Raw genomic sequence first — 54,838 nt, 5'->3', positions numbered from 1 at the left:
GATTATCGGGGACCTGATAGAGGTATTGCGGTGGCTGGCTCACGCATAACCGTTCCGTGCGTTGTAGGCGCCGCCTCGACGTTAGACGGGCTGGAAAAGAGGTTCAACGATGCATCAATGGCAAGGTAAAGTTTGGATACCGCCGTCAGCAGATTTGGAACTTCGCAACGTCCGCCGTGCTGATGGTGAGCTGATCGATAGCGTGACATGGGAAACGCTGCGTCCGCGTGATCAAATCAGTCTGGTATTGCTCGATGAATCTGCAGGTCCGACCGGCGAAGTCGTCAACGGAGCATTCGAAGAAATGCGCAGACGGTTTCCCGAGTGGCATCTGGCCGGTTGGCATGACCGCTTAATGGATTAAGAACGGAAAACACGGGAACCAACAACAGGGACACACAGATGGATGATCTAGACTTGATAAAAACCATTCCGCCTGAAGTCCTCAAGGCAGCTTACGAGGATACGCTATCGCCAGCGTTGAAGGAGACGGGAAAGTTCGGCCTTGACCTTGTTAAGGCATTGCGATTGGTGGCGCTTCCGATTCAATATGCAGCGGCACTTCAGGATCGACTAGCTACGCATCTTCGGAAATCTATCGAGCGTGTCCCGGAAGATCGGCGGGTTCCGCCAGTAGAATCGCTTGCATTGCCTATCGCAGAGCAGCTTAAATATTACGACGATTGGTGCGCGACAATTGGGAAGTCCGCTCGGGTTGCCGCATGCGGAGCAGATCACACGACATATCTGCGTCGAGGGCTGGAGCGCCATCGGCACAATCCGATGTCACACGACACGATGTCTAAAAATTCGATGTCCCATGATTCCATGGGCAAGCAGAACGACAAGATGAAGAAACACGACACGACGGCTATGGCTCATCCGGCATCCGACGCGAAGGCGCATTAAGTTGACGCCTTTCCGGAAGAGGACGTATCCAGAGCGGTAACCCTTCCGGAACGAGAATTTCCGTGATGAGGGTACAGTCCAAAACCTGCATCGCACAGCCGCGCCCGCCCGGGACTCTGTGCTGTTTGTCGCGACAATCGACAGCATAGGCAATAGCGGGTTCCTTCGCACACAAACAGGTGTCTATCGGTCTCGCGGCGCGAAGATGGGAGATGACATTGCCATGTCAGGCGGGCACGTCACATCGGGAATCGCCAGGGCGCTACGCGCGGGCGTGTCGGCAACGTATGATCATGCGGGTGCTGTCGCGGCTGAAGGGATAGGGCCGCATCGCGAGCGGGCCGTCGACATGTTTCGCAAGGGCACCGGGTACCACTGGATCGTGCGGAATGTGCGCGACGAAGATGCTGTGCATGGCCCGTCGAAGCGAAGCGGTGTTCTGGTAGTGGCACCTGCCAAAGGCAGTCAGGCGATCAGGAGGCACGGCAGTGACCTGATCGCCCACCTCACGATCCTGGTTTTGAGGAACGTTCAATACACCGGCAGGCCCACCTGTACCCGTCAGTCAATGGACTGCGACGCGGCTTTCCCGGACTCCCGGGGCGTCTGGCTCTCCGTTGTCTGTACGTCTCCCCGACTGATTTCCTCTAGGATGAGGCACGATGATCGTTGATTGCCCGTGCAACGATCCACGAGATGCAGAAGCTTATCCCGCGTTTCGGCGAGTTCGTCAATCTGGGTGTCAAGTGCGGCGATATGCTCCTCTACGATCGCCATGACCCCAGAGCCCGCGTGCTGTGGATCCTGCCAGATGGCAAGAAGGATGCGGATCTGTTCGATGGAAAATCTCAGTGCGCGTGCCTGGTGGATGAACCGCAATAGACGAACGTCATTCGGACCATAAATCCGGTACCCGCCCTCCTTGCGTCCAGCGACCTGTATCAGACCGATACTTTCGTAGTAGCGGATCATTTTTGTCGAGACACCAGAGGCGTTTGCTGCCTGTCCTATATTCATGGCACACCGTGCAAGTCAGAAAAATTTCGCGGTCGTCTCGACCACACCTGAGCTTTCCGTACCAACGCTGAGCCTGGTCACGGTTGCCCGGTTATGGACGGGACGAGTTCAATGCAGCACTTCAAGTCATTGCAATATCAAGGCTCGTTGGAGCCGCTCTTCCCGAAATGAAGATAAGCAGAACGCCTGATACCCCGACCATGGATTCCCCTCGGGCTTTGTTGCGGTATTCGTCGTGTTCTGGTCAGGCTCAGTCCGGACCTGCGCGTGGCTCGATTAAACGTGCGTTCATCGTTGTTTCAATGATCCACGGCCTTCCTGGCACGATGGGACCGCGACTCGCCGCGGCACTAAAAATCGCTTCCGGTCGCCGACGAGACAAATGCTTCTCTCGCCGGGACCCGGGACAAACCAGCTGTAATCACAACCTCTTTCTCGTTTCAGCTGCGCTCACCGCCTTGGGGGGCGTTTCATGTGATAAAGACCGAGCATCCGGATAGCAATGTCCGCGCTCAGAGTTTTTTCGCTTTCCTTATAATCCAGCCCCGCGTCTTTCCCGCCGTGGAGACAGTGTTCAGCACGCCCCCCCGTTGCAGCGTGACCTGCGGGGTTTGCGGCGCAGCTTCGCCCTGCTTCTTCCATGACTGCTCCGCCAGCGCGAAGTCGATGCGATTGCGCGCGATCGTCGCGGCACTGGGCGGATAGTTATGGCCTCCTGCGGGAATCAGCCCCGCTTCCTCCGCCTGGATCAGTTCGGCATACACCTGAGCCCGCGTCTTTCCCGTCGCGGGCGCAGTGTCCTGCCTGCTCAAGGATTGCGGTGCGGCCTGCGCGGTCTGCGCAAAGACCGGCGGGACGGAGACGGCGGCGCCCAGTGTGATGAGGAGAGCGGCAAGTTTCTTGACAGTTTGCGTATTCATTTTGTTCATCCAGTTTAAAAAGTAGAAGGTAGAAAGTAGAAAATTCGGTACTGCGTTTTTTTGTAACGGTCAGGGTTCGAAGCAGTGTGCGTTTTCAGGAATCGCGTGGCATGGGGCGCTCCTTTAATGACGGTTGGGTACGCATTCCGCAAAGCGTGGACGAGTGTTTCCAGTACCGGCTTTTCAGCGGCACGTCAGACATCGATTGCGTGCTAGATGCGGAAAACCTGGAAGAGAACGCGAGCAGGCGGAGACGCCGCGCTCAAAGGCGGCCCGGCATCGCCGGGCACATGCAATTGCACGGCACACGTCTGGACGCCCGGGTGTCCCCAGATCATCGGCAGCCAGACTGCCGATGACGGCGTGGATTGAGGCGCATGGTCTGTCTGGCCGGTGTTGTCGCAGTGGGCCTGACAGAGGTTGCCCGTGAGTTGATCGTGCGAGTCACCATGCACGTTCACCGAAACCGGCGTAGCGGCGACGCTCGATGTGCCGACGTTGCTGGCATTCGAGCAGGCATAGGCGGTCACCCAGAGCTGACCAGCGATCAATGCAATGATCGCGATCAACACAACAAGGGTACGTTTAGCTTGCCGATGCATGGTGGGGAAACAATCCTCAGTTCGTTAAATTAAGTATCAAGCTTCCAGCGTTAGGAGAGTCAAGCAAAAATCTTTAGATCTATTAAAAAAATACAAGACAGGTTGCGGGGATGCGTCATTCACCGCACCGTGGATACGCATCCCCGCGTGACGCCAATCGTTATCGCTTCATCAGTGTCACGATGGTCAGCGTGCCGTCAACGTTTTCAACGCGGACCTTGACCTTCTCGCCTTCCTTCGCCTGTTTCACCATCGACGCATCCTTCGCCTTGTAAGCCATCGTCATTGCCGACATGCCGATATTCTTCAGCGCGCCATGCTGAAGCGTCACCATGCCGGTCGACGTGTCGACTTTCTTGACGACTGCGTCGGTAAGCGCTGAGGTGTGCGGTGCCATGGCGCTCATGGCATCGCCATCCATCTTCATGCCGGCCATGTTGTTGTCCGCTGCCAGCGCCGTGCTAGCGAGCGTAACGGTGGTAAAGAACACAGCGCCCAAATTCACCAACTTCTTCATTGCTCTTCTCCAGAGTGGGGTTGCGGCACAAGCGTGCCAGTAGGTACTGCGTGAGATCGAACCGTTTGTTCGGCGAGATTTTTGCTGCGTGCGATACGCCGGCGTTGTAGCAGCAGCCAGGCGGCCGGAATGATGAACATCGAAAGCAGAGGCGCGGTGACCATGCCGCCCACCATCGGCGCGGCGATGCGCTGCATCACTTCGGAGCCGGAACCATGACCCAGCATGATGGGGATGAGGCCCGCGAGCACGACTGCCACCGTCATCGCCTTGGGCCGCACGCGCAGAACGGCGCCTTCGCGGATGGCATCGACAAGCGTCGCTTCGGTAAAGGGTTCGCCTCTAGCGAGTCGCTCGTTGAGCGAGCCTTTCAGGTACAAAAGCATCACGACACCGAACTCGGCCGCCACGCCCGACAACGCGATAAACCCCACCGCAGTGGCAACGGACACCGCGTGCCCGAGGATCCAGATCAGCCAGAAGCCGCCGACCAGGGCAAAGGGCACCGTCGACATCAGCAATAGTGCGTCGCCCGCCGAGTTGAACGTCAGGAAGAGCAGCACGAAAATGACGACAAGCGTCACTGGAATCACCGTTCGCAATTTGGCGGCCGCCCGCTCCAGATACTCGAACTGGCCAGACCATGCGATTGAATAACCCGGCGGCAGTACGACGTTCTGCGCCACCGCCGTCTGCATCGCCTTCACGGCCGATTGCAAGTCCGTGTTGCGAATGTCGACGTAGACGTAGCCCGACAACCTTGCGTTCTCGCTGCGGATCATCGGTGGGCCATCGGAGATTCTGATACTGGCCACGTCGCCCAGTGTGATCTGCGCGCCCCGGTCGGTCACGACCGGCAACTGACGCAGATTGTCGACTGAGTCTCGGATCTCCCGTGGATACCGGACATTGATCGGGAATCGCTCGCGACCCGCAATGACTTCACCGACGTTATCTCCGCCGACCGCCGATGACACGATGGACTGGATGTCGACCACTGACATGCCATAGCGGGCCGCCGCCAACCGATCGATGTCGACGTCGATGTAGTGGCCACCGTTCAGGCGTTCCGCCAGCGCCGACGTGACACCTGGGACGTTCTTCACGACGGACTCGACCTGCGTGGCGATCTTGTCGATCTGCCCAAGGTCTGCGCCTGATATCTTCACCCCCACGGGCGTCTTGATGCCGGTCGACAACATGTCCAGGCGATTGCGAATCGGCGGCACCCAGACATTCGACAGGCCCGGAATCTTGACTCGCGCATCGAGTTCATCCACCAGCTTCTCGGGTGTCATGCCAGGGCGCCATTCGCTGCGTGGCTTGAACTGGATGGTGGTCTCGAACATCTCGAACGGCGCCGGGTCCGTCGCGGTGTCGGCCCGTCCCGACTTGCCGAACACGGTTTTCACCTCAGGAACGGTCTTGATGAGCCGGTCCGTTTGCTGCAACAGTTCGGCGGCCTTGTCTGCCGAGACGCCGGGCAGCGCGGTCGGCATGTAGAGCAGGTCGCCCTCGTCGAGCGGCGGCATGAATTCGCCACCGAGCCGCGACACGGGAATCATCGTGACCCCGAGCGCGACGACTGCCAACCCAATCGCCACCCACGGCCGACGCAACGTCGCTTCGAGCAACGGGCGGTACAGCCGAATCAGCACACGGTTGATCGGATTGGCGTTCTCATGCGGAATCCGGCCTCGGATGAGATAGCCCATCAGCACCGGCACAAGCGTCACGGACAACCCAGCGGCGGCCGCGATCGTGTAGGTCTTGGTGAATGCCAGTGGCGCAAACAGCTTGCCTTCCTGACCTTCGAGCGAAAAGACCGGGATGAACGACAGCGTGATGATGAGTAGCGAGAAGAACAGGGCCGGCCCGACCTCGGACGCGGACTGCGCGATCAGGTCCCATCGCTGGGTATTAGTGATCGGTGTATCAGGGTGTTTATGGTCGTACGCTTCCAGATGTTTGTGGGCATTCTCGATCATCACGATGGCGGCATCGATCATCGCACCGATGGCAATCGCAATACCGCCCAACGACATCAGGTTTGCGTTGACGCCCTGATAGCGCATCACGATGAACGCGGTCAGCACCCCGAGCGGCAGCGAAAGTATCGCGACGAGCGCGCTGCGCAGGTGGAACAGGAACACCGCGCAGACTAGCCCGACGATGATGAACTCCTCGATGAGCTTGTCCTTGAGGTTGTCCACCGCACGCTCGATGAGCTGCGAGCGGTCGTACGTCGTCACGACCTCGACACCCGGCGGCAGCGATTTCTTTAGGTTGTCGAACTTCGCCTTGACCGCTTCGATGGTCGTCAGCGCGTTCTTGCCCGAGCGCAACACGATGACCCCCCCGGCGACTTCACCTTCGCCGTTCAGCTCGGCAATGCCTCGGCGCATCTCCGGTCCGACTTGAATGCGGGCGACATCGCCGAGCAACACCGGCGTTCCTGTAGCGTTGGTGCGCAGAACGATATTGCGGAAGTCGTCGAGCGAACGCAGATAACCCGAGGACCGTACCATGTACTCGGACTCGGCCAGTTCGACGACTGATCCCCCGGACTCCTGGTTGGCTTTGCCAATGGCGTCCGCAACGCTCGCTTGGGTGATGCCGTAGGCGCGCAGTTTGTCTGGATCGATGACGACCTGGTATTGGCGCACCATGCCGCCGATGGACGCGACTTCCGAGACATTGGGGACCGCCTTTAGCTCGAACTTCAGAAACCAATCGTTCAAGGCCCGGAGTTGCCCGAGATCGTGTTTGCCGGTGCGGTCGACTAATGCATATTCATAGACCCAACCGACCCCCGTTGCGTCAGGGCCGAGCGACACGGTCGCCCCCGGCGGCAAACGGCTCTGCACCTGGTTCAGATATTCGAGCACGCGCGAACGAGCCCAATACGGGTCGGTCTTGTCGTCGAACAGAACGTAGACGAAGGCATCCCCGAACGACGAGTAGGCGCGAATGGTTGTTGCCCCTGGAACCCCGAGCAGTGTGGTTGTAAGCGGATACGTCACCTGGTCTTCGATGACCTGGGGCGCCTTGCCGGGATACGAGGCCTTGATGATGACCTGCGTGTCCGACAGATCCGGGAGGGCATCGAGCGGCGTCTGGGTCAGCGAATAAAAGCCCCAGGCCGCGACGAGCACGGTCGCAAGCAGTACGAGAAACCGGTTGTAGATCGACCAGCGAATAATGCGCGCAATCATTTCATACCTCCAACCGGTTCGACCTTCGTCAACTGATATCCGTCATCCGACTGCCTGAAGACGAAATGCACGGACTCTCCGGTCTTGATTTCTGGAAAGGCCGCAGGAGAGGGCTTGCCGAACGTCATGGTCATCGCACCCCATCCCAACGCCGGCACGGGTTGATGCGAGAACGTGATGTCACTGGAAGTGATTTTTTCAACCTTGCCGGTCGTCTCGTAGGTTTGCGCGGCAGCAGGCGCGGAAGCAGAAGCCGAAGCTGACGCTGGTGCCGACGCTCCGGGCGCGGCACTTCCTTCGAGTTTCGGCAATATCGATTTCAGGCTCGCTTCCGAGTCGATCAGGAACTGGCCGGAGGCTACGACCTGCTGGCCCTCGGTCAGGCCGCTCGTCACTTCGGTGTTGTCGCCCGCGTCGTTGCCGACTGTGACCACGACAGGCTGCATCCGGCCGTCGTTGTTCCTGACGATGACGATCGTCCGTTTTCCGGTCGTGATCACGGCTTCAGACGGCACGAGCAGGCGCGACACCGGCTTCGCCCCGCTGATCCGGGCGCGCATCAGCATTCCAGGCGTCAGCTTCTGCCCGGCATTGTCGATTTCGAGGCGCGCCTGCAACGTGCGGCTATCCGTGCTGATGCCGGGCAGAATTTCACGGATATGGCCACTGAAGTGCTGCGACGGGTCGCCGGCGAAAGCCGCATCGACCACCATGCCCGGCTGCACCTGCAAGGCGAGCGATTCAGGTATTTCCACGATCAGCCACAGCTTCGACAGGCCTGCAACCTTGGCGAGCGTTTGCCCCGGCACCACCATGGCGCCATCGCGGACGTTTAGCTCGGTCAGCACGCCCGCTTCCTGAGCGAACAGTGTCACGTGCGTCTGCGCTTTGCCGCTCCGGTCCAGGCTCGCGATGAACCCTTCCGGAATCGACATCGCTCGCATGCGAGCGCGGGCCGCTTCAAGCAGGGCGTCATCCATGCCGCCACGTTTGAGCGCCAGATATTCTTCCTGCGGCGCCAGCCAGTCCGGAACAAACAGCGACGCGATCGGCGCGCCCTTGGCCACCCGTTGCATCGGCGCGCTGGCGTACAGATGGTCGATGTAGCCCGTCACGCGCGACTGGACGACGTCGGCCGTCGATTCATCGAACTGCGTGGTGCCGACCGCGTCGAAACCTTCAGCTGTGCCCTGCCGGCGCACCGTGGCGTATCGGATGCCGAGATTCTGTTGAAGCCCTGAGTCGACCCGGATTCCGCTGGAGCCGCCTTCGTCCGCAAAGACGGGCTGCAGCTCCATGTTCATGAAGGGAGATTTCCCGGGCTTATCGAAGTGCTGGTTCGGCGTCATCGGGTCATGCCAATACAGGACCTTGCGGCCGGTCTTTGGGTCGACCTTGTCTCCGGGTTCGGATGGGGTCGCGGCCGCGGCTGACGCCATGGGCGCATCCGTTGCGGAATGACGGGTGCCAACGATATAGCCGGCACCTAACAGCACGGCTGCGGCAAACACCGCTGCGACGGTGCGTACGAGTGGTTTTTGGTTCATGTTCGTTATCCTTATTGTCTGGCGGTCAAGTCAGGCGGCAAAACCTGATATTCCAATTGAGCCCAAATCAGGTGAACCTCGCGTTCAAGGTTCAGCACCTGAAGGTTCGCTTCGAGCTGCGTGTGCCTTGCGTCCAATGCGTCGGCGAGCGTGCCGGCACCGGATCGATAGGCGGCATCGGCGAGCTCCGCTTTCTGTTCAGCAGCGGGAAGAACGGTTTGCTTCACGTTGGTTAAACGGTCCCGGCCGCCGGTGAGCTTTACCGTCAGGCTTTGGATATCGGCCACAACCTGCCGCTCGGTGTCTTCATACGTGAGCCGTGCTTGCGTGCCCATTTCCGACTTTTGCTCAACGTCGCGATCTTCGACATTCCTACGGTTGATGGGCAAGGGGATGGAGACGCCGAACGACACGTAGTCCGAGAAATTTCCTCCTCGCTTGAAATAGGTCAGCCCCCAGGTCCAATTCGGGCTTCTATTGCTTCGGGTGACGTCGGTGTCGGCATCGGCCAGAGAGATGGCTGAACGGGCCGCGATCAATGTGGGCTGGACCTGATTGAGTTGATCCGCGCTTAAACCGGACACTTGCGACTCGAGCGCCGGTGGGTCGCCGGCGACCTCAAGTACGTTGCCTGCCGCCGTCCAGCGCGACAAGACAATCAATGCGGTCTTCTCGTTCTGCTGCGCATTGATCAGTTCGTCACGGGCATTGCCGAGGGTCAGGCTAGCCTGAGCTACATCCACCGCAGCTCCTTTTGCACCGCGATATGACGCCTGTTTTGCCGTGAGTTCCTGGCCCAGATGGTCCACCAGAGCCTGGTTCAGGGTGACCGCCTTTTTTGCATATAGGGCATTGAGCCACGCCATGGCCGTTTGCTGACGAACTTCGGCCACCTTTCCCAGGTACGTCGATCTATCAAGGTCTACGGTGCGATTAGCCAATGCCGTGCGTAATCGGCGTTTGTCCTCAGACACCCACTCCTGCTCGATGCCGATGCCGCGCATCGTGAAATTGTCCTGCCCGATAGTGAAGGCTTGCGACCCGTTGACCGGTAGGTCTTCGACGCTCAGCTTCAGCGTAGGATTAGGTAGTTGTCCGGCTTTGACGACTACGTCAGAGTTTCCCCGGATCAGGGCTTGCGTGGCCTGGATCGAGGAAGAGTTGCTGGTCGCTATTTGAAGCGCCTCGTCGAGTGTCATGCCTTTGTCTTCAGCGTGCGCCGCGCCACTCGCAAACACGAAGAGTGCTGCCAATGCCAAGCAACGCAGTGGCCCACGCCGGACGGCCGACGTGAAATGTGGGAAATGCATGTGTACCTCGAATGGTCGATTCCCGTATGGACGTACGAACGCACACACAGACTCGTGTCCTGAATCAGGACGACATCACCGCGCAGAAGCGGCGAACCGGATAAACGGAGTTAGAGGACTTGCGGAGGGTGCCAGAGTCCATCCGACGCGCGCCTGTTGCGTCTTCTGGAAATGTGCTCTGTTGCGAGCGATGGTGTCCGCACTGGGCGGATATTCGGCGTTAAGTGTCGGGATCACGCCCGCTTCTTCCGCCTGCAACAACTCGGCCCGTACCTGAGCCCGTGTCTTGCCAAGGCCCGTGTTTCCGTTGGTCGCCGGTGCCCAGCCGGCATTGGTAGGGGACGGTTTCGGGTCGGTACTTGCGGTAGAGGGGGAAGGCGCGATCCGGGCGACCGTTCGCGGACCGGAAGCCGAACTAGGGTACCGGAATTGATTACGCCCGAAGCCGTTCGAACCGCCCCCGCCACCGGCGAATGCCGCTGCCGCCGCAGACAGCAGCAGGGTTGCTAAGACGGATTGCTTCAAAAGAGTGCGACGTGACATGATTGATTCCTTTAAGTACAGGGTTCGCCTCGAGCGCGTGCGCGTCGGCGGCGCTGATAAATAGGTTGAAAAGGAGCAGCGATGAAAGGCGATCGAGATTTGTCCGCGTCATGCGGTGATTGGTAGACCGCAAGGGTTCGACGTCGAGTCACCGCTGCTCAACAGCTTCACGGCGAACTTACTGTGCGCTTGCCGTGGTCTGATCGCCAGTGCGCCAGCCACGCTCAACCTGTTGGAACCGAGCCCGGTTGTGAGCGATGGTTTCGGCGCTGGGTGGGTAGTCATTCCTATGAATGGGGACCGTGCCGGCGCGTTCGGCCTCCAATAACTCCGCGCGGACCTGTGCACGCGTTTTCGTAAAGCCCGCGCTGCCGTCTACGTTGAGATGACCATCTGCGTTAGTTCCGCGGACAACGGATTCAGAATCAGCGTTATTTGCCAGTACAGTTTGCTGCGAGTGGGATGTTGAACTCGTCAGCGAGGGTGCGTAGATGTTTGGATTACGCCCCAATCCATTAGATCCGCCAGCCGCCGCGAATGCCGTAAAGGTTGCGGAAAGCAGCAAGGTTGCGAAGACCGATTGCTTAAGCAAAGTGATGCGTTTCATGTGTGACTCCTTGAAAGTAAAAAATTTGCGAGCGCAAATATGCGTTCAATTTCGGTGATTAGTGACTCGACGGCGGCTGCGCGGCTTCATCCAATGAAGCCTGACGGCAAGCAGCAATGGCTCGCTCGATTGGATCGGCGTCACTCGCCTATTGCACCGACATGGGAATGTCTCCATGCGCGCGCCAAAACGGCTCAACCTGCTGGAATCGCGCCTGATTGCGTGCGATGGTCGCGGCGCTGGGCGGGTAGTCGGTCTTGCTCGATGGCACAAGGCCCATGCGCTGCGCTTCCACTAATTCCTCACGCACTTGCGCCCGTGTTTTACCGGAGAACGTGCTGAGGCCTGCTGCGGGCGTCTCCTGCGCGGCGGTCGAACCCGTTACGCTCTTGGGAAGGTCGGGTGCAACCGAAGTCGTCGCTGCCGAGTGTTGAGCAGCGATCGAGTACGCATTTTGGATTGGGTAGTCCCTCGGTGCGGCAGAGCCACCGCCGTTTGCGAAGGCCGTGAGGGCCGTGGACAGGAGCAGGGTTGCGAAGATAGAGTGTTTGAATACGGTGAGACGTTTCATGATTGTTTCCTTGATGAGAAATATCGCAATGCGTATTTCAAGTGATCCGCATCGGTGAAAAAATTACCGTAGCGTCAAAGCATGGACGGGCTTGTCCACTACTCGGAGCCAGGCGACTCAATTAAGATTTACTAGAAGTGCGAAACGTTTGTGCTTGATCTAGATTCGCGACTATTCGATGCCTGGGAGGCAGCGATAGACTCGCCTCTCGCACGCAGCGAGCAGACGTTGGGACAAGCAGGAAAACCATTTCGCGAACGAGCCGGATCGAGCGCCAGCTTTCGCCAGGCACGGCCGGTGTCAGTCGCTAGAGATCAGATGCGAAAGACCTGGAACAGAATGCGAGGAGGGGGAGAGGCGGAACGCAGAATGGGCTCGGGCCGGGTTGGCGAGCGCGGTTGAATCGCCAATGCAGGGATCGTCGATGCACCCCAGATCAAAGGTATCCAGACGAGCGGCGACGGAGCGGGTTGGTGGCTGTGATCAGGCTGCGCCGAGTTATCGCAGTGCGCCTGACAGACGGCGGCAACGTGGTGATCCTGCATGTCGCCATGGCCATTGAAGACCGCGGTCGTTGCGGTGGCCGCTGTCGAGGGGAACACTTGCGTCGTTGTGCAAGCGTACGCTGCCACCCACAGCTGGCTGAAAAACAGCGCGACGAGGAGCGTGATAACGGTCAGCGTACGTTTGGCTTCGCGGCGCATGATCGCGTCAGACCGATTGGTGGACGTTGTGCGAAACGCACTGCGCGTCGGCGAGCAGCAACGCTGCCTGCCCAAACTCGCTTGCGGCATGCGCGGTCGAGCCGTTCGACCGGCACTCCGGCTGTGCTGCCGCTACCTTCGCTGTCGTTATGCGCCGCATGTTTTTCGCCTTTACTGGTTGGCTTGCTCGATCGACGCCGGTTTTGTCATTCGGACCGCTCACCAAAAGTGGGGCTCGGGTCGCAGTACTACGCCGTGCGTTTTCTGACCATGGAATGAAGTGTGGACACTCCCACGATTGGAGAGTCAAGAGGATCCGATAAATTTTTTTTACGCCTGAGCCTCGAAGAAAATCTTGACACTCCCTCAACCGGAGGGTTCAGAGTGAAGGCGTGGCTGGAAGTCAACGAACGGAATTGGGTGCTGTGGGTTTGTCGTGGCTCCTGCCCGGAACATGGAGTGCAGCGCTCTGACACGCCCTGCCATAGTCTTCGTAGAACTGTTGTGATTAACGTATGAGGTGTGAGATGAACATTGGACAAGCGGCGAGCGCTTCGGGCGTCACGGCCAAAATGATCCGTTATTACGAGAGCATCGGTCTGGTGGAAGCCGCTGACCGGTCAGATAGTGGTTACCGGATCTATAGCAACAACGACGTCCACGTGTTGAGCTTCATCCGGCAAGCCCGCATTTTGGGATTCCCCATCGAGCAGATTAGAGAACTGCTGTCGTTATGGCAGGATCAAGGCCGCGCCAGCGCCGAAGTGAAGGTGGTCGCTACGCATCATCTCGATGAGTTGAACACCCGCATTGCGGAACTGATGGAGATGCGCGACACGCTCGCCCATCTCGCACAGCATTGCGTGGGTGACGAACGACCGTGTTGCCCTATATTGGACGGAATGAGCGAACCCAATGTACGGCAAAGTTTTGATCACAAAGGGAGCAAGGTGTCCCACCCTGCGACGATCGCCTCATGATCCAGATCTGTGAATAAACGTATTTCTAACTGAACTGCATTTTCCAGTGGTCCCGTCATCCCGTGAAACGCGCCGTTAAATTCTTCCTGTGCTTCTTGATTGCGTGGCTGCCTTTGACAGGGTTCGCCACGCAAGCATTGATTTGCCCGCAGGTTTCATCGGCCATGACCGGATCGCATACGGCGCCGCATTCGACAGTTCCGCATACGATTGCCTCAGCACGCGCAGCCCACCTGGCAACCACTGCATCGACCACGCATCAAGCCGATTGCCACGACAGCATCGGCAGCCTTGCCTGCACACCTGCGGCGACACCGTCCCATCCGGTCGCGCTCGTCGCGGCATCCGCTACACCGGTCTACGCGTCAGTCGATGCCACTGCGTTTCCGCAGTTCATTCCTGACCTTCCGCAGCGTCCCCCGCAAGTTCTGTAACACCCCGCCAGCACTGACGCATCAGACCATACGTGCGCTGAATCAGCGTGCAGGCACGGTTTCGCGCCAGCACGTCGATGATCTGCCCCGGCAGATTGCGTCAAGAGATTTTGCACGACGCTTCAGGAACTCGAATAGACAGGTCTCAACTCCCAATTTCGGGACCGACAAAGGAATCGATATGAACACCAAACGCTTAGCTTTTGTGCCGCTGACCCTTGCGCTTTTGAGCGCAAGTACATGGAGCACGGCGGCCACTTCGCCGCAACCGTGCATGTCCGATCATGGAAGCTCAATGATGAGCGACGGGATGATGGGAAAAGGAATGATGATGGGGCACCTCCCTCCCGGAAACGAAAAACTCGACATGCAGATGCACGGGGAAATGATGAAGGCGATGGGCGACATCATGCTCAAGTACTCCGACAAGATTCAGACCCCTCCCGCGAAATAACACCGTACCGCCTGTTGATTCAGGCAATTACCGAACCGAACTTTAATCAAGGAGCAACATCATGAAATGCACGAAAACAATGCTTGTCACGGGCGTCGCGTTGGTGGCTGTCCTGGGGCTCACCTACGCGGCATTGCCGCAATTCCGGGTGCCGATGCTGGCCTTCGCCCCCTACCTGCTGTTCCTGTTGTGTCCGCTGTCCATGTTCTTCATGATGAAAGGCATGCACTCCGGCAACGACGATCAACACGCGCCTGCACGCGTCACATCTCAGGATCGGCAACCGTAATCGCGTATCGCCAGGTAGCAGTTTCAGGTAGCTGCCAGGTTGGGCGAATGCGCACGCGCGCGTTCGCCCAACACCGGGGTTGCGCGACATATGCCGGTGGTCGCGTTGTTTTAGTTTGCAGTTCAAATGATCGGACAATTCTGAATAGATCAAAGGAGAAGAAGACGGGCAGTAGCATTTTCTAGTGCGGATCGGTGATCGCTGCGTTCATCGCCAGCGTGATCGCGTTGTTCGCACCGTGTTGCACTTCCGTGCATGCTTCCCGAGTACTTTTCCAGTTCCTTCCTGAGTCGCAGCAAGCTGGTAGCGATTCGCTTCTTTTTCGCGGTGGGCGTGGCGACAGTGATGCTGCCTCTGGTGATGAGAGCGGTGTGACAGGCAAGTGCTGATCGGTGAGGGCCGTCGCACAGGAAATTGACCGCTCCATATTGCGGGAATTTTTTGATGGGCACAGGGAACGGATCCGTCGCGGTGATGCGGTAACGAAGGAGTGCGAATATTCCTTGACCCTCCCATGACTGGAATGTCTACGATGAATTCAGCCGAACATTTCTTGCATCCATTGATACATGCAGGATCTGGACGATCCCCGTCTTTCGGCGCCAATTTCAATCTATCGAGGTATTCCATGTCTCTTATTGACACCGTTTCGCGCACGCTCAAGGTTCTCCTGAACGACGCGGCTGATTCCGTGCAGGACCCGTCGCGCGATTCGCGCCAGATTGTGCGTGAACTCGATGACGGCATCGGCCGCGCCGAGCGCTCGCTGATCGAGATTCAGGCGCAGGTCGCCACACAGCAAAGCAGGCACGACGCTGCGGCTGACAGGGCGAAGAAATACGAGGACGGCGCGAAGCGCGCGCTACAGGGCGGCAACGAAGCACTGGCCCGCGAAGCGCTTGGCGCCCAGACATCGGCCGAAGCGGAGCGCGATGCGCTGGCGAAGGAACTCGCGACGCTCGAACCGTCAGTCGGTCAGCTGAAGAGCCAGATCGACGAAATGCGCCAGCGCCGCAACGACCTGAATGCGCGCTCGAACATCCTGCAGGCGAAGCAGGAAATCGCGCAGGCTAAGGACGTCGCGGCGATCATTCTAGGGGGCCTCGGCGGCAAGGATCTGACAGGCGATTTCCAGAAGCTGGAGGACAAGGTCACGCTGTCGAACGCGCGCTCCGATGCTCGCCTGAATTCCGCCGACGTGAAAAGCGGCAAGGCGCTTGAGGACAAGCTCGCGGATCTGAATCGCGGACCATCGGTCGAAGACCGGCTCGAAGCATTGAAGAAGCAGTTGAACACGCCGGCTGAGTAACCTATGACCGGCTGGGAGCCACGCAGCGCCGCAGCGGACATTTGCTGGCGCTGCGCCGCGTGACCGATACCGATTTTTAATGGAGACGGGCGTCAAGCCGCCTGGTCCGCAACATGAAGAAATTCCTCGCAATGGCGTTTGTCTCGCTGGCACTGATGTCAGGCACGGCGTTCGCTGTGCCGACCGCACAGCAGGTCGAAACCGCGATGCAGCAGGGCAACTGGCAGCAGGCCGACGCCGGGCTGACCGAAGTGCTGCAGGCGCATCCGGACGATGCGCGCGCGCATTATCTGTACGGTCAGGTTCTCGATCGCGAAGGCCGTTATGCGGCTGCGCTCACACAGATCCAGCAGGCCAGAACGCTCGACCCGCAGGTACATTTCACCGATCCGTCGCGCTTTGCTCGCACCGAGGCACGCATCCGCAGGATGGCGGAACGCGCGGGGGCAATCACGCCCGGCCTCACGTCCAATCCGGTCGCGCGACAGACGACGCCGGCCGTGCAGCGACAGACCGCGTTCATCCCGCAGGCGCCGCAGCACCATGGTCCAGGGATGGGCTTGTGGATCGGCTTCGCACTGCTGATCGCGGCGATCGCGTTCGTGTTGCGCTGGACGTTGCGCCGTGCCCGCTCACGGGACGATGCCCGTGCCGACGACGATCGTCGTGTGCAACTCAAGCGCGCGACTGAACTGTTGAACGCGGTGCGCTCGCTGAAGCTCGACGTCCGTCTTTCCTCTGTGCCTGGACATGAGGCGCTGGAGAAAGAAGTCGAAGGTGCGGAAGCCCGATTGCGGGAACGGGTCGATACGCTGTCGAACAGCAGGAACCTTGTTCTGCCGGACCAGCTCGATGACCTGGAACGGCAAGTGGCAGGCCTGAAGGCGCGTGCGGAAGGGCGTCCCGATCCGAACGCAGCCACGCCGGCCAGCACGGCCGGGCCAGCTTATGCATGGGAAGCCAGCGAACGCTTCGGCCGCCAGCCGCAAGTGCCCGACTCGCCGGTGTCACAGCAACAGCCGATCATTGTGCAGCAAGGCGGCGGGTTCGGCGGCGGCCTGGGCGGCCTGCTGACCGGCATGCTGCTTGGCGAGGCGCTCAATTCTGGCCGTGATCGGGTAATCGAGCGCGATGTACCCGGCGGCGGCGAAAGCTGGCGTCGTGGCGGTAATGGCAGTGGGCCTGATTTCGGCCAGGGCGAGAACGATTGGAGCGACGGCGGCGGCGACATCGACGTGGGTAGCAATGACGACTCCGGTGGCTGGAGCGACACCTGATCGCGACATCGCGCGACGTCGCATGTCGCGCGGCGGCATGCGGTATTCGGGTCTTTGTCGCCGGGCTGGTCAGGAATGACCGCCTCGCGCGAATTCAACTTTGTCGCCTGGTTGTGGCAAAGCCAGGACCGCTTGATGTCGCGGTCATTGCGACGCGCGCCGCGGCTGACGCCGCCGCAGCGACCGGGCAGGAAACGGATCCAAATACGTCTTGACATTCCCACCATTGGAATGTCTACGATTGATCCAACGGCGCATTCCGGAGACGGTCATGAGTCGGGCAGGAACATCGAATACGGACGAGTGCCTCGAAATACACGATCGGACGGTAGAGATCCGGGGCACGCGCTGCACATCGTGCGTGACGTACCTGGAGACGGCACTTTTAATAGCCCCTGCGTTGGACATGCGAGCTTGAGTCTCGCCACACGTGGAACAGAATTTGCCAGAGATTTTTTGGGGCGTTTGCCTATAACGTCATTAGTATTCCGCTGGCCGCCCCTGGAATGCTCAACCTCATGATCGCGCGCGTGGCGATGGCAGCCGGCAGCGTCGTGGGCAATGAATTTGTAGTCAAGCGCTGGCGCCGACGGGGTGAAACAACCGGGGGCGTCAAGCCTGCTCGTAGCCATTAAGGAGAAGTCGCATGAACATCGGAGAAGCGTCCAAGGCCAGCGGCATGTCGGTCAAGATGATCCGGTATTACGAAAGTATTGACATGATTCAGCCGCAAGGGCGCAGTGAAAGCGGCTATCGGATCTATAAGGAGAGTGACGTTCACGTCATACGCTTCATCCGGCAGACGCGCTCGCTCGGCTTTCCCATCGAGCACATCCGGGATTTGCTGGTTCTGCGGCGAGATGAGGGCCGGGCCAGTTCCGACGTCAAGGCCGTCGCACTTAAACACGTCGCCGAACTGAACGCCCAGATAGCTGAATTGACGTCCATGCGAAATTCGCTCAATCAACTCGTACAGCGATGCACAGGCGACACTAGTTCGGATTGCGTGATATTGCAGGGCATACAAGGTCTGGAGACGGATAGCGTCCACCGCGTCGATGCAAAAGCAGAAACACCTTCGTGCGGTCAAAGCCCAGCAGAGTGAATATTGTTTGTCTCGAACATTGACGGTACCGGCTTGTAACGAGGCCCGCTCAGTCACGCAAGACCTGGGAGCAAAATCATGCAGTTGTCAGTCGATGATATGACCTGTCAGCATTGCGCACGCGCAATCACGGAAGCCGTAAGAGAAGCGGACCCCGCAGCTTCGGTCATCGTGGATGTCGGCGCCCAATGCGTGACCGTCGCTGCCGACGTGTCATCCGGTGTGATTGTCACAACCATTTCGGATGCTGGCTACACCGCCGTTATCCGCGCCGGGTAGTAGTGAACGACCCGGCGCCGTTCGAGATGTTCGAGACCATCATCCAGTTCAAGCCACGCAGCGAATGGCGTCTCCGCATGACACCCGAGAAGCTGGTCGACGAACTCGACGCGCGGGTCAAGATCTCGGGCCTGTCGAACGTCTGGGTGCCACCGATTCGCAATCGCCTGGACATACTCACGACCGGTATCAAGACACCCGTGGGGGTGAAGATCTCTGGCGCAGACCTTGGGTAGATCGACAAGATTGCCACGCAGGTCGAGTCCGTCTTGAAGAACGTTCCAGGTGTCACGTCGGCGCTAGCGGAACGCTTGAACGGCGGCCACTACATCGACGTCGATATCGACCGGTTGGTACGGCCCGCTATGGCATGTCGACGGCGGTCGGCGGCGATAACGTCGGCGAAGTTATTGCAGGCCGCGAGCGTTTCCCGATCAACATTCGCTATCCACGGGAGATCCGGGACTCAGTCGACAATCTGCATCAGTTGCCGGTGGTCACCGACCGGGGGGCGCAGATCACGCGAGGGGACGTAGCCGCCATCAGAATCTCTGATGGGCCACCGATGATCCGTAGCGAGAACGCGCGCTTGTCGGGCTACGTCTACGTCGACATTCGCGATGTGGACTTGCAATCGGCCGTGAAGGCAATGCAACTTGCTGTTGTACAGCACGTTCCATCGCGTGGTCCGGCCAGTTCGAGTATCTGGAGCGCGCGGCCGCGAAATTGCGGACCGTGATTCCGGTGACGCTCGTCGTCATTTTCGTGCTGCTCTTCCTGACGTTCAACTCGGCAGCCGACGCGCTTTTACTGATGTCAACCGTGCCCTTCGCGCTGGTCGGAGGCTTCTCGCTGATCTGGATCCTGGGACATGCGGTGTCGGTCGGTACAGCTGTCGGGTTCATCGCGCTCTCGGGCGTCGCGGCCGAATTCGGCGTTGTGATGTTGCTGTATCTGAAGGGCGCGCTCAACCGCCGGCTCGAGGAAGGTGCACCCTTTACCGAAGCAACGCTCGTCGATGCGATTCGCGAGGGTGCCGTCTTGCGCGTGAGACCCAAGGCAATGACAGTGGCGGTCGTGCTGGCAGGTCTCATCCCGATCATGCTCGGCCATGGCGCCGGGTCGGAGGTCATGCAGCGAATCGCCGCGCCAATGGTTGGCGGCATGGTGACCGCACCGCTCCCGTCGATGCTGATCATCCCGGCCGCCTGGTTGCTGCTGCACCGCCGGAAGATTGCGCGCACCAAAATGAAAACCGAAGAACCGCTTCAACCTCACGCAGTACCCACTGGCACACTCGTGCCGCAATCCCACTCTGGAGAAAGCCAATGAAGAAGTTCGTTACCGTATCCGCCGTATTCTGTACCGCTCTTACGCTCGCTGGTGCCGCGATAGCTGCGGACGAAATGGCTGGCATGAAGATGGACAACGGCGCCATGAGCACCGCGAAGCCTGGCAAATCGCAACTGACCGACGCAGTGGTTAAGAAGGTAGACCCGTCGACAGGCATGGTGACCCTGCAGCACGGTGCGCTGACCAACATCGGCATGTCGGCGATGACGATGGCATACAAGGCCAAGGACACGGCGATGATTGACCACGTCAAGGAAGGCGACAAGGTCAAAGTCCGCGTCGAAGATGTCAACGGCACGCTGACTATTGTGAAGCTGGAGAAGCACTAACCATCGGTAGGCGCCAAGGACGCGGCGACGCCTACTACGGTAAGTGCCGCCGCCCTTGAGACCGCAGCTGACAGATCGCGTTTGACACGACTACGGCAGCACTTCGGTCATGGTGTGGACGCTGTAGAAATGTGAAACTGGCAGCACGGCGATCACGCCGTCGCCCGGTGCACCCACATGCGCGACCTTCATGATTGCAGCGACCAGCGTATCGACATCGGCCGTGCGAACGAAGATCTCGATTTTTAGGTGCCCGATAGCTTCGTCATCCGCATACGGATTCAGGTGTGCGCCAAAGCCTCTTACTTTGCTGATCGTGACGCCGTGCGTATGGATCGCGTGCAACGCTTTCCTAAGACTCGCAAGCACATCCGGTCGGATAATCGCGACTACGCATTGCGATTCCATGATGATCTCCTTATGTTCGGTTGAATCGTTTCACGCCTTTTTGACGTAGGCGCTACACCAGCCCTTTGCATTGACCTGCTTGCCGGCAAAGATCGTGCAAGGAGCCGTTGCGTCGCCGGCTTTTCCCTGGAAAAACTGACAATTCGCACAGGCTTGCCCCACCTGATAGTTGGCGTACTTGGCGTGATCGACCTTGCTGGCATCCGTCTTGTACCCGAGCGCCTGGGCGTTCGCGTCGGATTCCAGCACCGGCCCGGTTTGCGCTGCCACGTTGCGCTCCAAGATCAGCGACGAGGCCAAACCAGCGGTGACGAGCATAAAACTGCGGCGAGAAAATTTCATGGTTGTTCTCCTTTTCACTGGCCGCCTCGCGCTCGCGAAGCCTGGCCTGATTGTCTCCAAGTCTTGAAAAACCCTACTAGGCCCGAATCAGATAGTTGCGCATTAATCCCGAGTCCTCGTGCTCGAGCATGTGACAGTGGTAGAGGAACGTCCCGGTGTATCCTCCGAAGCGAATCAGCAAGCGGATTCGCTCGCCCGGCACAATGAGTACGGTGTCCTTCCATCCCTCATCGACATATCCACCCGCAACCGAGTCGCGTGCACTAGAAAATTCCGTGGCAACCGACCGCTTTAGTACGCGAAACTGCACGCCATGTACGTGCATTGAGTGCGCCATCAGCATCATCGATGCCTCGTTGCGAAACTCCCAGATTTCGGTGGTCTCGCGCCTCACGGTTTCCGACGCCGTGACGCTATCCATTTCGAAACGGCGCCCATCGATGCCCCATGTCATCATGCCCATTGTGATACTGAACACACGTGGCCGTGAGAAATTGACCGCCTCTTGGGGACGTACCGCTGGCACCCGGCCCAGGTGCATCGGCAGGATGTTGCTCGCATCCGAGTGCTGCGTGACCCTGACGTTCAACACGGGGAAACGCGCGCCCATCGGCAACTCGGTGTTCCCCATCATCCCGCCCATGGCGACGTCGCCCGCGAACTCGCGGCTCTCCAGCGTCATCTTGGTCCCTGGTGGTTGGTGGCTGAAGTCCGCCCACACGTCGATCCGCTCGGCCGGCGCGAGCGTCACGTACCGCCGTAGTAGTGGTGTTTCGACGAGTCCGCCATCGGTCCCGATCACGGTCAATGGCGAGCCGTCGTTCCATGCGAGCTTATAGATGCGCGCGTTAGACGCGTTAAGCAGGCGCAGGCGATAGGCGCGGGTTGCTACCGGCAGCACGAAGTCGGGCCGTCCATTGACGAGAATCTGGTCACCGAGAAAACCCATCATCTGCGCCATCATGTCGCCCATGCCGCCGTTGCCCATCATTGCGCTTTTCATCATCCCCCCACGCCCCATCATCCCGCCTGCTGGTTGTGACAGATAAGCGAACTGGTTGTCGCCGTTCACCTTCCGGTCCTGGATCATGAGCGGCACGTCGTAAGCGCCCTCAGGCAGTTTGAGCGCAGCTTCCTCCTCATCGCCGACGATCAGGAAACCGGCCTGTCCAAAGTAGATCTGTGCGCCGGTGCGACCGTCCGGATGCGCGTGGAACCAGTACGTTCCGGCGCGGTTCTGGACCTCGAATTCATATCGGAAATGCTGCCCGGGCGAAATCGCATTGCGCGGATGGCCGTCCATCGCGGCCGGCATGAGCAGACCGTGCCAATGGATGATGGTCGGCTCAGGCAATTCGTTGATGAAATCGATCCGCACTTTTTGTCCGCGCCGCACACGCAATACCGGCACGTATCCATCGGACAGAAAGACGAGCGCGCCGGCGTCGCCCTGGGTGACTTTTCCGTCGTAGCGCCACACGTGTGTAGCCGATCCCGGCCAGATCGCGAGTTGATCTTTCTTTGCGCGCAACTCGACTTCGAGCTCAGGGGCGAATGGCGTATGAGTGGAATCTGATTGCACCGAAACGGGACGCGACGCAGGTGGCCAGCCTGCACTCGCGAGCAATGCCGACGTCAGCGAGGCGCGCAGGAGCGTGCGACGTTTTGGGTTCTTGATATCCGGCATTCGTCACCTCCACAACAAGCCATCCTTGTCTTGCTTGAGCCGCGGATTGGTGCCGTCACCTCCCCACGGATGCATGGCACCATCAACCCTTCGGCTGCCACTTTGCATCGACCGCAGCCTGGATCTTGCCCGGATCTTTGATACCCTGACGCATCATCCGATAGGCGATCTCCGCCGTACCCTGACAAACGGGGCACGTGACTGCCATCTGGTCTTCGAAGCATTGCAAATTGGAGCGATGCTCACCGCGATTCTCACAGCCGCACCAGCAATACAACTGGTTCAGGGTTGCCGGAATTTGCGTGGCTACCCAATACGCGTGCCGGGTCGCGGCGTCCGAGAACTGCTCGGGGTTCAGCACGTGCGAGGCATCGGTGTGTCCAGTCGGAACAATGCGCAGACCGTTGGCGCGCAGCATACCGATACGCCATGCAGTGTTGGCTGTGCCCGGTAACGGTGCCTTGTCTCCCACCGCCCCGGTCTTTGATAACATGATTTCCGCCGCTATTGACACTACGCCCGCGGATAGCGCCACCGGCAACACCCAAAGCAAGCGTCGCCTCGACAAGTTCAATCGCGGGCTACGAGGCCGTGCACGTGTGGCGCGGTCTTTCGAAAGTTTTTTGTCTGGTTGCCTATCTGTCATCGAGAAGTCTCCTTGGCCGGGTGAGGATCATCACCAGGCGCGTATCGCGGCATGGCACTACCGCATGCCACGCATCATGCCGACGTGCATCATTGCCATCCCTGCCACGCCCAGTACGGTGACGAGTCCGACTATGGCTAGCACGATCACGATGGCTTTCAGAATCTAGGAACGATCGCTCACGTCAGTCTCCATCCAATCTGTTCGGTGCCACGGGCTAACGCGCGGCATCGTTCTACTGGCACAGGCAACTCCTGTTTCGCCGGCGGGCGCGAACGGCTGCGGATTCATCCATCCGCTTCATTGATCGCATCGTCAGCACCATCGACAGGAACACTGAGGCCAATCGGAAGCGACGCATGTTTTTACCCGGCGACAGTTCTCCTGACGCGCGTGCGCATCGTCCTTGAACGTGTCTAAGATGGGACTAACGGAGAGGGATTAAAGCGCTTCTGGTGGGCGCTGCGGCGGCTCGGGGATGAACTGCGCAATGAGAACGTGACTCATGGGCCGGTAGACAGGCAACGAGGTGATTGCTACCGTGACATGAAGGGAGGGAACGAGAACCCACGGCATGCTGCACGAGTGACTGCCCATGCTGCAATGACCACCCGCCTGCGTCTTCACGACGGGTGCTTTTGTGCGATCGGCATGATCGCCCATGTCGGTCATGGACACCGGGCTTTCGTGTGATGGAGAAACGGCTGGCGCCATCGCCGAACAAAGCGACGCCTGCGCGGGGTAACCGAGTATCGGCAACCACGCGATCAGAAAGCAGGCAATCAGTTTGGTCAGCAATTTCATGATTTTTAGTATAGGCGCTGCCAGACGGGGATGCCACGTCCCACTCTGTCAGTATTTACATCGATAAGAGGACGCGCAAGATCCCGGTGAACGTCCCCGTCAGTGGTCCCACCGCTGCAGGTGCGCGAGGAACGTATCCGCGCCAACGAATCCCACCAGTTCCGCCGCAGTTTGTTGCTGACCGCCGCGGTCATAGAAAATCAATGCGGGCGGTCCGAACAATCCATAGCGCTTTAGCAGCGCAGCATCCTCGGGCGTGTTTCGAGTGACGTCGATGCGCAGCAGCTTCCAGTGTGCCAATTCAGCCGCGACTCGAGTATCGGCGAACGTAAAGCGTTCCAGTTCCTTGCAGGAGAGGCACCAGTCCGCATAAAAATCCACCATGACGGGCTGACCATGCGCCTGATTCAGTGCATCGTCCAGTTCCGCGACGGTACGCACCGGCTGAAAACGCGAGGGTATTTCCGCGACGGATACTGTCCCTTTTGACACGCGCTTGAGCGGCTGCAGCAAATCGTCGTTACCGGACAGAGCACCGAGCAGTTCGGCAATACCGGCAGCGACGAGGAGCACACCCAGCGCCTTGCCCACCCGTGCATTGCCACGGACATCCGGCGGCAACGGATCGATCGCGCGAAACATCATGCCGCACGCTACGAGGAGCACGGCCACCAGCACCATCAGCAACCACGATGGCAGCAACGAGTACGCGAACCAAAGGGCGGCCACCAGTAGCATCACGCCCAGCGTGTTCTGCGCGGCACGCATCCACTTGCCTGTCCGTGGCAGGACCTGCGCGCCAAACGTGCCAATGATCAGCAACGGAATTCCCATGCCGATGGCCATCACATAAAGTGCCAGCGCCCCGGAAAGCAGATCACCGCTTCGCGAGATGTACAGCAACGCGCCCGCGAGCGCCGGCGTCGAACAGGGACCAACGAGCAGCGCGGACAGGGCGCCCATCAGGAAGACGGGAAGGATACGTCCACCAGGCAGTCGCTGGCTCCAGCTAGCCACGCCCGTTTGCCAGCGCGAGGGCAATTGCAGCCTGAACACGCCGAACATCCCGAGCGCGAAGATCACCATGAGCACGCCGAAGCTGGCCAGGATCCACGGTCGCTGCATGAACATCACCAACTGGATGCCGAAGAACGCTGCGATGCTGCCCGCCAATGCGTAGGTCAGCGCCAGTCCCTGAACGTAGGCAAAGGTGAGCGCAAAAGCGTACCAAAAATGCGGCCGAGCACCGTGGATTTCGCCACCCAACACAACCGCCGTGACGATCGGAATGAGCGGATACATGCACGCCGTCCCCGCGATCAACAGGCCCGCAAGCAAAAAGCCGAACAACTCAGCGACGCTGAGGCCGGCGGACGTCGGCAGTGTCATCCCGAACAGTGTGCGCGCGTTCGCTGGCGAGCTGACGTCAGCATTGGAGACACGAGCTTCGTCTGGAGCGTGCGTGATGTCCGACACCTTGCCAGCGGCTGCAACGCGATAGGTACGGGTGAACGGCGGGTAGCAGACACCTAGATCCGCGCAGCCTTGAGAGGTCACTGACAGCACGACGCCGGTCGTAACGGGACGAGGTAACGCCAGACGCAGCGACACGGGACCGTGATAGACGAAGACCTTGCCGAAGGTTGGATCATCTTTCTCTTCGCCCGGCGGCAAGTCGACCGGCTTAACCGGAACACCATCCACAGAGAAGTTAAAACGGTCTCGATACAGGTAGTAACCGGAGCGCGTACCGAAATCGAGCGTAATTTGCTGCGGTGTGCTGAGACTGACTGTCAGCGGGAAGGCCTGTTCGGGTGGTAACAGGTCGGATTCGGTCACCGCCTGCGCTAGAAGCGGGACGACCGCAACGAGGAGCGCGAGCGCTATCCGCGTGAGCCAGCCCCGTGCGCTTGCGCTGTAACGGGCACAGCGCGTCGGCCCTCTGCTTGCGTCCGGTCGCGCACCTAGCTGCCCCGTGTCGATGAGCGTCATTGCTCCCATCCTCTGGCGCGTCAAAATGGCTCCAAGTAGTCACCCTGTAAGCGTTCGCGCGGACTAGCCCGTTTTTCTGTAGTTCGACGATGGCCGATTCGCCGACCTCGTCGCATTCTTGACCTTGTGCGAGCGGGAAGGTCAAGAATAGATTCATCGGTTCAGCTTTGTTCGTACAGGCACGAGATTGACACAAAAAGCTGAAATTACTTGCAGTTTGTCGAGTATGGCCAATGATCTCCATCCCACTGCGCGCAGCGCGGCTTGTGACAGCGACAATAGACGAAGTACTGCACACGCCCGGCGGGTATGACGTGCCGCTTCTCGCTATGTTCGATCCACTCGAAGCTTTTAGCGCTTGCCGATGATCGTAGAAAAATCCCATAGTGACCGTTTGCCGGGCCGGGGGCGTTCTGCGCAAGCCACGCTCATTATCCAGCAGGCGGGCTTCGATAAAGTCGCGAACCGTGCCGGCGGCATGCTGCGATAGAGAGCGCATGAGCACGCCGTGGAAAGCGAGCGATAGTCCCTGAGCGCCAGTGCGGCAATCTCGACGGGCAGGCAACGGCCGGCCCGTCGAATGCGAGTGTGCCTTCTTTCGCGAACTTGAGTCATCCATGTCAACCAGACAGAGCGCATGTTCGCGTCACCGTTGCGAAAGACATCAAGAAGAGGCGCAACGCCTCCATTAGCGATTACGACCGCAACGACAACGACGCTCATCGTCAAGGGTTGTCGCACGACATCGAAAACGTCATCGCGAAAGCCGGGGCGGTCTCGAAAAAAACTCAAAATTTCCCCTTGACCTTCCCGTCGCTGGAACCTCTAACTTCTGTTCATGGGCCAACGCATTCCAGTTTGCTGTAAGCGGTCGGAGGCCACAGTTAGCCGATCGCAGAGATTTTCTGACGCATCCACTTTGATGGTGAGACGACCTTCGCGAACGCGAAGCAACTTAATTTAAAAGAGGTAGCAAATCATGAAATGCAACACTAAAACTATGCTCTTCACTGGCGCCGGCGTGCTCGCAGCATTTTTCATCGCCAATGCCGCGTTGCCACAGTTCCACAGCCTGGTACTGAGTGCAGGGCCTTTTCTGCCGTTCCTCCTGCTGCTCCTGCTGTGCTCGCTATCGATGATATTCATGATGAAGGGCATGAGTTCGCATCGAGATAACACTCAGCCGGCGAGCATCAGTACCGGGAAGGCAGTCGAACCCACTACTGAGTCGCAGACCAACGCTTCTTAGGCGCGTGCGGTTAGAACGGTAGACATGGGATGAAGCAGTGCAGCGGTCAACATACCCGGCAAGGAGTGACAGGAATGAACGGACATCAACACGGTGCAAAAACAGGCGCGGCGGCCACAGTCGCAAGCGGCGCAGTGCACCCGGACAGTGCCGGCTCTCACGGCGTGCGACAAACACCACCGTCGATAGACGGTACGACCTATACCTGTCCGATGCACCCGGAAATACGCCGGGATAGCCCCGAGACATGTCCCAAGTGCGGAATGGCTCTTGAGCCAGTGATGCCGAGCCTGGATGAAGATGAAAATCCCGAGTTGGTACTGTTTCGACGCCGGTTCTGGTGGACTTTGCCATTTACCATCGCTGCCGTTCTGTTCGCCATGTTCAGCGAGCGCTTTCGTTCGCTTGCGCCCGCAACTCTGAGCTGGGTAGAACTCGCGTTGTCTGCTCCCGTAGTCCTGTGGGCCGGGCTGCCCATATTCGTGAAATTCGCGCAGTCACTCAAGAACCGTAGCGCCAACATGTGGACGCTCATCGGTCTTGGAACCGGCGCGGCGTTCGTGTACAGCGTGGTGGCAACGATCGCCCCGCAGATATTTCCTGGCTCGTTTGTCGTGCATGGCCGCATTGGTGTGTATTTCGAAGCAGCCGCGGCCATCATCTCTCTGACGTTGCTCGGGCAAATCATGGAATTGAAGGCACGCTCGCAGACGTCGGCGGCGGTCAAATCCCTGCTCGGTCTTGCGCCGAAGACGGCCCGCCGGATCGGCGAGGGCGGGGAGGAAGATGTCCCGCTTACTGACGTGCATGTCGGCGATCTTTTGCGTGTTCGCCCGGGCGAAAAGGTGCCGGTTGACGGCGTCGTGACAGAGGGCGCGAGCGCGGTGGACGAATCGATGATGACGGGCGAGCCGTTGCCTGTAGCCAAGCGAGTGGGTGACAAGGTGATCGGCGCCAGCCTCAACACCTCTGGTAGCCTGATCATGCGTTCCGAAAAAGTTGGTTCGCAGACCGTACTATCGCAGATCGTACAGATGGTGGCGCAGGCACAGCGCACCCGCGCGCCGATGCAGCGCATGGCCGACAAGGTGGCGGGTGGATTCGTCGTCGGCGTGGTCGCGATCGCTGTACTCGCGTTCTTCGGCTGGGGCTTTTTTGATCCCGAATCAGGCTGGGCCTATGGGTTGATCAACGCGGTTGCGGTGCTCATCATTGCCTGCCCCTGTGCCTTGGGTCTCGCGACGCCGATGTCGATCATGGTGGCGAGCGGTAAAGCAGCCACGAGCGGAATTTTGTTCCGAGATGCGGCAGCAATCGAGAATTTCCGGCGAATGGATACGCTGGTCGTCGACAAGACCGGGACCCTGACCGAAGGGCGTCCCAGTTTCGAGCGCGCGCTCGGCGTCGCGCCATTCGATGACACGGAGGTGCTGCGTCTGGCCGCGAGCCTCGACCAGGGAAGCGAGCATCCACTCGCCGCCTCTCTGGTCACCGCAGCGCGCGAGCGAAGCCTGCCGCTGGACAAAGCGGAGAACTTTGAATCGGGTTCGGGTATCGGTGTTCAGGGACTTGTCAGAGGCCGCCGGCTTGCGCTCGGCAATACCGCCCTTATGCAGCAGGAAGGTGTCGATGTAGAGACCCTTGCTCTCCAGGCTGACGACTTTCGGCAGCAGGGCGCGAGCGTCATGTATCTGGCGGTCGATGGACAGTTCGCAGGTCTGCTTGCCTTGTCTGACCCGATCAAGGCGAGTACTCCGGAGGCGCTGGCACTACTGGAAGATGCGGGAATCCGGGTGGTCATGGCGACTGGTGATGGAATTATCACCGCAGGGGCGATCGCGAAGCGCCTCGGGATCAGCGAGTTTCATGGCGCAGTTACCCCGGCCGACAAGCTGGCTCTCGTCAAGCAGTTGCAGCGAGACGGAAAAGTGGTGGCGATGGCGGGAGACGGCATCAACGATGCCCCTGCACTGGCAGCGGCCGATATTGGAGTGGCCATGGGGACCGGAACTGACGTTGCGATGCACAGCGCGCAAGTGACCTTGGTGAAAGGCGATCTGCGCGGAATTGCGCGGGCTCGTGCGCTGTCCGATGCGACCGTCGCCAATATGCGGCAGAACCTCGGATTTGCCTTTGTCTATAACCTGTTGGGCGTACCCTTGGCGGCGGGTGTGCTGTATCCGCTCACGGGATGGCTGCTTTCGCCAATGATCGCGGCGCTGGCGATGAGTCTGAGTTCAGCTTCCGTCATCTCGAACGCGTTGCGGCTAAGAGGTTTGAAGGTCTAGACCGCACTATCGGCGCGATCTCCGGTTGCAGACCCAAAGGCAACTGGAGATCAGCGTGGGACATTGCGCTGGAAGCGCACCATGCATCCTCGTGGAAATCTGCTCATGCTGTCTGCAAGGACTGATATGACTCTCCGCGTCGGTGGTTCCGTCAGGAAACGGATTTTCATTCGCCAAGGCACATGGCGGGCTGTTCTGCTGGTCTTCGGGCAAGACGGGCCGTCCGGCGATGCGTGCCGCCTTCGGCCTGTGTCTAGCGAAGCTTGATGGGAACCTCCCACGCGCCTCAGGAAAGAAGAGTGAGAACCGGATGAAGCGCCGATAACGCCGCGCACTGTGCCGTCAAATGAGCAACGACGCCGGCTACGGAAGCACTTTCATCATTGCGTGGCTGGCGACCGGCAGTATCGCCACGACACCATCGCCAGGCGCCCCCACATGCGCGACCTTCATGATCTCTTCAATCAGTGCGTCCACGTCTACCGAGCGCCTGAATATCTCGATTTTCAGATGCTCGGTCGCCCAGTCGTCAGCGTCAAAATGCACCCGAATCCTCTCACCTTCTGGTCATGACGCCGTGGGTGTGGATCGCACGCAGTTTCTTCTCATCAAGCGCCCCAAGTAAGCCCAGCCGGACAATCGCGACGACGCATTGCGATCCCATGATGCCCGCTCCTGTCTGGCCGGATCGCTACGCTTTTTTTGCATACGCGCTATACCAGCGTCTGGCACTGACAGTCTTGCCGACGAAGATTGTGCAAGGTGTCATCGCATCGCCAGTCTTTCCATGCCTGAAATTTCGTGTACTTTGCCATACATTCACTCCCAAGCCAGTTGTTCGACAGAATTGATTCGTGACCGCTCCTGAGCGTGACTTCCACGACAAGGTTCCGAGTCAAGTCCTCTGCGTTGGCGAATCGATATAGCATCTCAATCACCCTTCGGCGGTCCGTTGTCGGATCAAACTACACGCCTTCCCGTATAGCAATACAGCTTGCGGTGTTGTAGCTGTACGAGCTGCCCTAGTCCGGCGTCGGCACTTCCAGGATGATCATGTCAACGATTGATTGGAACGTGCGGATATATGCAGGCGGTGCAGGATCAATAGACCCGCCAGCAGAAACCCAATCAATTCGGCCGCGCCGAGCCCAGCGGCCGTCGGCGGGGTCACGCTCAAGATCGTCAAAGTATTCGCGCTGGCGCATTGGCGCCGGCGACGCCGGCCGCAGTGGGGACAGTGGCCAGCATGGCGAACGGGTCGGACCGGCGCTTGCGGATCCTGATATTTCCGACGACCGCAGTACGAAGCCATAATGCCGACAAGGAGTAAGCGCGCAAATTTCCATGATGGCTCGTGCCAAAGTAGGCACATCAGAAGCCGGATGTACGGACGCGATCGTGATCCGGCGTCGGCGCAGATTAGGCGCAATGGCCATGCGGTGGGTTACCATGGAAGACAGACATATTTGCAACATCGCGTCGGCCCTTCGCTCGCGAAGACACACATTGCCGATTTGATCCACTTTTCTAATCTACTGATTTTATTGATGTCGAAAAGACAAACATATTTGCAATGGATCAAGATTGAGCGACGGCGAGTATTGGGCGACATGTCGCGAGCGCACAGTACTGCAAGCCGTAGTGAACGGTCACGGCCTCATCTTCCCGCAAGCCCGATTGACTGTGAAGGATGGCCGCGGGGTATTTACGCGAGATGGCAAGGAGGTTTGGTCCTGCAACGCAGACTATGCAGCCATGCATTTTGTGATTCAGGTGGTATAGGAAAAGGACACCTTCATGATGCGCACCGCTAACTACATTTTCGAGCACGCCGGCGACACCATTCAAGGGGTGATGAGCGGCAACAGGGCGTGCACCGATTCAATTAACGCGTTGGAGAAGTGGATTGTGGCGGCGGATGGACGACGGTACTAAATTTCTACTTCCGCGCGCGCGTCAGGACCTTCGAAAACATATGCTGCATGGTCGAGCACGGCGCGGGTTTGGGTATTGTGCCGGCGACGGCAGCGAAGCGCTACAGGGGCTCGCTCGGTGTGCGTGCCGTGGAGTTGACCGACCGCTGGGTCACGCGCCGGCTTCTGATCTGCGTACGCAATCTGGAGGCGTTGCAACGACCGGAACGTGCGCTGGTTGAAGGTCTTGTCGCCGCCTCACAGGTGCATAAACGGTAGAGCGTTCTGAGGCTCAACAACTCAGATCGAAATATCCCTTGGCGAGGCACACTCCGTTCACCAGGATCTCGACGTCATGCCGCCCGGCGTAATGCGCGCGCGTGGTGAAGTCCCGGATGTTCTGCGTGCGTTCAATCGATATCCGCTGCCCGCTATCGAGCGTCAACTCTTTGAGCTTGAACACCTTCGCGGCCGTCACGCCCGATTTCTTCACGTAATGCATCTTGTAGTCGATCACGAGCCGCTGGCTTTCCGGGCACTTCGAAGCAAGATCGAATGACAAGGTCACGCGCTCGCCCAACGCGATCTGCCGGGGCATCACGGCGAACTTGCTGATCTTCACATCCGGCACGCCGCCCGCACCGATCACGGCCAATGCGCGGCCATTGCCGGCCTTGATCAGGGAGCGCAGCGCGCGCTTTGCAATCCAGGCCGTGTGGGCGTTTTCCATCGGCCACGTTGCGAGCCGGTCCAGCACCCATTCAGGATGGGATTTGGTCACATCGTTCAGATGATTGGCGACTGACTTACGGACATAGAGGCTCGTGTCCGCGCGAAGGTTTTCAAGAATTGGCGCCGTCAGCGAAGGATCGGCGACGATCGCGTCGAGCCGGAAAGACCATGGCAGGCGCGGACGGCTTCCCTCGCTTGCAAGACGGCGCACGGCGTCGTTGTCATCGAGTGACCAGACTTTCATGATGGCCAGTGCACGCTTGAGATCCTTGCGCAGGAACTCGCGCACGGCGAACTCGGAGGTGCCGAAGGACGTGAAAAACTTGAGGGCGTCCATGGAACCATCGAAGTCGTCCTGGCCGTATTGCCCGACGTAGTCGGGAAGGACCAGTGTCGAGAATCCTTCCTCTAAGCGCCGTGCAAGCGCGCGAAGAATCCCGAGCGCTTGACCGTAGTCCGCGGGAAGGGTCGCATGCAACGCCTGGGTCATGCGGCGCAGGCGCTGCATCAGCGTCAGGTTGTCAAGCCCGGCCAGCGAAATCTTGAGAAAACGGCGTGTATCGAATGGTGGATAAACCGCCTTGACGTCGAGCGCCATGTCACGGAACCGGCGCTCGTTGAAGATCTCTTTCAGTGCGGTGTTTTCTGTGTCCGACATCGTTATCGTTTTCTGGATGGAATCGCAATGGGGCGGCAAGCCGTGTTAGCGGCTGCGACGAATGTTTTGCTTGGGGCACCTGGGTTTATTCATGATACCGCCGCGTAGCCATGTCGCTAGCCGACGACCGCTTCTCTCACGAAGCCGGAACAACAGCTTATCTGCTTGCCCTGTCAGATCTTGTCAGGAGCGGTGTTTTCCGGTCGAAGTCAAGATCACCTTGGCTTGTCCAAAGCTTAAGTATCCGTCGATGCAGCCGTTAACAAGAAGCCAGCCTATTCAGGCTTCAACGCTGTCTTAGATCACTCGACGACCATCCAGCAATAGGCCTTCGCGGTCCGTTCCCGATGACACTCCCGCGCCGTTCGCGCTGCCGCGAACGAAAGCACTCGATGCATCCCGCAGAAAGATATTGTTTGACGCGCTAAGACACGTTGAGGGGTCACATCGAATTCAACGTTACGAAGAGTTGTCAATATGCTTAAAAAAGCGAGTGTTTCCACCGGCCTCCTGGTTGTTCTGGTCGTGTTCTGTCTCTTCCAGGTCGTGACAGAAGGCCTGGGTTTTTGGTCGTTGACAGCCACTCACGACGATGTCGGCAACCTCTCGGATATCGCCCTCAAGCAAGTGAACCAGGTCAACGAGACCACGCAACGTCTGATGGACGCACGGATCAACCTGTCACGCGCCGGCACGCGCATGGCGCGCGGCGGCACGGAACCGGTCGAGATCGTCCAGCACGCGCGCGAGCAACTGGCGCTCGCGGACAAGTCGTTCGGCGCCTTCGTCAATGCGCCGAAAACCGGCGATGAAAACAGGGCGCGTACGGCCGCCTTGCAGGAAAAATTCCAGGCATATCACGGCGCACTCAGTGAACTGACTCAGTACCTCGATGCCAACAATCTCCAGGCTTTCCTTGACCAGCCGACGCAAGGTTTCCAGGACCGCTACCTCGCCGAGCAACAAAACTTCGCCCGTTTCGGCGATACCGCGAGCCAGGCGTATCTCGACTCCATCGATGCTCGCCTCGACCTGTTCCGCGGTGTTGGTTTAGCGATTTTCGTGGCGCTGGTCTTGGGTGTCGTGTCTGTACATATCGCGTTGCGCCGGGGCGTAATCGAGCCGCTCGAGGAAGCTGGCCGTCACTTCGAACGGATCGCACAGGGCAAGCTCGATGAGCGCATTGCCGATCGCGGTACCAATGAGATCGGCCGCTTGTTCGCCGGTCTTGCATCGATGCAGGCAAGCGTCGCACACACGGTGAAGACCGTGCGCGAGTCGTCGGACTCGATCAATCTTGGCGCCGATGAGATCGCGACCGGCAACGCCGATTTGTCGGCGCGCACCGAGAACCAGGCGGCATCGCTGGAGGAGACTGCATCGAGCATGGAGGAACTCACCGCGACCGTGCGCCAGAACGCCGAGCATGCCCGCGACGCGAACAGCCTTGCCGGCGACGCGCTCACAGCAACATCGCGAGGCACGGGTGTGGTCGATCAGGTGGTCGAGAAGATGACCAGCATCGCGAGGAGCTCGGACAAGATCGCGGAGATCATCTCGGTGATCGATGGCATTGCGTTCCAGACCAACATTCTTGCGTTGAACGCGGCCGTCGAGGCGGCGCGTGCGGGTGAGCAGGGCCGCGGATTCGCCGTCGTGGCGAGCGAGGTGCGCGGGCTTGCCCAACGCAGCGCGCAATCGGCCAAGGAGATCAAGGAGCTGATCGGCGAATCGGTCTCGCAGGTGAACGACGGCTCGGCGCTGGCAGGACGTGCCGGTCAGGCAATGCGCGACGTATCCACGTCGATCTCGCGCCTCACGCAGATGATGGCCGAGATCAGCGCCTCGTCGCTCGAGCAAAGCACGGGCATTGAACAGGTCAATCAGGCCGTCGTGCAGATGGACGAGATGACGCAACAGAACGCCGCGCTGGTAGAGCAGGCGGCGTCGGCGGCGGCGTCGCTGCATGAACAAACGCGCCAACTGAAGGCGGCCGTATCAGTGTTCAAGATTCCGGACGAGGGGCGGATGGCGCGGTTCTAGGTGCTAATTGCGGTCGTTCGCTGCGGCTTCACGTTGTTTAGAGCGGCGGTCGTTCTCGGTTGACCCAAAGCTGTACCGATGGTCGTTGCCACTGGAACCTGGCGTAGTCAGCCAGCCTTTGCGGCACCTGATCTCCGTTCAGGACAAGGCGATTGAGCATCAACGCAAGATCCATGTCTGCGATGCACCAATCGTCGAAGAGGTGTCTGGTGCCGGGCACAAGCAGCGCCTCGGCCGCGGCGAACAATTTCTCGGCCGATGCGCGTCCTGCAGCGGAAAGCGCAGTGCTGCAAGGTGCATAAAACAGCACCTCGGTTGATCGTTCCTGTCTGATCGGCATGAGATCGCTGCGAAGCCAGGCCTGGATTTGACGCGCCCGCGCACGGCAATGCGGGTCTGCCGGATACAAAGTCCGGCCCGGGAAAACCTCATCCAGGTATTCGGTGATTGCCGACGATTCGGATAGAGCAAAGCCATCGTGAATCAGGGTAGGGACGCGCTGTGTCAACGACATCGCTGCAAAGCCCGATTCGCGATTGGCGTTGTTCGCCAAGTCGATCGCCGCCATCTCGAACGGCAACGCTTTTTCATGAAGCGCTACGAAAGCCGACATGGCGTACGGACTTGCGAACTGAGCATCGGCGTAGAGAAGAAGACTGGCGGACGGCAACGTGCTCTCCTGGTGTATTGGGTGAGAAAGGAGCGGATGCTTATGCGTTGCGGATAGCTACGTTTGACGAATATAGCCGCTGCTAAGCTTGTCTCGCGAAATTCCTTAAGGATTTTCGCGACCCGACGAGGGCGGCCTGAGCGCCCGCGCATTTACTGCGTCTTGGCAGCATGCAACCTGGGCGTCCCCATCTTGAACCACGCCTTCTCTATTTTTCCGTTTCCTATTTCGTAGATGGCGACCACATCGATTTCGCCGGGACCGTCTGGAAACGTGCGAGTCACCACCTCCTGGTCGACCACCATGTTGCCAACCGATATACGCGCAATGAGCTTGCCGGAAAGATTGGTCTCACTGAAGCGGGCGACGTGGCGTTCGCGGACCTCGGTTGCACCGCTAGCTAACAATCGCGACGGGAACTCGTAGTATTCACAGTCGTCGGCCCACCACTGCATGAAGGCCTCTATATTCCGATCGTTATAAGCTTCAAGTTGTTTTTGCACCGGGAATTCGACGTCGCTTACCCCGTTTATAGTCATATCGGCGTGCTCCTTGTAAGTGGTAAAAGATCTCGACTGCGAGCTTGATTATGAGCCTGCGCGCCGGGTGAAAGATACGAAGTGAGGTACGAAGTGATTGAGCAATCCCTCGCCGTAGGAACACTCGACCTTCAATACAACGACATGATAGCCGCGAGCATGAAGAGAGTAGCGGCTCATTGCGTGGGAGTACCGGCGCATGGCTTGCGATGCCGCCGCTCCGGCTATTTGGAAGGGAAGGTTTATTGCCCCGCTGTTTCGCTAGCGGTTCGGTCGAAGGAATCTTTGAAGGTTTTCCAGCCGAGGTTAAAGCCCATCCGCGCAATCATCACACCGATGACCGCCGCAGCCAGACGATCCGATATCGCCACACCGGCCATGCTGCCCAGAATGCCGGCCGCGGCGATAAGCGCGGAGATCGCATCCGAGCGTGCGTGCCAGGCGCTTGCGACCAGAATGGTTGAACGGGTGCGTTGAGCCACCGACATGATGTATCGAAACAACCCCTCTTTGGCGGTGATCACAAACACCGCGACGACCAGCGCGCTAGCATGGACGCTTGAAGCGCCAGCCACGTTAGTCATATTAGTCACGTTGGTCGCGTGCACAAGACTGCTCCACAGCGTCTCCATTCCCGTCGCGATCAACAGGAAGGAAATCAGTAGTGATCCTATGGTTTCGTAGCGATCGTATTGATCGTTGATGCTCCGGTGTGCCGCTGTAGCGCTGAGGCGCAAGACGGCTAGCACCATCCCATCTGCGGCCAGGTCTGCCAGTGTATGAACGCCGTCGGCCAGCAAACCTTCTGAGTAAGCCAGCCAGCCGATGGCAATCTGCATCGTCATCAAAGCCGCGTTTAACAGGACACTGATCTGGGCTGCCTTGAACGCAGCGTCTCGCTTTTCGCGGCCGTGCTCGGACGTCGACGACATCGTGGGGACATTATTCGTGTAGGTATTGCACCGTAACTGTCACACGTGGCGAAGATATGACACCCGCCGATGTCGTCCCCGGAATCGTCTTGCCGAGCAGCGTTGGAATGTATATGAGTTATTGAAAATATTGAATTTTATTTTGTCCCGGGCGGACGTGTACTTCAACTCGCTCGCATTGCTCGGGACCCGGCATTGCGCACAAGCGTCCCGGATCCCTATTTGCGGCTCAACGGTCAGAATCGATAGCTCGCAAACGCCCCATAGAAAATCTGGTCTTTCTTCTCGACCACGGGGCTGTTCCCCGCATCGCCTCGCAAATTCGAGGCGGTCACGCGGGTGCCGACGTTCCAATGATCGGTCAGTCTATAACTCGCTCCGACCGAAAATCTCACCGACGAAATGCCGGACTTCGGACTGTATTGGCGCAGCCCGGATAACGCGCTTTGCGCGGCGGTCACGCCATAGAAGGTCTGTTCATACTGGCTGCTCGCCCATGTCAGCCCAGGACCCGCAGTCAACGTGAGCCGTTCAATGGGCGAATATTTCGCTTCCAGATCCACTGTTGCGGTTGTACCTTGGTGCTTGCCGCCAATGTCGGTCGAGACGCTGCTTCGTGCCGTCAGCCAGGCCAGCGTGTAATTGACGAACACGCTTGCGTGAGCGGTCCGGTCAATGTCGCCGAGACCGCGCAAGTGTGAATCGTCGGACTCCTTGCGGGGTTTGATGAAGTCATAAGAGACCACTGCGCCCACGCGCCAGTGACTGTCGCGATACAGATAGGCGCCCAGCCCCAAGGGGGTCTCCGCATCAGGCGACGCGCCGATGAAATAGCGGCCGTAGCTCGCGCCCAAGAGCGGCACCGGTTGGAATTTCCGGTCGCTGGCGCCCGGATACTTGGGTTCGCTGAAGACGCCCGCACCGACAGTGAAATGCCATTTATCATTCTGTGACGGGTCTGGCGCGGCGGGGGCATCTGTGTCAGCCATGGCGTTGGAAAGCGGCAAGAACATGGCGATCGACAGCAGCAAGTGGCGGGGGCCAGGTTTTCTCAGGTAGCGCATTCGGTTTTCCGTAAGCGATAGGAACGGTGGGCGCATGAGCTCAGTCAAGGACGCGGCATGCGCCGGGAGGAGATGGATTGAATCGAAGCAGCCGACTGCCCGGCGCCTTTCGTTTTCGGCGGGGGATGCACGGGACAGAGTTAAGCGTCGGGATGTAAGCGGAATATGTTCAAACGGGAGAGGTTTGTAACCTTGGTTTGCGGCAGGGCGTCTCGCAACACTACGTTACAAACGGCGCTCGTGTCAGGGCGAGGCCACGGTATAAACAAACTCGCGTCCGGCCAGCGGGGATCGATGGCCGGTTTTTTCAAGGGCACTGCAGCTTTATATGGAACGTCAAGAGACTATTCTGATCGTCGACGACGACCCGGAGATTCGCCGCCTTTTATCGGACTATCTGACTCAGAGCGGCTATGTGGCTCGTGTGGCGGCCGATGGGAAGGATCTGCTCCAGGTCATAGAGCGGTCGGTCATCGACCTGGTCGTACTCGACCTGATGATGCCGGGCAGGGACGGTTTGGTTTTATGCCGCGAACTGCGTTCTCGCTCGGACATACCCATCATCATGCTCACGTCACGAGGCGGATTGATCGACAGGATTGTCGGCATGGAAATGGGCGCTGATGACTACCTGCCCAAACCGTTTGATCCCCGTGAACTGCTTGTGCGCATAAAAGCCGTTCTTCGCCGCACACAGGGCAGACCCAGGCACATGCGGGACGAGGGTATTCAAAGCATCGAATTCGCGGGTTGGCAGCTTGATACCGTGGCACGCCAATTGACGTCGCCTACAGGCGTCGTGATCGCGTTGAGCGGCTCCGAATATCAGTTGCTGCGCGTGTTCCTGGACCATCCGAATCGCGTATTGAACCGCGATCAGTTGACCAGCTTGCTAATGGGCAAGGAAGCCGATCCGTTCGATCGCGCTGTCGACGTACGGGTCAGCCGGTTGCGTCAACGCCTCCTTGAAGACGCGCGTGAACCGCAGATCATCAAGACCGTCCGTAGCGAAGGTTATCTGCTGGCCGTTAGCGTCAGGTGCAACCCATGACGTTTATCTCTCCGCGCACGCTGTCGGGACGAATCATCCTGATTGTCATGTTCGGGCTAATGATCTGGTCGGGGATCGAATACGTCGGGTGGCGCAATGAACGCAGCAGGATACTGCTGGAGTTGCCAGCTCGTCTCGCGGGCGCGCGGATCGGCGAGGCTGTCCAAGTCATCAACAACGTTCCGGCCTCGGACACAGACCGGACGATTCAAGCGTTGAACGGCAAGAGCCTGAAGCTGTCGTGGCTCGATGGTGTGCCGGCAACCCCAGCCGAGTCACAGTCCGATTCACAAGCTGATTCACAAGTCGACTCGCGGCCGCGACGGCTGCTTGCAGAGGCTATTCGCTCCAATTTCATTGCTGAGCCACCACCCATCAATGTGCTCAGGGCCTATCTTTTCGAGGCGCCCAAGCCGAAGGATGCGCTGTTCACGATGAACAACCTGCAGTGGCAACGCGGCGCGTTTTCCGTGCAGGTCCGGATGCGCAATGGGCGGTGGCTGAAAATCGATTGTGAAGAGGGCGAGGGCGGTTTCGTGGTCTCGCCCTGGACGGCGTATTACCGCTGGATCGTGCCTGTCGTCGTCATTACGTTTGTGCTCGCCTGTCTCATCAAGATGGCGGTCCGGCCATTGGAGGCTTTTGCCGCTGCGGCCGACGATCTCGCGCAAAACATCAACCGCTTGCCGCTGACCATCGCCGGTCCGCTTGAACTGCGAGCCGCGATCCAGGCATTGAATAATCTGCAGAAGAAGCTGCTCGACTATATAAGCGAGCGAACCCGGATATTGGCCGCTGTTTCTCACGACTTGAAGTCGCCCATCACGCGCCTCAGGTTGCGAGCGGAGCTGCTCCATGACGACGACGTGAAACAGCGGTTTCGCGACGACCTGCGCGAGATGGAAGCACTCGCTAACGAAACGCTTGAATTCATGCGCGGTATCGAGGTGCATGAGCCGGTGCGGCCGATCGATATCAACGCGCTCCTCGACGTGGTGCAATCGGACGCGATGGAAGCAGGTGGGGAAGTGTCGATCGTCGGCACCGCGCTCGCGCCGTTGCCCGGATACGCGCGAGGGCTTAAGCGATGTCTATCGAACCTGGTAGAGAATGCGCTGCTCTATGGCGAGCGGGCGCGGATCTCGGTGCGGGACTCGAACAGCCTGCTGGAGATTGTCGTGAGTGACGACGGGCCGGGCATTCCTGCAGAGCACCTCGATCGGGTGTTCGAGCCGTTCTATCGCGTTGAGGAATCGAGGAACAAGGCAACCGGTGGTTCAGGACTTGGCTTGAGCATTGCCCAGAACATCGCGATGGCGCATGGGGGAAAGCTGGTGCTGAAGAATCGAGAGGGCGGGGGATTGGAGGCAACGCTCGGCTTGCCCCGAAACGAATCCGGGCTGCGCGACAAGCGTTCCGGTGCGCGCTAACCGGGGCTCTCCGGGGCGACTTCCGGTAGATGAACATTCGAAAAATCCGCGCTGAACTATGAGCGGAGCCACCGATTAGCGAGCTTGCAACGTGAACGCAAGGGCCCCAGTTCGGAAGCAGTCACGCCAGACCCGCTGGGCGTGTCCGCTTCCGGCTTGGCAGAGGACGGTCGGGTTGATGGTCTTATCGTCCGATTCAGATCGACTTGACCTCTCCGCCGTCCATCCTCAACGTCGAGCCCGTCATCCAGTGAGCCGCAGGCGACACGATGAACGCCATCAGCTCGGCAATCTCCTCGGGCGTGCCGTACCGGGCGATCCCCGCTTCAAGAGGGAACCTCGCCGTCGCTTCTTCGACAGTCATGTTGTGCAGCGGTGCCCAATGTTCCAGATAGGATTGCCGCCGACCCGTCATTACCGGGCCGGGCAGCACGCTGTTGACCTGCACACCGTCTGCAATCCCCCGATCCGAGAAGGCTTTCGCCAGTGCCACAATCGCCGCGTTGATCGTGCCCACGGCCGCGTAGGGTGCTTTGGGAAACAGCGCCGAGTTGCCCGACATCAGCACCACCGATCCTGACGATTTCTTCAACGATTGCCACGCCGCGACTGTCAATCGCCGTGCGCCGTGCAGCTTCAACGCGAGGCCACGGTCCCATTGATCGTCGGTCATCTCGAAGACGTCGATCTGCGGCACCGCGCCCGCGATGTTGAGCAACGCATCGATCTGCCCGAACGCCGACAGCGTCTGGTCGACGACTTCCTGTGCGGCCTCCGGGCGAGACAGGTCGAGATCGATGGTCAGAGGCTCGGCACCGGCCTTTTTTACCTCGTCAGCAGTCTGGTCGAGATTCTCGCGACTGCGCGCAACGAGTACGACCGAGCCAAAGTCTCGCGCTAACCTGATGGCGGTTGAGCGGCCGATACCCTGGCTCGCGCCCGTAACGATTGCTACCTTCCTGGACATGACCTTTCTCCTTCAGTTTGCAGACGCCGTTGTTGACGCCGACAGGGCATCCGCATGTCAGCGCGCATGTCAGCGAATAAGGAATCCGGAAATGGCCGCGGCGATCTCTGCCGCATGCGTTTCTAGCGCGAAGTGGCCGGTGTCGAAGAAACGAACCTCCGCATCCGGCAGGTCGCGCCTGAATGCCTCGGCGCCAGCGGGCAGGAAGAACGGATCGTTCTTCCCCCACACGGCAAGAAGAGGCGGCTGGTGGGTGCGGAAATACTGCTGAAATGCGGGATACAACGCGACGTTGCTTCGGTAGTCGCCGAACAGATCGAGCTGGACCTCGTCCGCATCCGGCCGGCTCAGGTAAAAGTCGTCAAGTGAGTAGCCGTCTGGCGACACCGAGGCCGTGTCCGGTACGCCATGCGTGTACTGCCATGCGGTCGTCTCGTGCGTGAGCAACTCGCGAAGTGCGTCACGATTGGCGCGTGAAGGATCTTGCCAATAGGCGCGGATCGGATTCCAGCCTTCGCTCAAACCCTCTTCGTAAGCGTTGCCGTTCTGCGAGATGATCGCGGCGATCCGCTCGGGATGCCTGAGCGCAAGTCGAAAGCCCGTCGGCGCGCCGTAGTCGAACACGTACATGGCAAACCGATCGAAACCGATCTGCTCAGTGAAGCGCTCAATAACGTTGGCGATGTTGTCGAACGTGTAGGCAAAGGTATCGCGGCCCGGCATGTCCGACTGGCCGAACCCAGGCAGATCGGGAGCGACGATATGAAAGCGCTCGGCGAGCTTGGGAATCAGGTCGCGAAACATGTGGCTCGAACTCGGAAAGCCGTGGAGGAGCAGCAGTTTCGGCGCGCTCGAACGGCCCGCTTCGCGATAGAACACCTTGACTCGGTCTACGTCAGCGTAACGATAGGAAATAGAGGAAGAGGACATGGGTTTCACTCCGGATTGGGTATAAACGAGCTACTGGAAATGGCAGGCGGCGAGCGCCTGTCGGCGTGACAGGTTGAAGGCATTCCTAATGAACCGAGACTGCTTGGACCGCTTCGACGATCACGCTGATTACGGCGTCAGCGGCCGTGACGATGGGTGTGTGATCGACCTGGTGTGAATGCACGCGCGCGTTCATGCGCTGTGCCATGAAATGTTGCGTGTCGGGACTGATCATCCGGTCCTGCTCGGTGATCAGGAACCAGCTCGGCCGATCCTTCCAGAGTGGGCGCCCGACCGCTTCGCCAATGCACGAAGCCGAAATGGGACGTTGAACCGCGCCGAGCACTGTCAGCTCCTGCGCCGACGCGTGCTGTGCGAACGCCGCCGCGAATGCCTCCTCAGGCAGCCATATCAGGCCATGACGATCCGGTGACAGCTTGGGCGCCAGCGGATGCGCTTCGCCACGGTAGAACACATCGCCCACAGTTTCGCCAACGGCCGGCGCAAGCGCCGCTACGTAGACCAAAGCCTTGATGTTGTCGGCGTGCGTCGAGCCGATCACGGCGCCGGCGTAAGCATGCCCGGCGAGCACAACCGGACCTTCGATGCGTTCCAGCGTTCTATCGAGGGCGGCCACGTCGTCATGCAAAGAGCTAAGCGGCAACGGCGCCGCGACTGCATTGATGCCGTGTGCCTTCAGACCTTCGATGACCTTGCTCCAGCTTGAGCCATCTGCCCACGCGCCGTGCACAAGCACCGCGCTCACGTTGCCAATAGACATTTCTCGCTCCTTTGAAGAATGTGGATGCTGCTTGTGATGCACGCACACCGTGCCGCGTACTCTGTAACCGTATAAATCTGTTTTTAAAGGTTACAAACGAGATGTGTAACTTGTCAAGGGCATTTTTAGTGGTTACCATATATTCATCGTCACTTCACATTCGTCATGAGATATGGACTACCGTCAGATCCCCGCGATATTCGTCGCCGATGCGCCTGGCCTGGATTTCCTGAACTCGGTCGCGACGCCGGTGGATGAGGAGGTCGACTGGATCAGCGACGGGGAAGGCCTGCTTGCCTGGTTGGAACAGGCGCAGCTGGTGCCCGGCGCAGCGCTCGAAGAAATACGTATCCGGTCCACGGCTGCCGAACTCGAGGACGTTGCGGCGCGGGCACGCGATCTGCGCGAGTGGTTCAGGGGATTTGTCCGGAAGAGGAAGGGGGGGCCGCTGGTCGCCAAAGATCTGCGTGAGATCGAACTCTTGAATCAACTGCTTGAGCGGGATCAGCAGCACGGTGAAATCGTCACGAATATCGCGGATGGCGTGACGAGCTTTGAACTTCGCGCGAACCGACGCTGGCAGTCAGCAGCGTCGTTGCTGATGCCGATCGCCGAAGCGCTGGCCAGACTCGTCTGTGAGGAGGACTTCACGCACGTGAAAGCGTGCGAAGGCCCCAGATGCACGTTGATGTTTGCCGATCACACGCGTGGCCACGCCCGCCGGTGGTGCAGCATGGCGATCTGCGGTAACCGCGCGAAGGTTGCCGCTCACCGCAAGCGGCTCAGGGAGCAGGAAAACCGCTGACGTTACTTGGGTAGCGACGTGTTGCGATTATTTCAGGAAGGGGTGCGCTTCGCCGCCAGTTCAAGGTGCTGTGGCAAAGCGCAGATGCGGATGACCTTCGGGGACAACGGAGGTCCATAAACGCTGTGCCAGTCAAAATCAGCTAATTCGGCAACCCTAAGAGATCGCACACAAGGTTCACGATTTTCTCGACCTCCTCGGGCGCGCGCGGATCCAGGCCAGTCATCCGGCTGTACTCGTTCGCGAACACGATGCTGGTCGTGATGACGCCGATTACCGCGTAGTGAAGCTGCCCGGGATCGCCGGCGCGCACCACGCCCGCCTGCTGCCCCGCCTGAATCGCCCGCGTGGAAATCTCGTAATACGGACGGATATAGGTTTCGATCAGCCAGTCGAACCGGTCGCTGTTTGCCTGTCCTTCGAACGACAGCAATCGATGAAATTCCGGATGCTGCGCAGTGAACATGGCGAACGCATGAAACATCTCGCGCAGCACCTTACCCGGTTCTTCCGTGACCGCTTTTTCCGCCCAGTCCGCAACGCTTCGTTCCTGCGTGCTCTCGTCAAAAATCGACCTGACGACCTCACGCCACAGTGCGTCTTTCGTCTTGAAGTGATAGACGACCAACTGATGCATTTCGCCGGCATGGCTGGCGATCTGCCGCAGGCTCGATCCCTCGAATCCCGAGGTGGCGAAAACGTCAAGCGCCGCGGCCAGGATGCGGGAGCGGCCGTCGGACGCATTGCCCAGCTTGGAAGAGTTCATGCTGTTGACCTTCAGTGCTCGTGAAACGGGAAAGTTGACTTTCCAAACGGAAAGTATATCATCGCCTTCACTTTCCGACCGGAAAGCGGAGTAAATGAGGGCATGATGAAAAGAGTAATCATCGTAGGGGGCGGCTATGCCGGTGCGAACCTCGCCAGGTTGCTCGACAAGCTCGCGGAAGTTTGCGTCGTCGAGGCGCGCGACCATTTCGTCCATAACGTCGCGGCGATCCGCAGCGTGGTCGACCCGTCGCTGCTCGCACGAATCGTGATTCCCTATGATCGTTTGCTACGACGCGGCCGGGTCCGGCAAGGTATTGTCTCGAGCGCGTTCGACGGCGGCGTCACGCTGGCGGATGGTGCGACAATCGAGGGAGATATCGTAATTGTCGCGACCGGTTCGCATTATGCGAGGCCGTTCAAGCCCACCTTGCATGGTACGCGGGCGTTCGAGGACAGCGTAAAGGCCGCCCATGCAAGCCTGCTCGCGGCAGATCGCGTCGCGATCGTCGGCGGCGGTGCGGTGGGTGTCGAGTTGGCCGGCGAGATCGCTTCGGCGCATCCGCGCAAGCGCGTAACGCTCGTGTCCGGCGCGCCTGCACTGATGCCGGGCTATTCGGCGAAGCTGGCCGGGTCGCTCGAGGCGCAACTGCGTGCCAAAGGCGTGGATATCCATCTGGGCACTCGGGTTGAGTCCCTGGACGCGACCGATTCCCCCTATCTCGGCACGCTGTCGAGTACACCTGACGCTGCCGAAGACCAGCTCATCTTTCCAGCGCTCGGCGCGCGACCGATCACCGCCGTATTTCGCCGGATGCCCACTGCCAGCTTCGACGCACAAGGCCGCGTCGCGGTTGACGCGTGGCTGCGGCCTGCGGGTGCGCGACGCCTGTTCGCACTCGGCGATGCCGCCGCCACGGGCGACCCCATGACGATCGTCGCCATCACGCGCCAGGTGCCGTGGCTCGCGAAAATCATTGCGGCCACGCTTGCCGGCGAATCGCCCCAATCGCTACCCGCCTATGTTCCGTGGTCATCACGGGGCATCCTGGTGCCGCTCGGCCCGCGCGACGGGGCAAGTGTGCTGCCGGTCACGCGCCATGGCTTGCTGGTCGGCAAATGGCCCACCGCGCTGATCAAGGGGCGCGAACTGTTCATTCCGCGCTACCGCAAGGAATTCGGCTACTCGGGGCAATTCGCATGAGTGCCTCGCAAACCACACGGCGTGCGCTCGACGCCCAGTGGATCTCGCCCGCGCTCTGGGTTCTGGCGGTCGCCAGCGTGTGCTCCCACGTCGCATCCGTGCTGTTGCACCTGCCCCAGGCGGTCGGAGGCGCGATGTTCGCGCTGTCGCTGCTCCTGTTCGGCTTGCTGCACGGCGCGTCGACCTACGGCTGGCGCGGCATCCTGTTGTTCATCGTGATCTGCCTGGGTATCAGCAACGCGTTTGAGAATCTGAGCATCCTCACTGGCTTTCCGTTCGGCTCATATCACTACACCGACACGATGGGCCCGAAGCTGCTCCTGGTGCCGCTGCTGATTGGCCTTGCATATTTCGGCGTGGGATACCTGTAGTGGACGCTCGCGCGGGCGATTCTAGGCGACGGCTCCGGCAGGCTACGCGGCGCGCTGGTGGTCCAGACGCCGGTCATTGCAAGCTTCATCATGGTGAGCTGGGATCTGAGCATCGATCCGATGATGTCGACGATCACCAGGTAACTGGATTTGGCGTGACGGAGGCAGCTATTTCGGCGTGCGGTTCGTCAATTTTCTCGGCTGGTATCTGACTGTCTATGTGTTCTACCAGATCTTCGCGCTCTATGCGCGGCGTCTGGACGGCCCGCGCCTGGATTATCGCCGGCTACTGGATCAAACCGCCCTTCACCTACACGTCGATCATCGCGGCGCCGATCCTCAGCCTGCTGCCCGACAGGCAGGCTGCGACGGTGACCGATCATGCGGGCGCCATCTGGCATTAGAACCGGCGTGGGAAACCGTGACCGGAAATCCAATGCTAGACCGCTTTTCTATATAATTTAGGAATGCCTATTTAACGATTTCGCTCGCACGATCTTCAACAACGTGACACCGCTTTAACCTGTCGGAACTATGCCACCCGTACGAGTGGTGAGCAGCCAGAACATTGCCGATGCTCTCGAGGAAGCCGGCGTAGCGATCGAAACCTCCTGGCGGGCCGGATTGTGATGCACACGCAAGGTGTGGTATCTATCGGGTTAAGTAGAACACTATGATTGCATTCTCGGTGATAAGCAGAGCTGGGAATATTTGACCGCGTGCGTATCGCTAGCGCTGAGGCGGCAACTGGTGCTGGACCTTTAGATTGAAAGACAGCGCTGCTTTGATCAACCGGCTTCTTCGGTATCACGAAACACGATAGCCTGATCGCGATCTCTTATTTGCGGCGGTTTTTTGACGTCGGTATTTTGACTACCGAAGGCAAACCACTCAATGGAGAATCGGTGATACAACGACCTCGTGCCAGACTACCCGCCGCGGCTGCTCTCGCGACTATCGCGACCTGGGGTCTCATCGCCTCGTCGAATGCTGTTGCACAAGACGGTCAGCGGGAAAGCGGGACGATCAAGGTCGGTATCGTCAGTCCCCAGAGCGGCGCCAATTCCAGGTATGGCGCGTTCGCCTGGAAGGGCGCCCGGCTGGCTGCGGACGAGATCAATGCAGGGGGCGGCATACTTGGACGGAAAATCGAGCTGGTGAGCGGCGACAGCCAGTGTGCGCCTTCTGAAGGCGTGTCGGCCGCGCAGAGGTTGATCAGATTCGATCACGTATCGATGATCATCGGCGACGTGTGCAGTTCGGTCACGCTCGCCATGCAGCCGGTTGTGGAAGCGGCGCATGTTCTTCTGATGAATGCCGCGTCGTCTAATCCGGAAATCACGTACAGGGCCGGTGTAGGCGGTTTCAAGTGGACATTCCGGAACTATCCGACCGATGAGCTTCGTGCGGCTATCGCGCTGCAGTACGCGGTAGAGAAAAAACACTATACGAAATTTGCCGTACTGTCGGTCGACTCCGACTATGGCCGGGGGGCCATCGCATTCACCAAAAAGTATCTGCCCCGATATCCCGCGCAGATTCTCAGCGAAGACTATTACAAGGAAACGGAAACTGATTTTCGGCCCGTGCTCACCAAGATCAAATACTCCGGTGCGCAGGCCGTCATCATGTACGGGCAGGCGGATACAACGCCGATCATCGCGCGGCAGATGTTCGAGATGGGTCTGGGCGGCAAGGTCGGGCTGGTGGGCAATGGGGAGTTCACTACCGCTGCGACGATTGCCGCTGCGCCGCGTGTGATGAACGGTGCAGTCGAGGTAGCCGCGTGGTTGCCCGAATGGCAGAACCCGCGTAGCCGCCAATTCGTCGATGATTACAAGAAGGCTTATGCCGGCGAGGTCCCAAGCGTCCAGGCCTATTCGCCCTGGGAATCGCTTCATCTTCTTGCACGAGCTGCCCAGGAAGCGGGAAGCGTCGACAATGACAAGATCCGTCGCGCGCTGACGCAGATCCGATATGAGAGCGTGATGGGGACGGTCACATTCGACGATCACCAGCAGGCCGTTTTGCCGATGGTGCTCGTCGAGGACGTCGACGGCAAACCCATGATCAAGGGCGCGATGTACTCGAAGGTCGATTATCCCCATCGTTAGGCTGCGCGCCGTTCTTGTGCAGCACCCCGCACGGGGCGGCCAGTGGTCGCCTCGCGCCGTACGCTCTAGCGGCTCTTCGTGCTTTTCCCGCTGTCTTTTCTAGTCCTCTTTCCCCACCGTCTTTCCCTGCTCCGATTTCGCGCGTGTCCGGTTTATTGCCCAGTTCCCTTGCTTTCACGGTCAACGTCGCTGTTGCGGCGCGGCATACACGCCCCCACACGCCCCATCACGAACCTTTATGGCGGAAGCACCATTACATATTGGTCCGTGCTTTTTGACCTATGTACCTTTGATTTCAACACGAACTCATGCCCCACGGAGAATCCCTATGAGATGTAAACCGGTAGCGCGCAGGCTGCGCAATATGGCGTGTGTCGCGGTGCTGAGCGTGACGGGCCTGTCCTTTACTGCGAGCGTTTCCGCGCAGGACGGCAATATGATCAAGATTGGTGTCGTGAGCCCGCAGAGCGGGGCTAATTCCCGTTATGGCGCATACGCGCTGAAGGGGGCCGCGCTGGCGGTGAACGAGGTCAATGCCGCGGGAGGCGTGCTCGGAAAGAAGCTGGATCTGGTGCAGGGCGATAGTCAATGTGTGCCGGCCGAGGGTGTGTCCGCCACGCAGCGGATGATCCGCTTCGACAACGTGTCGATCATCATCGGCGACGTGTGCAGCTCCGTCACGCTGGCAATGCAGCCCGTTGTCGAGCAGGCGGGCGTGCTTTTGCTGAACGCGGCGTCGTCGAATCCGGAAATTACGTACCGGGCCGGAGTGGGCGGTTACAAGTGGACGTTTCGCAACTATCCTACCGACGAGTCCCGGGCCGCGGCAGCGCTAGAGTATGCGGCCAAGAAAGGCTATACGAAATTCGCCGTGCTCTCTGTCGATACCGATTTCGGCCGTGGCGCGATTACGTTCACAAAAAAGTATCTGCAGCGCTACAAGGCGCAGATCGTCAGCGAGGACTATTACAAGGAGACGGAGACGGACTTCCGTCCGGTCTTGAGCAAGATCAAGTATTCCGGCGCGCAGGCGATCCTCATGTATGGCCTGGCTGACACCACGCCCATCGTCGCGAGGCAGATGCATGAGATGGCGCTCGGCGGCAAGATCGAGCTCGTTGGCAACGCCGAGTTCACCAACCCCAGCACGATCGCCGCCGCGCCGGACGTCATGAATGGCGCGATAGAGACGGTGGCGTGGTTGCCATCGTGGTCGGACCCGCGAAGTCTCAAGTTCGTCGACGATTATAAAAAGGCCTATGGCGACTTACCCAATGTCCACGCCTACACGCACTGGGAGAGCGTGCATCTGCTCGCCGATGCAATCAGCAATGCCGGCAGCGCGAAGACGGCGGATGTGCGGGCCGCGCTCGCCAAGATCCGCTACGACAGCGTGATGGGTCCCGTCACGTTCGACGATCACCAGCAGGCGGTCGTGCCGATCGTGCTGCTCGAGGTGGTGGGCGGCAAGGCGGTGAACAAGGGCGTGCTGTCCTCCCGTGTCGACTATTCGGCGCACTGAACCCCTTTCTGGAGTACTCGGCCATGGGCCTTTTCATAGTGGAACAAATCGTCAACGGGATCGTCGCCGGTTCCGTCTACGCCCTGATTGCCGCGGGGATGACGATGATCTTCGGTGTGCTGCGGGCGATCAATTTTGCGCACGGCGAGTACTACATGGTGGGCACCTTCGCGGCCTGGTATGTGATCTCGAAGCTCGGCATCGACTATGGCACGGCGATCGTACTCTCGGTTGCCATCAGCGCCGCGATCGCCGCGCTGATCGGGCGCCTGGTGATGCAGCGCCTGGTCAACGCGCCGTTCCAGTCGGGCGTGCTGGCTACGCTCGGCATCTCGCTGATCCTGCAGAACGCCGTGATTCTCGCGTTCGGTGGCGGCTACAAGATGTTTCCAGGCGGCTGGCTCGACCCGGTCGAGTTTCTTGGCATCGGCATGGCGCAGCAACGCATCGTGCTGGTCGGCGCGGCGCTGGTGATGTTCGGTGGGCTCGAATGGATGGTCCGCAGCACGCACATGGGCAAGTCGATCCGGGCGGTGTCGCAGAACCCCGAGTGCTGCCAGATCATCGGTATCGACGTTGAGAAGGTCGTGCGACGCACCTTCGTGCTCGGTACGGCGCTCGCAGCATTGTCAGGTGCGTTGACCGGACCGATCAACGTCAGCTTGTACGGAGGCATGGGCGAGTCGATCACGTTGAAGACCTTTGCCGTGATCGTGATGGGCGGGATGGGCAATGTGCGCGGCACGCTGTTCGCCGGCTGGATGCTCGGTGTCGCCGAAAGCCTGGTCGCCGGTTCGATTGGCCTGCAATACCGCGACAGCGTCGGTTTCATCGCGCTCCTGCTGATGCTGATGTGCCGGCCCACGGGTCTCTTCAGTCCGAAGGCGCGCTTCTGATCATGGTCCGCTCCTTCTGCTTCCTCTTCCGGTCTGCTCATTGGCACGATGCCACAACCGGATGCCAGCACGTCCGGGTTCATCTAATGGATCGCTAATCATGTCTACCACTCTCGATACATTGACGCCTGTTGCACGCCATCTGCCAGCCCTGCGCTGGACCGGCGCTGGGGCAGTTGTCGTCGCCCTGGGGCTGGCTCCGCTCGTGCTCGGCGGCTACTACCTGCACGCGCTGATCATCGCGATGATTTTCCTGCTGCCGGCGCATGGACTGAACCTGATACTCGGGTACACGGGAATGCTGTCGCTCGCACAGGGCGTTTTCTTCGGCGTCGGCGCGTATGTCTCCGCACTGCTGTCACTGCACTTCGGCACGTCGTTTGCGTTCAACCTGGTGGCGAGCGGCGTGATTGCCGCCGCGATTGCGCTGCCGCTCGGCATTCCGGCGCTGCGCCTGCGGACCTATTCGTTCGTGATGTGCACACTGGGCTTCGTGGTCATCGCGCAAACCGTGGCGAAGAACTGGATCGGCATGACGCGCGGTGATATGGGACTCTCCGGCGTGCCGCAACCGAAGTTCCAGATCGGCAACGCCGTGCTCACCATCAGCACGATTCCCGACTACTACTATCTCGCGCTGGTCGTCGCGATCGTTGCCACGCTCGGATTCTATGCACTGGTCAAGTCGCCCGCCGGTCGCTGCATGGTCGCGATCCGCGACAACGAGGTGCTGGCGGAGTCCCTCGGCGTGCCGACCTGGGCGTACAAGCTGGCGGTCTTCATGCTGAGCGCGCTGTTTGCCGGCGTCGGCGGAAGCTTGTACGCACATTACATGACGGTGGTGAGTCCGCTGGTCTTCCAGATGTATTACTCCACCACGGTCCTCGTCATCGTGCTCGGCGGCGGGGTGGGGCGGGTGCCCGGCGCGGTGATCGGCAGCCTGCTGTTCGTCGCATTGTCGGAAGCACTGCGCGTCACGCCCGAGCTGCGCATGATCATCTACGGCTTTGTGTTGCTGCTGCTGGTGTTCTGCTTCCCCCACGGCCTGGCGCCGCTCCTCGATCGCGCACTCGAACGCATCGCGCGGATTCGCTTTCGCGCACAGGGAGGACCTTCCGATGGCCGCTAATCAGGACACGATCCTCAGTGTCGAGGGTCTGCGCAAACGCTACGGCGGCGTACCCGCGTTGCAGGGCGTGGACTTTAATATCCGGCGCGGCGAAGTGTGCGGCCTGATCGGTCCGAACGGTTCGGGCAAGTCGACGCTGTTCGACTGCTGCACAGGCTTGCAGCGCAGCGACAGCGGCAAGGTGGTCCTGAACGGCCACGACATCACGGGCTGGTCGATGAACCGTATAAGCCGCGAAGGGCGCCTCGTGCGCAGCTTTCAGAAGACCGTGGTGTTCCACAGCCTGAATGCAGAAGAGAACCTGGTGCTCGCGGGACAGATGTCGAGTTTTCCCGGGCTGTTGTCGACTTTTTCCATCGGGCCGGGCGCGTCGCGCCGTGTGCGGCGCTTGCGTGAGCGGGCGGGCGAGCTGATCGAGATAGCGGGGCTGCAGCGTGTCGCGCACCTGCCCGCCGGGAACATGTCCGGTGGCCAGCAGAAGTTGCTGCAGTTCGCCCTGATGCTCATGCCCGAGCCGGAACTGATCCTGCTCGACGAACCGCTTGCGGGTATCAACCCGGTGCTGATCGAGAAGGTGATCGAGAGCATACGCGACGCGAACCGCCGTCTTGGCGTGACCTTCGTTGTTATAGAACACAACACCGATGTGCTGATGGACCTGTCGCACCGCGTGATCGTGCTGCACCAAGGCACGAAGCTCGCGGAAGGCGAGCCGGAGTCGATCGTGCGCAACCCGCAGGTCATCGAAGCTTACCTGGGAGTGTGACGGCAATGATGCTCGAAATTGAAGGCCTGCGTGCAGGCTACGGCCATCTGGAAATCCTGCACGGCGTGGATCTGCGCATCAGGCACGGCGAGTTTGTCACGCTGCTTGGCCCGAACGGGGCCGGCAAGTCGACCTTGCTGAAGACCTTGTTCGGCATGACGACTCACAAGGGCGGCTCGATTCGCTGGAAGGATCATGAGCTGGCGGGCAAGCGTCCGAAGTCGTTTCTGTCGCAAGGCATCGCTTATGTGCCGCAGGGGCGGTGCAACTTTCCGCTGATGTCGGTCGACGAAAACCTCGAGATGGCCGCCTGCACGGTGCGCGATTCAGAGACGCGTGCCGAGCGCGAATACGTCTACGACTTGTTTCCGGTGCTGCGCGAGCGTCGCGATCAATACGCCGGCAACCTCTCCGGCGGCGAACAGCAACTGCTTGAAATGGCAATGGCGGTGCTGCGCCGGCCTCAGATCCTGCTGGTAGATGAACCGTCGGTCGGGTTGTCGCCCCAGGCGGTTGCGCTCGTCTTCAACGAACTGAAGCGCCTTCACAAGGGTGGACGGACCATTCTGCTGGTGGAGCAGAACACGCGAAAGGCGTTGGAAACCGCTGAGCGAGCGGTGGTACTGCGTCTCGGCAAGGTGATCTGGGACAGCCCGTCTGACGCGCTGAGCCAGGCCCAGCTGGGCGACCTTTTCATGACCGGGCACGGCCATGCGCATGCCGAGGGGGTGGTCTCTCCGCCAGGGAACATACCGATGAACGGCAAGCCTGCGTTGTGACGCGAACGCGCATCCAGATCTTTTTGTAGTCAAGGCCCGCATGGGCGACACGATTGAGGAAACAGAGATTATGAAGCTCGCATTTGACACCGGAGGTACGTTCACCGACTTCGCAATGGCCAGCGACGACGGGACGATCCTGCTGCACAAGGTCCTTAGTACGCCGGACGACCCGGCGCGCGCGGTGCTGCAGGGGATCGACGAATTGCTGGCGCGTGTGCATGCCGGCAACGGCCAGGCAAGCGCGCCGCAGATACTCGGCGCGACAACGGTAGTGACCAACGCCGTACTTGAGCGTCGAGGCGTCGAGACGGCGTTCATTACCACCGACGGTTTCCAGGACATGCTGCGAATTCGCACCGAAGGCCGCTACGACCTGTACGACCTGAAGATCCAGTACCCCGAGCCGCTGGTGCCGCGCAACCTCTGCTTCGGCGCGCACGAACGGATTACCGCCGATGGCGAAATCATCACTCCGCTCGACGAGGACAAGGTGCGTGCGATCGCCGCCCATCTGCGCGAGGCCGGGATTCGGTCGGTCGCGGTGTGCCTGCTGCACGCGTACAAGTATCCGCAGCACGAGCAGCGCATTGGTGAGCTGTTTGCAAGCGTTGCCGGTGACATTTCCGTTTCGCTGTCGTCGTCGGTCTGCCCCGAGGTGCGTGAGTTCGATCGCGCGTCGACCACGGTCGCCAACGCCTATACGCAACCGCTGATGGTGCGCCACGTGGATCACCTCGAACGCGAGCTGTCCAAGCGCGGTGTCACGGGTCAACTGTTGTGGATGACATCGAGCGGCGGTGTGGTGCCTAGTTCGACTGCCGCACGCGTGCCGGTGCGCCTGATCGAATCAGGTCCTGCTGCGGGCGCCGTCGCGGCGGCCGACTATGCACGCACGGCGGGCGAGCACAGCGTGCTGTCGTTCGACATGGGTGGCACGACCGCGAAGCTGTGCCTGATCCCGAACGGCCAGCCGATGATCGCGAACGAACTCGAAGTCGCGCGCTACGAACGATTCAGAAAGGGCAGCGGTTTCCCGCTGAAGATCCAGTCGATCCATATGATCGAGATTGGCGCGGGCGGCGGCAGC

Annotated in this window: 58 protein-coding genes and 1 pseudogene (1 of these 59 cut by a window edge); 31 read left to right on the top strand and 28 right to left on the bottom strand. The window is 59.6% G+C overall.

The features are described from left to right. The 3 genes in view from EOS_RS41170 to EOS_RS47685 are tightly spaced (at most 60 nt apart) and all read left to right on the top strand, a layout consistent with a single transcriptional unit that may run on beyond the window. On the top strand, positions 1-49 hold the end of the coding sequence (locus EOS_RS41170) for a type II toxin-antitoxin system death-on-curing family toxin (RefSeq protein WP_075645492.1). 488 nt of this gene lie to the left of the window's left edge; 49 of the gene's 537 nt are visible here — the last part of the coding sequence; its start codon lies off the left edge, out of view; the stop codon is at positions 47-49. Between the two features lie 60 nt (positions 50-109). Beyond that, positions 110-364 carry a hypothetical protein gene (locus EOS_RS41165; RefSeq protein ID WP_047897981.1) on the top strand — a complete coding sequence of 85 codons (255 nt, stop codon included), beginning with the start codon at positions 110-112 and terminating at the stop codon, positions 362-364. Between the two features lie 38 nt (positions 365-402). After that, the gene (locus EOS_RS47685) at positions 403-909 is read left to right on the top strand and encodes a hypothetical protein (protein WP_053064246.1); all 507 of its coding nucleotides are present in this window, start codon (positions 403-405) and stop codon (positions 907-909) included. A 561-nt stretch (positions 910-1,470) separates the two neighbouring features. Here EOS_RS47685 and EOS_RS41150 read toward each other — a convergent pair. From EOS_RS41150 to EOS_RS47360, 12 genes are all read right to left on the bottom strand, one after another. Further along, positions 1,471-1,926, bottom strand: a complete 456-nt coding sequence (locus EOS_RS41150; protein ID WP_047897979.1) for a MerR family transcriptional regulator — start codon at positions 1,924-1,926, stop codon at positions 1,471-1,473. Positions 1,927-2,438: 512 nt separating this feature from the next. After that, positions 2,439-2,846: a DUF4148 domain-containing protein gene (locus EOS_RS43880; RefSeq protein ID WP_087882072.1), complete on the bottom strand. Its 408-nt coding sequence runs from the start codon at positions 2,844-2,846 to the stop codon at positions 2,439-2,441. Positions 2,847-3,058: 212 nt separating this feature from the next. Continuing rightward, a complete protein-coding gene (locus tag EOS_RS41140) occupies positions 3,059-3,448 on the bottom strand; it encodes a hypothetical protein (protein WP_047897978.1) in 390 nt (129 codons plus the stop codon). 160 nt (positions 3,449-3,608) lie between these two features. Continuing rightward, complete coding sequence (locus EOS_RS41135; RefSeq protein ID WP_047897977.1) at positions 3,609-3,965, bottom strand: copper-binding protein; 357 nt, start codon at positions 3,963-3,965, stop codon at positions 3,609-3,611. Beyond that, on the bottom strand, positions 3,962-7,180 hold the full coding sequence (locus EOS_RS41130; RefSeq protein WP_047897976.1) for an efflux RND transporter permease subunit: 3,219 nt from the start codon (positions 7,178-7,180) through the stop codon (positions 3,962-3,964). The genes EOS_RS41135 and EOS_RS41130 overlap by 4 nt, the downstream gene beginning before the upstream one ends. Further along, the gene (locus EOS_RS41125) at positions 7,177-8,727 is read right to left on the bottom strand and encodes an efflux RND transporter periplasmic adaptor subunit (RefSeq protein ID WP_047897975.1); all 1,551 of its coding nucleotides are present in this window, start codon (positions 8,725-8,727) and stop codon (positions 7,177-7,179) included. The genes EOS_RS41130 and EOS_RS41125 overlap by 4 nt, the downstream gene beginning before the upstream one ends. 11 nt (positions 8,728-8,738) lie before the next feature. Then, positions 8,739-10,037 (bottom strand): TolC family protein, encoded by a 1,299-nt coding sequence (locus EOS_RS41120; RefSeq protein ID WP_047897974.1) that lies wholly within the window; start codon positions 10,035-10,037, stop codon positions 8,739-8,741. Between the two features lie 75 nt (positions 10,038-10,112). Continuing rightward, the gene (locus tag EOS_RS45360) at positions 10,113-10,580 is read right to left on the bottom strand and encodes a DUF4148 domain-containing protein (protein WP_075645491.1); all 468 of its coding nucleotides are present in this window, start codon (positions 10,578-10,580) and stop codon (positions 10,113-10,115) included. A 178-nt stretch (positions 10,581-10,758) separates the two neighbouring features. Further along, positions 10,759-11,187 (bottom strand): DUF4148 domain-containing protein, encoded by a 429-nt coding sequence (locus EOS_RS49485; protein ID WP_053064244.1) that lies wholly within the window; start codon positions 11,185-11,187, stop codon positions 10,759-10,761. Between the two features lie 148 nt (positions 11,188-11,335). Continuing rightward, positions 11,336-11,758 carry a DUF4148 domain-containing protein gene (locus EOS_RS41105; RefSeq protein ID WP_063779142.1) on the bottom strand — a complete coding sequence of 141 codons (423 nt, stop codon included), beginning with the start codon at positions 11,756-11,758 and terminating at the stop codon, positions 11,336-11,338. A gap of 314 nt (positions 11,759-12,072) precedes the next feature. Further along, positions 12,073-12,462 (bottom strand): hypothetical protein, encoded by a 390-nt coding sequence (locus tag EOS_RS41100; RefSeq protein WP_047897972.1) that lies wholly within the window; start codon positions 12,460-12,462, stop codon positions 12,073-12,075. Positions 12,463-12,469: 7 nt separating this feature from the next. Further along, positions 12,470-12,622: a hypothetical protein gene (locus EOS_RS47360; RefSeq protein ID WP_160312580.1), complete on the bottom strand. Its 153-nt coding sequence runs from the start codon at positions 12,620-12,622 to the stop codon at positions 12,470-12,472. Between the two features lie 367 nt (positions 12,623-12,989). Here EOS_RS47360 and cueR (EOS_RS41095) point away from each other — a divergent pair, with 367 nt between their 5' ends. The 10 genes and pseudogenes from cueR (EOS_RS41095) to EOS_RS41050 all read left to right on the top strand — a co-directional run bounded on the left by cueR (EOS_RS41095) (position 12,990) and on the right by EOS_RS41050 (position 20,271). Then, positions 12,990-13,442: a Cu(I)-responsive transcriptional regulator gene (gene cueR, locus EOS_RS41095; protein WP_047897971.1), complete on the top strand. Its 453-nt coding sequence runs from the start codon at positions 12,990-12,992 to the stop codon at positions 13,440-13,442. A 62-nt stretch (positions 13,443-13,504) separates the two neighbouring features. Then, positions 13,505-13,876 (top strand): hypothetical protein, encoded by a 372-nt coding sequence (locus tag EOS_RS41090; RefSeq protein WP_047897970.1) that lies wholly within the window; start codon positions 13,505-13,507, stop codon positions 13,874-13,876. A 181-nt stretch (positions 13,877-14,057) separates the two neighbouring features. Then, positions 14,058-14,330, top strand: coding sequence for a hypothetical protein (locus EOS_RS41085; protein WP_047897969.1), 273 nt, complete (start codon positions 14,058-14,060; stop codon positions 14,328-14,330). A gap of 61 nt (positions 14,331-14,391) precedes the next feature. Next, entirely contained in the window at positions 14,392-14,619 is a 228-nt protein-coding gene (locus EOS_RS41080) for a DUF2933 domain-containing protein (RefSeq protein WP_047897968.1), read from the top strand. A 628-nt stretch (positions 14,620-15,247) separates the two neighbouring features. After that, entirely contained in the window at positions 15,248-15,928 is a 681-nt protein-coding gene (locus EOS_RS41075) for a PspA/IM30 family protein (protein ID WP_047897967.1), read from the top strand. Positions 15,929-16,041: 113 nt separating this feature from the next. Next, a complete protein-coding gene (locus tag EOS_RS41070; RefSeq protein WP_047897966.1) occupies positions 16,042-17,205 on the top strand; it encodes a tetratricopeptide repeat protein in 1,164 nt (387 codons plus the stop codon). 646 nt (positions 17,206-17,851) lie between these two features. Then, positions 17,852-18,310: a Cu(I)-responsive transcriptional regulator gene (gene cueR, locus EOS_RS41065; RefSeq protein WP_047897965.1), complete on the top strand. Its 459-nt coding sequence runs from the start codon at positions 17,852-17,854 to the stop codon at positions 18,308-18,310. Between the two features lie 78 nt (positions 18,311-18,388). Further along, the gene (locus EOS_RS41060; protein ID WP_047897964.1) at positions 18,389-18,589 is read left to right on the top strand and encodes a heavy-metal-associated domain-containing protein; all 201 of its coding nucleotides are present in this window, start codon (positions 18,389-18,391) and stop codon (positions 18,587-18,589) included. A gap of 5 nt (positions 18,590-18,594) precedes the next feature. Further along, a pseudogene (locus tag EOS_RS41055) lies at positions 18,595-19,921 on the top strand (efflux RND transporter permease subunit); the annotation flags it as partial. Then, a complete protein-coding gene (locus tag EOS_RS41050) occupies positions 19,918-20,271 on the top strand; it encodes a copper-binding protein (protein WP_047897963.1) in 354 nt (117 codons plus the stop codon). The pseudogene EOS_RS41055 and the gene EOS_RS41050, both read left to right, overlap by 4 nt. Before the next feature lie 90 nt (positions 20,272-20,361). Here EOS_RS41050 and EOS_RS41045 read toward each other — a convergent pair whose 3' ends face one another. From EOS_RS41045 to dsbD, 6 genes are all read right to left on the bottom strand, one after another. Then, positions 20,362-20,679, bottom strand: coding sequence for a P-II family nitrogen regulator (locus EOS_RS41045; RefSeq protein WP_047897962.1), 318 nt, complete (start codon positions 20,677-20,679; stop codon positions 20,362-20,364). 30 nt (positions 20,680-20,709) lie between these two features. After that, positions 20,710-21,021 (bottom strand): high-potential iron-sulfur protein, encoded by a 312-nt coding sequence (locus tag EOS_RS41040; RefSeq protein ID WP_047897961.1) that lies wholly within the window; start codon positions 21,019-21,021, stop codon positions 20,710-20,712. A gap of 76 nt (positions 21,022-21,097) precedes the next feature. Further along, positions 21,098-22,708: a multicopper oxidase family protein gene (locus EOS_RS41035; RefSeq protein ID WP_047897960.1), complete on the bottom strand. Its 1,611-nt coding sequence runs from the start codon at positions 22,706-22,708 to the stop codon at positions 21,098-21,100. Between the two features lie 82 nt (positions 22,709-22,790). Beyond that, positions 22,791-23,201: a PCYCGC domain-containing protein gene (locus EOS_RS41030; RefSeq protein ID WP_235443129.1), complete on the bottom strand. Its 411-nt coding sequence runs from the start codon at positions 23,199-23,201 to the stop codon at positions 22,791-22,793. 594 nt (positions 23,202-23,795) lie between these two features. Next, entirely contained in the window at positions 23,796-24,158 is a 363-nt protein-coding gene (locus EOS_RS41020; protein WP_047897958.1) for a hypothetical protein, read from the bottom strand. Positions 24,159-24,257: 99 nt separating this feature from the next. After that, positions 24,258-26,150 (bottom strand): protein-disulfide reductase DsbD, encoded by a 1,893-nt coding sequence (gene dsbD, locus EOS_RS41015; protein WP_053064243.1) that lies wholly within the window; start codon positions 26,148-26,150, stop codon positions 24,258-24,260. A gap of 979 nt (positions 26,151-27,129) precedes the next feature. Here dsbD and EOS_RS41010 point away from each other — a divergent pair. After that, entirely contained in the window at positions 27,130-27,399 is a 270-nt protein-coding gene (locus tag EOS_RS41010) for a DUF2933 domain-containing protein (protein ID WP_082163725.1), read from the top strand. Positions 27,400-27,473: 74 nt separating this feature from the next. Further along, positions 27,474-29,687, top strand: a complete 2,214-nt coding sequence (locus EOS_RS41005; protein WP_075645489.1) for a copper-transporting P-type ATPase — start codon at positions 27,474-27,476, stop codon at positions 29,685-29,687. A 363-nt stretch (positions 29,688-30,050) separates the two neighbouring features. On the opposite strand, the gene EOS_RS48610 is transcribed toward EOS_RS41005, so the two are convergent. Further along, a complete protein-coding gene (locus EOS_RS48610) occupies positions 30,051-30,233 on the bottom strand; it encodes a P-II family nitrogen regulator (RefSeq protein WP_235443128.1) in 183 nt (60 codons plus the stop codon). Between the two features lie 1,251 nt (positions 30,234-31,484). Between EOS_RS48610 and EOS_RS47680 the strand changes: the two genes are divergently transcribed. Together EOS_RS47680 and EOS_RS40990 are read left to right on the top strand one after the other, a co-directional pair. Further along, complete coding sequence (locus tag EOS_RS47680) at positions 31,485-31,622, top strand: hypothetical protein (RefSeq protein ID WP_167348995.1); 138 nt, start codon at positions 31,485-31,487, stop codon at positions 31,620-31,622. Next, positions 31,589-31,879, top strand: a complete 291-nt coding sequence (locus EOS_RS40990) for a LysR substrate-binding domain-containing protein (RefSeq protein WP_326972981.1) — start codon at positions 31,589-31,591, stop codon at positions 31,877-31,879. Before EOS_RS47680 ends, EOS_RS40990 begins: the two co-directional genes overlap by 34 nt. Before the next feature lie 13 nt (positions 31,880-31,892). On the opposite strand, the gene EOS_RS40985 is transcribed toward EOS_RS40990, so the two are convergent. Continuing rightward, positions 31,893-32,990: a DNA alkylation repair protein gene (locus EOS_RS40985; protein ID WP_047897955.1), complete on the bottom strand. Its 1,098-nt coding sequence runs from the start codon at positions 32,988-32,990 to the stop codon at positions 31,893-31,895. 477 nt (positions 32,991-33,467) lie between these two features. Between EOS_RS40985 and EOS_RS40980 the strand changes: the two genes are divergently transcribed. Next, positions 33,468-35,033, top strand: a complete 1,566-nt coding sequence (locus tag EOS_RS40980) for a methyl-accepting chemotaxis protein (RefSeq protein ID WP_047897954.1) — start codon at positions 33,468-33,470, stop codon at positions 35,031-35,033. Positions 35,034-35,070: 37 nt separating this feature from the next. On the opposite strand, the gene yfcF is transcribed toward EOS_RS40980, so the two are convergent. The 4 genes from yfcF to EOS_RS40960 form a co-directional block, all read right to left on the bottom strand. Further along, a complete protein-coding gene (gene yfcF, locus EOS_RS40975) occupies positions 35,071-35,703 on the bottom strand; it encodes a glutathione transferase (RefSeq protein WP_047897953.1) in 633 nt (210 codons plus the stop codon). 152 nt (positions 35,704-35,855) lie between these two features. Next, positions 35,856-36,242 carry a nuclear transport factor 2 family protein gene (locus EOS_RS40970; RefSeq protein WP_047897952.1) on the bottom strand — a complete coding sequence of 129 codons (387 nt, stop codon included), beginning with the start codon at positions 36,240-36,242 and terminating at the stop codon, positions 35,856-35,858. Between the two features lie 242 nt (positions 36,243-36,484). Continuing rightward, positions 36,485-37,174 carry a cation diffusion facilitator family transporter gene (locus EOS_RS40965; RefSeq protein WP_053064241.1) on the bottom strand — a complete coding sequence of 230 codons (690 nt, stop codon included), beginning with the start codon at positions 37,172-37,174 and terminating at the stop codon, positions 36,485-36,487. Between the two features lie 236 nt (positions 37,175-37,410). Further along, positions 37,411-38,238: a MipA/OmpV family protein gene (locus EOS_RS40960; RefSeq protein ID WP_053064240.1), complete on the bottom strand. Its 828-nt coding sequence runs from the start codon at positions 38,236-38,238 to the stop codon at positions 37,411-37,413. Between the two features lie 328 nt (positions 38,239-38,566). On the opposite strand from EOS_RS40960, the gene EOS_RS40955 reads away from it, so the two are divergent. Together EOS_RS40955 and EOS_RS40950 are read left to right on the top strand one after the other, a co-directional pair. Continuing rightward, positions 38,567-39,289, top strand: coding sequence for a response regulator (locus EOS_RS40955; RefSeq protein WP_047897951.1), 723 nt, complete (start codon positions 38,567-38,569; stop codon positions 39,287-39,289). After that, the gene (locus tag EOS_RS40950; RefSeq protein ID WP_047897950.1) at positions 39,286-40,719 is read left to right on the top strand and encodes a sensor histidine kinase; all 1,434 of its coding nucleotides are present in this window, start codon (positions 39,286-39,288) and stop codon (positions 40,717-40,719) included. Before EOS_RS40955 ends, EOS_RS40950 begins: the two co-directional genes overlap by 4 nt. Positions 40,720-40,915: 196 nt before the next feature. Here the strand turns inward: EOS_RS40950 and EOS_RS40945 are convergent, their stop codons facing one another. The 3 genes from EOS_RS40945 to EOS_RS40935 form a co-directional block, all read right to left on the bottom strand. Beyond that, entirely contained in the window at positions 40,916-41,686 is a 771-nt protein-coding gene (locus tag EOS_RS40945; RefSeq protein WP_047897949.1) for an SDR family oxidoreductase, read from the bottom strand. Positions 41,687-41,755: 69 nt separating this feature from the next. Beyond that, positions 41,756-42,616: an alpha/beta fold hydrolase gene (locus EOS_RS40940; RefSeq protein ID WP_047897948.1), complete on the bottom strand. Its 861-nt coding sequence runs from the start codon at positions 42,614-42,616 to the stop codon at positions 41,756-41,758. Positions 42,617-42,701: 85 nt separating this feature from the next. Then, a complete protein-coding gene (locus EOS_RS40935) occupies positions 42,702-43,397 on the bottom strand; it encodes an alpha/beta fold hydrolase (RefSeq protein ID WP_047897947.1) in 696 nt (231 codons plus the stop codon). A 172-nt stretch (positions 43,398-43,569) separates the two neighbouring features. On the opposite strand from EOS_RS40935, the gene EOS_RS40930 reads away from it, so the two are divergent. After that, positions 43,570-44,202 carry a CGNR zinc finger domain-containing protein gene (locus tag EOS_RS40930; RefSeq protein ID WP_047897946.1) on the top strand — a complete coding sequence of 211 codons (633 nt, stop codon included), beginning with the start codon at positions 43,570-43,572 and terminating at the stop codon, positions 44,200-44,202. Positions 44,203-44,344: 142 nt separating this feature from the next. Here EOS_RS40930 and EOS_RS40925 read toward each other — a convergent pair whose 3' ends face one another. After that, positions 44,345-44,968: a TetR/AcrR family transcriptional regulator gene (locus EOS_RS40925; RefSeq protein ID WP_047897945.1), complete on the bottom strand. Its 624-nt coding sequence runs from the start codon at positions 44,966-44,968 to the stop codon at positions 44,345-44,347. Positions 44,969-45,070: 102 nt separating this feature from the next. Here EOS_RS40925 and EOS_RS40920 point away from each other — a divergent pair, with 102 nt between their 5' ends. From EOS_RS40920 to EOS_RS40880, 10 genes are all read left to right on the top strand, one after another. Further along, positions 45,071-46,171: an NAD(P)/FAD-dependent oxidoreductase gene (locus EOS_RS40920; protein WP_047897944.1), complete on the top strand. Its 1,101-nt coding sequence runs from the start codon at positions 45,071-45,073 to the stop codon at positions 46,169-46,171. After that, the gene (locus EOS_RS40915) at positions 46,168-46,542 is read left to right on the top strand and encodes a carotenoid biosynthesis protein (RefSeq protein WP_047897943.1); all 375 of its coding nucleotides are present in this window, start codon (positions 46,168-46,170) and stop codon (positions 46,540-46,542) included. The genes EOS_RS40920 and EOS_RS40915 overlap by 4 nt, the downstream gene beginning before the upstream one ends. 245 nt (positions 46,543-46,787) lie before the next feature. Continuing rightward, on the top strand, positions 46,788-46,946 hold the full coding sequence (locus EOS_RS48600) for a hypothetical protein (RefSeq protein WP_235443127.1): 159 nt from the start codon (positions 46,788-46,790) through the stop codon (positions 46,944-46,946). Between the two features lie 501 nt (positions 46,947-47,447). After that, positions 47,448-48,656: an ABC transporter substrate-binding protein gene (locus tag EOS_RS40910; RefSeq protein ID WP_053064249.1), complete on the top strand. Its 1,209-nt coding sequence runs from the start codon at positions 47,448-47,450 to the stop codon at positions 48,654-48,656. Positions 48,657-48,984: 328 nt separating this feature from the next. Continuing rightward, entirely contained in the window at positions 48,985-50,178 is a 1,194-nt protein-coding gene (locus tag EOS_RS40905; protein WP_053064239.1) for an ABC transporter substrate-binding protein, read from the top strand. A gap of 23 nt (positions 50,179-50,201) precedes the next feature. After that, positions 50,202-51,074, top strand: coding sequence for a branched-chain amino acid ABC transporter permease (locus EOS_RS40900; protein WP_047897942.1), 873 nt, complete (start codon positions 50,202-50,204; stop codon positions 51,072-51,074). 100 nt (positions 51,075-51,174) lie between these two features. Then, complete coding sequence (locus EOS_RS40895; RefSeq protein WP_047897941.1) at positions 51,175-52,203, top strand: branched-chain amino acid ABC transporter permease; 1,029 nt, start codon at positions 51,175-51,177, stop codon at positions 52,201-52,203. Next, entirely contained in the window at positions 52,193-52,969 is a 777-nt protein-coding gene (locus EOS_RS40890; protein WP_047897940.1) for an ABC transporter ATP-binding protein, read from the top strand. The genes EOS_RS40895 and EOS_RS40890 overlap by 11 nt, the downstream gene beginning before the upstream one ends. 5 nt (positions 52,970-52,974) lie before the next feature. Beyond that, positions 52,975-53,748, top strand: a complete 774-nt coding sequence (locus EOS_RS40885; RefSeq protein WP_082163721.1) for a branched-chain amino acid ABC transporter ATP-binding protein — start codon at positions 52,975-52,977, stop codon at positions 53,746-53,748. A 70-nt stretch (positions 53,749-53,818) separates the two neighbouring features. Beyond that, positions 53,819-54,838: hydantoinase/oxoprolinase N-terminal domain-containing protein (locus EOS_RS40880; RefSeq protein WP_200908761.1), on the top strand; the 1,020-nt coding region annotated here is incomplete at its 3' end.

Origin of the sequence: Caballeronia mineralivorans PML1(12), from assembly GCF_001028175.1 — a bacterium.
GTDB classification, from domain to species: Bacteria; Pseudomonadota; Gammaproteobacteria; order Burkholderiales; family Burkholderiaceae; genus Caballeronia; species Caballeronia mineralivorans.
The sequence above is the reverse complement of the archived record's forward strand: the minus strand, read 5'-3'. Positions and strand labels throughout refer to the sequence as shown.

What these genes read in the sequence shown, in the direction of transcription:
- EOS_RS41165 (WP_047897981.1), top strand. Translation starts at nt 110, where the DNA reads ATGCATCAATGGCAAGGTAAAGTTTGGATACCGCCGTCAGCAGATTTG.
- EOS_RS47685 (WP_053064246.1), top strand. Translation starts at nt 403, where the DNA reads ATGGATGATCTAGACTTGATAAAAACCATTCCGCCTGAAGTCCTCAAG.
- EOS_RS41150 (WP_047897979.1), bottom strand. Translation starts at nt 1,926, where the DNA reads ATGAATATAGGACAGGCAGCAAACGCCTCTGGTGTCTCGACAAAAATG.
- EOS_RS43880 (WP_087882072.1), bottom strand. Translation starts at nt 2,846, where the DNA reads ATGAATACGCAAACTGTCAAGAAACTTGCCGCTCTCCTCATCACACTG.
- EOS_RS41140 (WP_047897978.1), bottom strand. Translation starts at nt 3,448, where the DNA reads ATGCATCGGCAAGCTAAACGTACCCTTGTTGTGTTGATCGCGATCATT.
- EOS_RS41135 (WP_047897977.1), bottom strand. Translation starts at nt 3,965, where the DNA reads ATGAAGAAGTTGGTGAATTTGGGCGCTGTGTTCTTTACCACCGTTACG.
- EOS_RS41130 (WP_047897976.1), bottom strand. Translation starts at nt 7,180, where the DNA reads ATGATTGCGCGCATTATTCGCTGGTCGATCTACAACCGGTTTCTCGTA.
- EOS_RS41125 (WP_047897975.1), bottom strand. Translation starts at nt 8,727, where the DNA reads ATGAACCAAAAACCACTCGTACGCACCGTCGCAGCGGTGTTTGCCGCA.
- EOS_RS41120 (WP_047897974.1), bottom strand. Translation starts at nt 10,037, where the DNA reads ATGCATTTCCCACATTTCACGTCGGCCGTCCGGCGTGGGCCACTGCGT.
- EOS_RS45360 (WP_075645491.1), bottom strand. Translation starts at nt 10,580, where the DNA reads ATGTCACGTCGCACTCTTTTGAAGCAATCCGTCTTAGCAACCCTGCTG.
- EOS_RS49485 (WP_053064244.1), bottom strand. Translation starts at nt 11,187, where the DNA reads ATGAAACGCATCACTTTGCTTAAGCAATCGGTCTTCGCAACCTTGCTG.
- EOS_RS41105 (WP_063779142.1), bottom strand. Translation starts at nt 11,758, where the DNA reads ATGAAACGTCTCACCGTATTCAAACACTCTATCTTCGCAACCCTGCTC.
- EOS_RS41100 (WP_047897972.1), bottom strand. Translation starts at nt 12,462, where the DNA reads ATGCGCCGCGAAGCCAAACGTACGCTGACCGTTATCACGCTCCTCGTC.
- EOS_RS47360 (WP_160312580.1), bottom strand. Translation starts at nt 12,622, where the DNA reads ATGCGGCGCATAACGACAGCGAAGGTAGCGGCAGCACAGCCGGAGTGC.
- cueR (WP_047897971.1), top strand. Translation starts at nt 12,990, where the DNA reads ATGAACATTGGACAAGCGGCGAGCGCTTCGGGCGTCACGGCCAAAATG.
- EOS_RS41085 (WP_047897969.1), top strand. Translation starts at nt 14,058, where the DNA reads ATGAACACCAAACGCTTAGCTTTTGTGCCGCTGACCCTTGCGCTTTTG.
- EOS_RS41080 (WP_047897968.1), top strand. Translation starts at nt 14,392, where the DNA reads ATGAAATGCACGAAAACAATGCTTGTCACGGGCGTCGCGTTGGTGGCT.
- EOS_RS41075 (WP_047897967.1), top strand. Translation starts at nt 15,248, where the DNA reads ATGTCTCTTATTGACACCGTTTCGCGCACGCTCAAGGTTCTCCTGAAC.
- EOS_RS41070 (WP_047897966.1), top strand. Translation starts at nt 16,042, where the DNA reads ATGAAGAAATTCCTCGCAATGGCGTTTGTCTCGCTGGCACTGATGTCA.
- cueR (WP_047897965.1), top strand. Translation starts at nt 17,852, where the DNA reads ATGAACATCGGAGAAGCGTCCAAGGCCAGCGGCATGTCGGTCAAGATG.
- EOS_RS41060 (WP_047897964.1), top strand. Translation starts at nt 18,389, where the DNA reads ATGCAGTTGTCAGTCGATGATATGACCTGTCAGCATTGCGCACGCGCA.
- EOS_RS41050 (WP_047897963.1), top strand. Translation starts at nt 19,918, where the DNA reads ATGAAGAAGTTCGTTACCGTATCCGCCGTATTCTGTACCGCTCTTACG.
- EOS_RS41045 (WP_047897962.1), bottom strand. Translation starts at nt 20,679, where the DNA reads ATGGAATCGCAATGCGTAGTCGCGATTATCCGACCGGATGTGCTTGCG.
- EOS_RS41040 (WP_047897961.1), bottom strand. Translation starts at nt 21,021, where the DNA reads ATGAAATTTTCTCGCCGCAGTTTTATGCTCGTCACCGCTGGTTTGGCC.
- EOS_RS41035 (WP_047897960.1), bottom strand. Translation starts at nt 22,708, where the DNA reads ATGCCGGATATCAAGAACCCAAAACGTCGCACGCTCCTGCGCGCCTCG.
- EOS_RS41030 (WP_235443129.1), bottom strand. Translation starts at nt 23,201, where the DNA reads ATGTTATCAAAGACCGGGGCGGTGGGAGACAAGGCACCGTTACCGGGC.
- EOS_RS41020 (WP_047897958.1), bottom strand. Translation starts at nt 24,158, where the DNA reads ATGAAATTGCTGACCAAACTGATTGCCTGCTTTCTGATCGCGTGGTTG.
- dsbD (WP_053064243.1), bottom strand. Translation starts at nt 26,150, where the DNA reads ATGACGCTCATCGACACGGGGCAGCTAGGTGCGCGACCGGACGCAAGC.
- EOS_RS41010 (WP_082163725.1), top strand. Translation starts at nt 27,130, where the DNA reads ATGAAATGCAACACTAAAACTATGCTCTTCACTGGCGCCGGCGTGCTC.
- EOS_RS41005 (WP_075645489.1), top strand. Translation starts at nt 27,474, where the DNA reads ATGAACGGACATCAACACGGTGCAAAAACAGGCGCGGCGGCCACAGTC.
- EOS_RS47680 (WP_167348995.1), top strand. Translation starts at nt 31,485, where the DNA reads ATGATGCGCACCGCTAACTACATTTTCGAGCACGCCGGCGACACCATT.
- EOS_RS40985 (WP_047897955.1), bottom strand. Translation starts at nt 32,990, where the DNA reads ATGTCGGACACAGAAAACACCGCACTGAAAGAGATCTTCAACGAGCGC.
- EOS_RS40980 (WP_047897954.1), top strand. Translation starts at nt 33,468, where the DNA reads ATGCTTAAAAAAGCGAGTGTTTCCACCGGCCTCCTGGTTGTTCTGGTC.
- EOS_RS40970 (WP_047897952.1), bottom strand. Translation starts at nt 36,242, where the DNA reads ATGACTATAAACGGGGTAAGCGACGTCGAATTCCCGGTGCAAAAACAA.
- EOS_RS40965 (WP_053064241.1), bottom strand. Translation starts at nt 37,174, where the DNA reads ATGTCGTCGACGTCCGAGCACGGCCGCGAAAAGCGAGACGCTGCGTTC.
- EOS_RS40960 (WP_053064240.1), bottom strand. Translation starts at nt 38,238, where the DNA reads ATGCGCTACCTGAGAAAACCTGGCCCCCGCCACTTGCTGCTGTCGATC.
- EOS_RS40955 (WP_047897951.1), top strand. Translation starts at nt 38,567, where the DNA reads ATGGAACGTCAAGAGACTATTCTGATCGTCGACGACGACCCGGAGATT.
- EOS_RS40950 (WP_047897950.1), top strand. Translation starts at nt 39,286, where the DNA reads ATGACGTTTATCTCTCCGCGCACGCTGTCGGGACGAATCATCCTGATT.
- EOS_RS40945 (WP_047897949.1), bottom strand. Translation starts at nt 41,686, where the DNA reads ATGTCCAGGAAGGTAGCAATCGTTACGGGCGCGAGCCAGGGTATCGGC.
- EOS_RS40940 (WP_047897948.1), bottom strand. Translation starts at nt 42,616, where the DNA reads ATGTCCTCTTCCTCTATTTCCTATCGTTACGCTGACGTAGACCGAGTC.
- EOS_RS40935 (WP_047897947.1), bottom strand. Translation starts at nt 43,397, where the DNA reads ATGTCTATTGGCAACGTGAGCGCGGTGCTTGTGCACGGCGCGTGGGCA.
- EOS_RS40930 (WP_047897946.1), top strand. Translation starts at nt 43,570, where the DNA reads ATGGACTACCGTCAGATCCCCGCGATATTCGTCGCCGATGCGCCTGGC.
- EOS_RS40925 (WP_047897945.1), bottom strand. Translation starts at nt 44,968, where the DNA reads ATGAACTCTTCCAAGCTGGGCAATGCGTCCGACGGCCGCTCCCGCATC.
- EOS_RS40920 (WP_047897944.1), top strand. Translation starts at nt 45,071, where the DNA reads ATGATGAAAAGAGTAATCATCGTAGGGGGCGGCTATGCCGGTGCGAAC.
- EOS_RS40915 (WP_047897943.1), top strand. Translation starts at nt 46,168, where the DNA reads ATGAGTGCCTCGCAAACCACACGGCGTGCGCTCGACGCCCAGTGGATC.
- EOS_RS48600 (WP_235443127.1), top strand. Translation starts at nt 46,788, where the DNA reads ATGCGCGGCGTCTGGACGGCCCGCGCCTGGATTATCGCCGGCTACTGG.
- EOS_RS40905 (WP_053064239.1), top strand. Translation starts at nt 48,985, where the DNA reads ATGAGATGTAAACCGGTAGCGCGCAGGCTGCGCAATATGGCGTGTGTC.
- EOS_RS40900 (WP_047897942.1), top strand. Translation starts at nt 50,202, where the DNA reads ATGGGCCTTTTCATAGTGGAACAAATCGTCAACGGGATCGTCGCCGGT.
- EOS_RS40895 (WP_047897941.1), top strand. Translation starts at nt 51,175, where the DNA reads ATGTCTACCACTCTCGATACATTGACGCCTGTTGCACGCCATCTGCCA.
- EOS_RS40890 (WP_047897940.1), top strand. Translation starts at nt 52,193, where the DNA reads ATGGCCGCTAATCAGGACACGATCCTCAGTGTCGAGGGTCTGCGCAAA.
- EOS_RS40885 (WP_082163721.1), top strand. Translation starts at nt 52,975, where the DNA reads ATGATGCTCGAAATTGAAGGCCTGCGTGCAGGCTACGGCCATCTGGAA.